The 57,671-nt window shown below is 37.5% G+C and carries 57 protein-coding genes (1 of these 57 running past the window's edge); 11 read left to right on the top strand and 46 right to left on the bottom strand.

Annotation, left to right across the window (positions count from 1 at the left end; genetic code table 11):
• From ftsZ to PVA17_RS07905, 21 genes are all read right to left on the bottom strand, one after another.
• A protein-coding gene (ftsZ, locus tag PVA17_RS08005; protein WP_100544024.1) for a cell division protein FtsZ crosses the window boundary here: on the bottom strand, positions 1 to 1,038 show its 5' portion. Its footprint begins 120 nt before the window's first position; the window shows 1,038 of its 1,158 coding nt (coding positions 1-1,038); its start codon is at positions 1,036 to 1,038; the stop codon falls past the left edge of the window.
• Between the two features lie 341 nt (positions 1,039 to 1,379).
• Positions 1,380 to 2,663 (bottom strand): cell division protein FtsA, encoded by a 1,284-nt coding sequence (gene ftsA / locus PVA17_RS08000; RefSeq protein WP_274067376.1) that lies wholly within the window; start codon positions 2,661 to 2,663, stop codon positions 1,380 to 1,382.
• 96 nt (positions 2,664 to 2,759) lie between these two features.
• Positions 2,760 to 3,131 (bottom strand): small basic family protein, encoded by a 372-nt coding sequence (locus PVA17_RS07995; protein WP_132357543.1) that lies wholly within the window; start codon positions 3,129 to 3,131, stop codon positions 2,760 to 2,762.
• A gap of 3 nt (positions 3,132 to 3,134) precedes the next feature.
• Positions 3,135 to 3,854 (bottom strand): DUF881 domain-containing protein, encoded by a 720-nt coding sequence (locus tag PVA17_RS07990; protein ID WP_132357545.1) that lies wholly within the window; start codon positions 3,852 to 3,854, stop codon positions 3,135 to 3,137.
• A gap of 126 nt (positions 3,855 to 3,980) precedes the next feature.
• Positions 3,981 to 4,709: a DUF881 domain-containing protein gene (locus PVA17_RS07985; RefSeq protein WP_132357547.1), complete on the bottom strand. Its 729-nt coding sequence runs from the start codon at positions 4,707 to 4,709 to the stop codon at positions 3,981 to 3,983.
• Positions 4,687 to 5,505, bottom strand: a complete 819-nt coding sequence (locus tag PVA17_RS07980) for a cell division protein FtsQ/DivIB (RefSeq protein ID WP_132357549.1) — start codon at positions 5,503 to 5,505, stop codon at positions 4,687 to 4,689. The genes PVA17_RS07985 and PVA17_RS07980 overlap by 23 nt, the downstream gene beginning before the upstream one ends.
• A gap of 21 nt (positions 5,506 to 5,526) precedes the next feature.
• Positions 5,527 to 6,606 carry a putative lipid II flippase FtsW gene (gene ftsW, locus PVA17_RS07975; protein WP_132357551.1) on the bottom strand — a complete coding sequence of 360 codons (1,080 nt, stop codon included), beginning with the start codon at positions 6,604 to 6,606 and terminating at the stop codon, positions 5,527 to 5,529.
• A 40-nt stretch (positions 6,607 to 6,646) separates the two neighbouring features.
• Positions 6,647 to 7,996, bottom strand: a complete 1,350-nt coding sequence (gene murD, locus PVA17_RS07970; protein ID WP_132357553.1) for a UDP-N-acetylmuramoyl-L-alanine--D-glutamate ligase — start codon at positions 7,994 to 7,996, stop codon at positions 6,647 to 6,649.
• On the bottom strand, positions 7,993 to 8,967 hold the full coding sequence (mraY, locus tag PVA17_RS07965) for a phospho-N-acetylmuramoyl-pentapeptide-transferase (RefSeq protein ID WP_132357555.1): 975 nt from the start codon (positions 8,965 to 8,967) through the stop codon (positions 7,993 to 7,995). Before mraY ends, murD begins: the two co-directional genes overlap by 4 nt.
• Positions 8,968 to 9,092: 125 nt before the next feature.
• Positions 9,093 to 11,009, bottom strand: a complete 1,917-nt coding sequence (locus PVA17_RS07960) for a stage V sporulation protein D (protein ID WP_132357557.1) — start codon at positions 11,007 to 11,009, stop codon at positions 9,093 to 9,095.
• A gap of 58 nt (positions 11,010 to 11,067) precedes the next feature.
• Complete coding sequence (locus PVA17_RS07955; RefSeq protein WP_274067375.1) at positions 11,068 to 13,275, bottom strand: penicillin-binding protein; 2,208 nt, start codon at positions 13,273 to 13,275, stop codon at positions 11,068 to 11,070.
• A complete protein-coding gene (gene ftsL2, locus PVA17_RS07950; protein ID WP_132357561.1) occupies positions 13,272 to 13,640 on the bottom strand; it encodes a cell division protein FtsL in 369 nt (122 codons plus the stop codon). Before ftsL2 ends, PVA17_RS07955 begins: the two co-directional genes overlap by 4 nt.
• Positions 13,641 to 14,591, bottom strand: coding sequence for a 16S rRNA (cytosine(1402)-N(4))-methyltransferase RsmH (rsmH, locus tag PVA17_RS07945; RefSeq protein WP_132357563.1), 951 nt, complete (start codon positions 14,589 to 14,591; stop codon positions 13,641 to 13,643).
• Between the two features lie 36 nt (positions 14,592 to 14,627).
• On the bottom strand, positions 14,628 to 15,059 hold the full coding sequence (gene mraZ, locus PVA17_RS07940; protein WP_132357565.1) for a division/cell wall cluster transcriptional repressor MraZ: 432 nt from the start codon (positions 15,057 to 15,059) through the stop codon (positions 14,628 to 14,630).
• 253 nt (positions 15,060 to 15,312) lie between these two features.
• On the bottom strand, positions 15,313 to 16,929 hold the full coding sequence (gene bshC / locus PVA17_RS07935; RefSeq protein ID WP_274067374.1) for a bacillithiol biosynthesis cysteine-adding enzyme BshC: 1,617 nt from the start codon (positions 16,927 to 16,929) through the stop codon (positions 15,313 to 15,315).
• Between the two features lie 274 nt (positions 16,930 to 17,203).
• A complete protein-coding gene (locus PVA17_RS07930) occupies positions 17,204 to 17,599 on the bottom strand; it encodes a DUF3397 domain-containing protein (RefSeq protein WP_274067373.1) in 396 nt (131 codons plus the stop codon).
• Positions 17,596 to 18,498, bottom strand: a complete 903-nt coding sequence (locus PVA17_RS07925; RefSeq protein ID WP_274067372.1) for a ketopantoate reductase family protein — start codon at positions 18,496 to 18,498, stop codon at positions 17,596 to 17,598. The genes PVA17_RS07930 and PVA17_RS07925 overlap by 4 nt, the downstream gene beginning before the upstream one ends.
• A gap of 648 nt (positions 18,499 to 19,146) precedes the next feature.
• Positions 19,147 to 19,524, bottom strand: coding sequence for a transcriptional regulator (locus tag PVA17_RS07920; RefSeq protein WP_132357574.1), 378 nt, complete (start codon positions 19,522 to 19,524; stop codon positions 19,147 to 19,149).
• Positions 19,525 to 19,634: 110 nt separating this feature from the next.
• Positions 19,635 to 20,402 (bottom strand): enoyl-CoA hydratase/isomerase family protein, encoded by a 768-nt coding sequence (locus tag PVA17_RS07915; protein ID WP_132357576.1) that lies wholly within the window; start codon positions 20,400 to 20,402, stop codon positions 19,635 to 19,637.
• Between the two features lie 163 nt (positions 20,403 to 20,565).
• Positions 20,566 to 20,739, bottom strand: coding sequence for a 50S ribosomal protein L32 (rpmF, locus tag PVA17_RS07910; RefSeq protein ID WP_010858320.1), 174 nt, complete (start codon positions 20,737 to 20,739; stop codon positions 20,566 to 20,568).
• Positions 20,740 to 20,763: 24 nt separating this feature from the next.
• On the bottom strand, positions 20,764 to 21,297 hold the full coding sequence (locus PVA17_RS07905) for a YceD family protein (RefSeq protein WP_274067371.1): 534 nt from the start codon (positions 21,295 to 21,297) through the stop codon (positions 20,764 to 20,766).
• Positions 21,298 to 21,483: 186 nt separating this feature from the next.
• Between PVA17_RS07905 and PVA17_RS07900 the strand changes: the two genes are divergently transcribed.
• The gene (locus PVA17_RS07900) at positions 21,484 to 22,695 is read left to right on the top strand and encodes a nucleotidyltransferase (protein ID WP_274067370.1); all 1,212 of its coding nucleotides are present in this window, start codon (positions 21,484 to 21,486) and stop codon (positions 22,693 to 22,695) included.
• A gap of 41 nt (positions 22,696 to 22,736) precedes the next feature.
• On the top strand, positions 22,737 to 23,063 hold the full coding sequence (locus PVA17_RS07895; protein ID WP_274067369.1) for a hypothetical protein: 327 nt from the start codon (positions 22,737 to 22,739) through the stop codon (positions 23,061 to 23,063).
• Between the two features lie 253 nt (positions 23,064 to 23,316).
• On the opposite strand, the gene PVA17_RS07890 is transcribed toward PVA17_RS07895, so the two are convergent.
• On the bottom strand, positions 23,317 to 24,363 hold the full coding sequence (locus PVA17_RS07890) for a SepM family pheromone-processing serine protease (protein WP_132357584.1): 1,047 nt from the start codon (positions 24,361 to 24,363) through the stop codon (positions 23,317 to 23,319).
• Positions 24,364 to 24,481: 118 nt separating this feature from the next.
• On the opposite strand from PVA17_RS07890, the gene PVA17_RS07885 reads away from it, so the two are divergent.
• The gene (locus PVA17_RS07885) at positions 24,482 to 25,381 is read left to right on the top strand and encodes a hypothetical protein (protein WP_274067368.1); all 900 of its coding nucleotides are present in this window, start codon (positions 24,482 to 24,484) and stop codon (positions 25,379 to 25,381) included.
• A gap of 365 nt (positions 25,382 to 25,746) precedes the next feature.
• Here PVA17_RS07885 and coaD read toward each other — a convergent pair whose 3' ends face one another.
• From coaD to PVA17_RS07870, 3 genes are all read right to left on the bottom strand, one after another.
• Positions 25,747 to 26,226 carry a pantetheine-phosphate adenylyltransferase gene (gene coaD, locus PVA17_RS07880; protein WP_132357588.1) on the bottom strand — a complete coding sequence of 160 codons (480 nt, stop codon included), beginning with the start codon at positions 26,224 to 26,226 and terminating at the stop codon, positions 25,747 to 25,749.
• A gap of 46 nt (positions 26,227 to 26,272) precedes the next feature.
• The gene (gene rsmD / locus PVA17_RS07875) at positions 26,273 to 26,833 is read right to left on the bottom strand and encodes a 16S rRNA (guanine(966)-N(2))-methyltransferase RsmD (protein WP_132357590.1); all 561 of its coding nucleotides are present in this window, start codon (positions 26,831 to 26,833) and stop codon (positions 26,273 to 26,275) included.
• A gap of 184 nt (positions 26,834 to 27,017) precedes the next feature.
• Positions 27,018 to 28,445, bottom strand: coding sequence for an RNA polymerase II (locus tag PVA17_RS07870; RefSeq protein WP_132357592.1), 1,428 nt, complete (start codon positions 28,443 to 28,445; stop codon positions 27,018 to 27,020).
• 56 nt (positions 28,446 to 28,501) lie between these two features.
• Here PVA17_RS07870 and PVA17_RS07865 point away from each other — a divergent pair, with 56 nt between their 5' ends.
• On the top strand, positions 28,502 to 28,891 hold the full coding sequence (locus tag PVA17_RS07865) for a DUF7147 family protein (protein WP_132357594.1): 390 nt from the start codon (positions 28,502 to 28,504) through the stop codon (positions 28,889 to 28,891).
• Between the two features lie 2 nt (positions 28,892 to 28,893).
• Here the strand turns inward: PVA17_RS07865 and PVA17_RS07860 are convergent, their stop codons facing one another.
• Entirely contained in the window at positions 28,894 to 29,166 is a 273-nt protein-coding gene (locus PVA17_RS07860; protein ID WP_132357596.1) for a YlbG family protein, read from the bottom strand.
• Positions 29,167 to 29,448: 282 nt separating this feature from the next.
• Between PVA17_RS07860 and PVA17_RS07855 the strand changes: the two genes are divergently transcribed.
• Positions 29,449 to 30,354, top strand: a complete 906-nt coding sequence (locus PVA17_RS07855; RefSeq protein ID WP_132357598.1) for a glycerophosphodiester phosphodiesterase family protein — start codon at positions 29,449 to 29,451, stop codon at positions 30,352 to 30,354.
• Positions 30,355 to 31,084: 730 nt separating this feature from the next.
• On the opposite strand, the gene PVA17_RS07850 is transcribed toward PVA17_RS07855, so the two are convergent.
• The 5 genes from PVA17_RS07850 to PVA17_RS07830 all read right to left on the bottom strand — a co-directional run bounded on the left by PVA17_RS07850 (position 31,085) and on the right by PVA17_RS07830 (position 34,952).
• Positions 31,085 to 31,213: a DUF4306 domain-containing protein gene (locus PVA17_RS07850; RefSeq protein ID WP_274067392.1), complete on the bottom strand. Its 129-nt coding sequence runs from the start codon at positions 31,211 to 31,213 to the stop codon at positions 31,085 to 31,087.
• A 128-nt stretch (positions 31,214 to 31,341) separates the two neighbouring features.
• Complete coding sequence (locus tag PVA17_RS07845; RefSeq protein WP_274067367.1) at positions 31,342 to 32,613, bottom strand: hypothetical protein; 1,272 nt, start codon at positions 32,611 to 32,613, stop codon at positions 31,342 to 31,344.
• Positions 32,606 to 33,133, bottom strand: a complete 528-nt coding sequence (locus PVA17_RS07840) for an RNA polymerase sigma factor (protein WP_274067366.1) — start codon at positions 33,131 to 33,133, stop codon at positions 32,606 to 32,608. Before PVA17_RS07840 ends, PVA17_RS07845 begins: the two co-directional genes overlap by 8 nt.
• 163 nt (positions 33,134 to 33,296) lie before the next feature.
• Positions 33,297 to 34,349 carry a tartrate dehydrogenase gene (locus tag PVA17_RS07835; protein WP_132357604.1) on the bottom strand — a complete coding sequence of 351 codons (1,053 nt, stop codon included), beginning with the start codon at positions 34,347 to 34,349 and terminating at the stop codon, positions 33,297 to 33,299.
• A gap of 156 nt (positions 34,350 to 34,505) precedes the next feature.
• Positions 34,506 to 34,952 (bottom strand): YlbF/YmcA family competence regulator, encoded by a 447-nt coding sequence (locus tag PVA17_RS07830; protein WP_132357606.1) that lies wholly within the window; start codon positions 34,950 to 34,952, stop codon positions 34,506 to 34,508.
• 87 nt (positions 34,953 to 35,039) lie between these two features.
• Between PVA17_RS07830 and PVA17_RS07825 the strand changes: the two genes are divergently transcribed.
• Positions 35,040 to 35,540 (top strand): PaaI family thioesterase, encoded by a 501-nt coding sequence (locus PVA17_RS07825; protein ID WP_274067365.1) that lies wholly within the window; start codon positions 35,040 to 35,042, stop codon positions 35,538 to 35,540.
• On the opposite strand, the gene PVA17_RS07820 is transcribed toward PVA17_RS07825, so the two are convergent.
• Together PVA17_RS07820 and PVA17_RS07815 are read right to left on the bottom strand one after the other, a co-directional pair.
• Positions 35,521 to 36,996 (bottom strand): UDP-N-acetylmuramoyl-L-alanyl-D-glutamate--2,6-diaminopimelate ligase, encoded by a 1,476-nt coding sequence (locus tag PVA17_RS07820; RefSeq protein ID WP_132357611.1) that lies wholly within the window; start codon positions 36,994 to 36,996, stop codon positions 35,521 to 35,523. The two genes, PVA17_RS07825 and PVA17_RS07820, sit on opposite strands and share 20 nt — an antisense overlap.
• Before the next feature lie 205 nt (positions 36,997 to 37,201).
• Positions 37,202 to 38,320 carry a CAP domain-containing protein gene (locus tag PVA17_RS07815; RefSeq protein ID WP_132357613.1) on the bottom strand — a complete coding sequence of 373 codons (1,119 nt, stop codon included), beginning with the start codon at positions 38,318 to 38,320 and terminating at the stop codon, positions 37,202 to 37,204.
• A gap of 145 nt (positions 38,321 to 38,465) precedes the next feature.
• Here PVA17_RS07815 and PVA17_RS07810 point away from each other — a divergent pair, with 145 nt between their 5' ends.
• Together PVA17_RS07810 and ytvI are read left to right on the top strand one after the other, a co-directional pair.
• A complete protein-coding gene (locus PVA17_RS07810; RefSeq protein ID WP_132357615.1) occupies positions 38,466 to 38,831 on the top strand; it encodes a YugN family protein in 366 nt (121 codons plus the stop codon).
• Positions 38,832 to 39,038: 207 nt separating this feature from the next.
• The gene (ytvI, locus tag PVA17_RS07805) at positions 39,039 to 40,103 is read left to right on the top strand and encodes a sporulation integral membrane protein YtvI (protein WP_132357617.1); all 1,065 of its coding nucleotides are present in this window, start codon (positions 39,039 to 39,041) and stop codon (positions 40,101 to 40,103) included.
• A 135-nt stretch (positions 40,104 to 40,238) separates the two neighbouring features.
• Here ytvI and PVA17_RS07800 read toward each other — a convergent pair whose 3' ends face one another.
• From PVA17_RS07800 to cyoE, 7 genes are all read right to left on the bottom strand, one after another.
• On the bottom strand, positions 40,239 to 40,700 hold the full coding sequence (locus tag PVA17_RS07800) for a DUF420 domain-containing protein (RefSeq protein WP_132357619.1): 462 nt from the start codon (positions 40,698 to 40,700) through the stop codon (positions 40,239 to 40,241).
• Positions 40,701 to 40,734: 34 nt separating this feature from the next.
• Positions 40,735 to 41,667 (bottom strand): cytochrome c oxidase assembly factor CtaG, encoded by a 933-nt coding sequence (gene ctaG / locus PVA17_RS07795; RefSeq protein WP_132357621.1) that lies wholly within the window; start codon positions 41,665 to 41,667, stop codon positions 40,735 to 40,737.
• 641 nt (positions 41,668 to 42,308) lie between these two features.
• Complete coding sequence (locus tag PVA17_RS07790) at positions 42,309 to 42,653, bottom strand: cytochrome C oxidase subunit IV family protein (protein ID WP_132357623.1); 345 nt, start codon at positions 42,651 to 42,653, stop codon at positions 42,309 to 42,311.
• A 1-nt stretch (position 42,654) separates the two neighbouring features.
• A complete protein-coding gene (locus tag PVA17_RS07785) occupies positions 42,655 to 43,281 on the bottom strand; it encodes a cytochrome c oxidase subunit 3 (protein ID WP_132357625.1) in 627 nt (208 codons plus the stop codon).
• Positions 43,281 to 45,164, bottom strand: coding sequence for a cytochrome c oxidase subunit I (gene ctaD, locus PVA17_RS07780; RefSeq protein WP_132357627.1), 1,884 nt, complete (start codon positions 45,162 to 45,164; stop codon positions 43,281 to 43,283). Before ctaD ends, PVA17_RS07785 begins: the two co-directional genes overlap by 1 nt.
• 41 nt (positions 45,165 to 45,205) lie before the next feature.
• Complete coding sequence (gene coxB / locus PVA17_RS07775; protein ID WP_132357630.1) at positions 45,206 to 46,294, bottom strand: cytochrome c oxidase subunit II; 1,089 nt, start codon at positions 46,292 to 46,294, stop codon at positions 45,206 to 45,208.
• Positions 46,295 to 46,395: 101 nt separating this feature from the next.
• Entirely contained in the window at positions 46,396 to 47,313 is a 918-nt protein-coding gene (gene cyoE / locus PVA17_RS07770) for a heme o synthase (RefSeq protein ID WP_132357632.1), read from the bottom strand.
• A 337-nt stretch (positions 47,314 to 47,650) separates the two neighbouring features.
• Between cyoE and PVA17_RS07765 the strand changes: the two genes are divergently transcribed.
• The gene (locus PVA17_RS07765; protein ID WP_132357634.1) at positions 47,651 to 48,574 is read left to right on the top strand and encodes a COX15/CtaA family protein; all 924 of its coding nucleotides are present in this window, start codon (positions 47,651 to 47,653) and stop codon (positions 48,572 to 48,574) included.
• A gap of 370 nt (positions 48,575 to 48,944) precedes the next feature.
• Here PVA17_RS07765 and pyc read toward each other — a convergent pair whose 3' ends face one another.
• Genes pyc through PVA17_RS07750 form a run of 3 tightly spaced genes read right to left on the bottom strand, consistent with a single transcriptional unit; the run spans position 48,945 to position 53,915 of the window.
• Positions 48,945 to 52,379: a pyruvate carboxylase gene (gene pyc, locus PVA17_RS07760; protein WP_274067364.1), complete on the bottom strand. Its 3,435-nt coding sequence runs from the start codon at positions 52,377 to 52,379 to the stop codon at positions 48,945 to 48,947.
• A 12-nt stretch (positions 52,380 to 52,391) separates the two neighbouring features.
• Positions 52,392 to 53,573: an FtsW/RodA/SpoVE family cell cycle protein gene (locus tag PVA17_RS07755; RefSeq protein WP_274067363.1), complete on the bottom strand. Its 1,182-nt coding sequence runs from the start codon at positions 53,571 to 53,573 to the stop codon at positions 52,392 to 52,394.
• A 60-nt stretch (positions 53,574 to 53,633) separates the two neighbouring features.
• Positions 53,634 to 53,915, bottom strand: a complete 282-nt coding sequence (locus PVA17_RS07750; RefSeq protein ID WP_053483432.1) for an Fpa/YlaN family protein — start codon at positions 53,913 to 53,915, stop codon at positions 53,634 to 53,636.
• Between the two features lie 182 nt (positions 53,916 to 54,097).
• Here PVA17_RS07750 and PVA17_RS07745 point away from each other — a divergent pair, with 182 nt between their 5' ends.
• Both PVA17_RS07745 and PVA17_RS07740 read left to right on the top strand, forming a co-directional pair.
• Positions 54,098 to 54,598: a molybdopterin-binding protein gene (locus PVA17_RS07745; protein ID WP_132357640.1), complete on the top strand. Its 501-nt coding sequence runs from the start codon at positions 54,098 to 54,100 to the stop codon at positions 54,596 to 54,598.
• Between the two features lie 11 nt (positions 54,599 to 54,609).
• On the top strand, positions 54,610 to 54,813 hold the full coding sequence (locus tag PVA17_RS07740; protein ID WP_053483434.1) for a YlaI family protein: 204 nt from the start codon (positions 54,610 to 54,612) through the stop codon (positions 54,811 to 54,813).
• A gap of 50 nt (positions 54,814 to 54,863) precedes the next feature.
• Here PVA17_RS07740 and PVA17_RS07735 read toward each other — a convergent pair whose 3' ends face one another.
• From PVA17_RS07735 to PVA17_RS07725, 3 genes are read right to left on the bottom strand one after another with little or no spacing between them, the layout of a single operon-like run.
• The gene (locus PVA17_RS07735; protein ID WP_274067362.1) at positions 54,864 to 55,658 is read right to left on the bottom strand and encodes an ABC transporter permease; all 795 of its coding nucleotides are present in this window, start codon (positions 55,656 to 55,658) and stop codon (positions 54,864 to 54,866) included.
• Positions 55,651 to 56,418, bottom strand: coding sequence for an ABC transporter ATP-binding protein (locus tag PVA17_RS07730; protein ID WP_274067361.1), 768 nt, complete (start codon positions 56,416 to 56,418; stop codon positions 55,651 to 55,653). Before PVA17_RS07730 ends, PVA17_RS07735 begins: the two co-directional genes overlap by 8 nt.
• A gap of 1 nt (position 56,419) precedes the next feature.
• A complete protein-coding gene (locus PVA17_RS07725) occupies positions 56,420 to 57,415 on the bottom strand; it encodes an ABC transporter substrate-binding protein (protein ID WP_274067360.1) in 996 nt (331 codons plus the stop codon).
• Positions 57,416 to 57,671 lie beyond the last annotated feature (256 nt).

Genomic DNA, 57,671 nt, shown 5'->3' with positions numbered 1-57,671 from the left:
ACGAATCGGCGCTTGCTGTTGTTGTGCAGCTTGTCTATTTGTATTTAACGTTGGTCGTGTAGTATTACGCTGTTGCTGTAATGCTTCCTCTGAGAAACCAGTCGCAATGACTGTAACAATAATTTCATCCTTTAAATTTTCGTTAATAACAGAACCGAAAATCATATTTACTTCTTCGTCTGATGCTGATGCTACAATATCTGCAGCCTCTTGTACTTCAAATAGGCTTAGATTTGAGCCACCAGTAATATTCATGAGGACACCTTTAGCGCCATCAATTGATGATTCAAGTAAAGGACTTGAAATAGCTTTCTTTGCAGCTTCTGCAGCACGGTTTTCACCTGTAGCAATACCAATACCCATTAACGCTGAGCCTTTGTTAGACATAATTGTTTTTACGTCTGCAAAGTCTAAGTTAATAAGACCTGGCGTTGCAATTAAATCCGAAATACCTTGTACACCTTGTCGTAAAACATTATCTGCTTCACGGAATGCCTCTAGCATTGGCGTAGATTTATCAACAATTTGTAACAGCTTGTCGTTCGGAATAACGATTAAAGTATCAACAGACTCCTTCATGCCACCAATACCGCCGATAGCTTGTGTTTGTCGCTTGCGACCTTCAAACGTAAATGGACGCGTTACAACACCGACTGTAAGAGCTCCTAAATCGCGAGCAATTTGAGCGATTACTGGTGCGGCACCAGTACCAGTTCCTCCGCCCATTCCAGCTGTAACGAATACCATATCTGCACCGCGTAGAACCTCTTCTAATTGTTCACGGCTCTCTTCAGCAGCTTTTTTCCCTACTTCAGGATTTGCACCTGCACCTAATCCACGTGTAAGTTTTGTTCCAATCTGTAGCTTTATTTCTGCTTTCGATAAATTTAGCGCTTGTGCATCTGTGTTTACTGCGATAAAGTCAACACCTTGTACACCATGTTCTATCATTCGATTGACAGCGTTGTTACCGCCGCCACCAACACCAATGACTTTTATTACTGCAAGTTGATCAACACTTGTATCAAATTCTAACATTTCTTTTTCCTCCCACGGTAACTCGACTCTGTATCATTCATTACGCATTCAAGATCAATTATGCCTCGGTATAATTGCGTCCGGAATCGGCTTTGTGCTTAGACCTGCAAGACCAGGTCCGTTAGCCGTTATCGCATAGATGCGATGATTTTAGGCTAACATTCACTAAGAACTCCTTTCCGATTCCGTGACATCCGCCGGAGGCATTACCTTCTTTCAGCAGGTGTTTGGACATCTGCTGAAAAGTAGCTTAAATCCGAATTTATCTCACCACCTATAGAGGTGGAGACTTCTGTACCTGTCGCTACGCTTTCGGTACAAAGGACATTTGCTGAAAGAAGTTAATCAAAAAATTTATCAAATAATTTTTTTGCTCTTCCGATTACGCTTCCTTTTGATTCTGAAGGTGCAGCATATTCTTGCTTCTTAGGTGTGGCTGCAGGGGATCCTACAACTGCATATTCGATAGGCTGCGTATTTGTACTTTTTCCATAAAAATCATCTTCTAAATAGGCGTAACGAATAAGTCCAACTGCCGTCGTAAATGAAGGCTCTCTAACGCCAATATAGTCAGGTGTATATATTCTAACACGTGTTTGCAGTATCTGGCGTGCCAGTTGAGCAATTCCCTCAAGCTTTGCAACGCCTCCTGTCAAAACAACACCGCCTGGTAAATCTCTTACACCTAGACGGGCTAACTCGTCGATGACTAACTCAAATAATTCTTCCAAACGAGCGCCAATTATTTCTGATATAAAGCGCTGACTGTACTGATCTGTTGAATCTGTCCCTACAACTGGTACTTCGAAGAGCTCATCGTCGGATGCGTCATCATAAAAGGCATGTCCAAATTGATGTTTAATTTGTTCTGCCTGTTCTGTTGGTGTTTTTAAGACGATTGAAATATCTTTCGTAATATGATCGCCACCAACTGGAAGGACACCCGTATGAGTTAACAGGCCTTCTTCGAATACGGTAATAGTCGTTGAACCGCCTCCTAAATCAATGAAAGCGGTACCTTGGTTTTTTTCATCCTCTGTTAATGCAAAGTAACCTGCTGCTAATGGTTGTAAATAGATTTCTCGAATACTAAGACCTGCACGTTCTACACAACGTAAAACATTGTGTAAAAGTGTTTTGGAAGTTGTGATCATTGTGGCATCCATTTCTAAACGAATACCAATCATACCTCGCGGATCTTTGATTTCATCTAAATTATCCACAATAAATTGTCTTGGAATAATATTTACTAATTCACGTTCAGGAGGTATTGACATGACTTGTGCAGATTCTACCACTCTATCTAAATCATCATCTGTAATTTCTCTATTTTCACTATTTACAGCGACAACACCTTTAACTAGCTGTAACATCGTCTGGTTAGCAGGAACACCTAAAACGACTTCATTAATTTGATACCCTGTCATTCGTTCAGCTTGATCTATTGCTTTTCGAATCGATTGAACTGTTGCATCAATATCAACAATTGCACCTTTTCGAACTCCATTCGATTTTACATTTCCGACGCCAATTACATGTAATTGCCCGTCGCTCATTTCACCTATTAATACCTTGATAGAGGAGGATCCTATATCAAGGGAAATATATAAATCTTGCTGATTCAATTAGCTGCACCTCCTTGAAAAAATGCTCTTATTCTCATTCTATTGTAAATTCAGCATAATGTCTAAGCAAATCGAGCATTTTGCTCAATTTTTCTCTCATTCTATGGAATTTTTGTTCTTTTTATGACGTTTCTCATCTAAGCGAGTTAGTAGAATACGCCTAATTATTGCTATATTTTGGAACAAACGTACTCCAAAAGCGAAAATAGCAGCTAAATATAAGTCTATCCCTAAATACACACCTAAAAAGGCTAATCCTGCTGCCAAAGCTATATTAAAAAAGAATCCTGATACAAATACTTTATCGTCATATACTTGCTGTAATTGAGCACGAATACCGCCAAATAATGTATCTAAAGCTGCTAAAACAGCTATTGACAGATAATTTTCATATATAGAGGGTATTTGTATATTTGTTAACAAGCCAAGGGCAAGTCCAAATATCAAACCTAAAAATGGTAGCCACATATATTATTCTCCTTTTTCCACCTCTGCTAAATAATCATTTGTCAATGGCTGATCAAATGCTGGGATTGTTAAATGCTCAGATGGTTCCTCTATTATTAAATTAAAGTTATCCAAATAAAAGGAATCGATAAATGTAGAAGCTTGTAACGAGTTGTACATTTTTTGAGCTTCTTTAAAAGAGCTTGTCCCAACATAAATTTCAAAGGGTGGTGAGGACAGTGGTACACTGTTCACTGTAGTCTTTCCATTTATGTCTCGAATGGCTGTCGTCTGAACAACGCGATTTCCATCTATCGAGACACTCGCTGCATTGTTTTTAAACAGAGCATTTAGTAATTGGGTTAGTAAATCAGGTGTAATTTCTTTAATTTCATACCCCATTTCAACTAATTCGGGTGCTGGTTCAACTCGAAGTATAACTCCTGGACTTGTGACTTCCGTTAGCCCGGCCTGTAGTTTTAAACGATTCAGCGTTTCATTTAATGCTGACTGTAAATTTGCTTTCTCAGATTGCTCATAGCGACCCACTACTTCATTAAGTGAGCGAATTTCTGCTAATAACGCGGAATGCCTTTGCTTCTCTTCTGCTAATTCCTCTCTTATGGCCCAAATATCTCGTGTATCTCGCTCAGCTGGTTGCTTTATGGTATTGTATTGTACCGCTATCATCAAACCGATAATAAATAGCACGATCGTTATTCGGGTAAACATATTTTTTTTCAAAATAGCCCCTCCTAGACGTATCGTAACCCCTCACAGATTTACGCCTTAGATCTTGAACTTTGCATATCTAAAAGCTACCTAGAGGCTATAACCAAATTTAATCTGTAAATATTGACTTGAAATCGTTTAACTTTCTACTTTTGCTTTTGGCATTGCAAGCTTTTGATCTTCTTCTAATGATACAACTATATTGTCATTTAATAATTGATCCACAACGCCACCAGTTAAGTTTAAGGCAGCTATTAATGTTGCTGAATCTCCTACAGCTTCGACGACGAATGGAGCTGGGTGTTGCTTGCCATCAATAGTGATGACTGGTCCATTACAGCGTATATAAGAATTCGCTAAAACACGTTGACCATTAATAGCAATTGCTTGCGCACCAGAAATTTTAAGTTCATTGAGCAATTTAAAAATATGACTTTCATGCACGATATAATCATTAGGATTAGCTGATTTTGGATTGTAATCACCATCTTGAAGGGTAATACGTATCCCTTTTCCTTCTGAATTTAAATCACCTAACAACAAGCGTAAATCCTCTGCTTCTTCAACAAGCTTTGTATAATCCTTTTTGCTAGCGACAAACGATTTTTCATACTTGCGAATTTTTTCTTGCAAAGCATTCGCCTCTTCTGATAATTCTTTATTGCGCTCTTGTTGTGCAATTAACTCCTCACGATAAGAATCCTCTTGCTCGAAAAGCTCCTTATTAGTCGAACCTGCATCTCGATTCTCTTTTGCCTGGTTGTAGGAATAGCCAATGATAAACCCCATAGTTACACAAACGATAAGCAACTGAAATTGTTTTCTTGAAAAGAAATTTTCTTTGCTATTCTTTTTCTTGTTGTTCATCTTTTTTCACTTCCTGGTTGGCCGCATCTTGATCTAAATCAATATTTTGGTTGTACTCCGTATTGAAAGGACGATAATACGAGCCGACCTCTAAATCGATAACCCCCTTTTCCAAATTTGGAATTTGTGCCACAAGCGAAGGGTAATGATTTAGTTTTTCTGCTAACGTTTGAATAACGGCACGAACTTCATAGCCATCGTTCATATAGAGCTTGATTGCATTAGGATTTGTTTCATTACTATTTGTATTGACTTGAGAAATTAATGCTAATACTTCTGGGTTTAATTGTGCTAATTGCTTGACGAGCTTCTTAATTGTCTTTTCACCAGTTATGCCGATAAATACAGGTGCATCAATCGGAATATCATCCCCAACTTGTTCAAAGCGCTTGCCATTTTCAAGCAATGGATAATAAGTACCGTCACCAGCTAAGTACGCAACCTTTTTCCATTCTTTAATATCTATGGTCACGCCTCGAAGCCAATTACGTTTAACATGTGCTTCTTTCACCCATTTATCCTTTAGCAATATTTTCTCTACGTCTTCTACTTTAAATCCCCACATCGACTTCCCAGTTGTAAGAGTACTTGTCTTCATATAATATTGTTCTTCTACTAATCGAGCACCGTTGACTGTTATGTTGTTGATTTTACTGTAAGGAGATTGAAAATAAAGGAGTACTGCTAACACAGTAAAGAAAAGTAATATTAGCACTATAAATTTCCGATTTGTACGCTTTTTTCGTCGCTTTTTTAGCGTAGGTATGCGATCTTCTATGTCAATTACTTTCTCCAAAAAAGTACTCCTCCTTTATATTTATTTCGCTAATTGATAAATAATACCTATTATTAGCCACATTGTTACTAAAGATGTTCCCCCATAGCTGATAAAAGGCAATGTAACGCCTGTTACAGGAACTAAGCCAATCACTACTGCTATGTTTAGAAATGCTTGTACGGCAAGCATCGTTACAAGTCCGATGATTGCGTAATATGCTGTTCTTGTTTTAGCTTGCACTGCAAATTTATAGCCTGCATAAATCACCAGTACGAAAAGTGCTAAAATAACAAGTCCACCAAGTAATCCAACCTCTTCTAGAATGATTGCGTAAATAAAGTCATTTTGTGGTTCAGGTAAATATAAAAACTTTTGCCTACTTTGTCCAAAACCATGCCCGAAAATTCCAGCGGGACCAATAGCCATTAATGATTGTACAGCCTGAAACCCACTACCTAAAGGATCGACCCACGGATCAATAAATGCCTCTATCCGCTTTAGTCGGTATGGTGCTGTAACAATCAAGCCTACTAATCCAGCAATTCCAGCTATCAAGAACATTGCATAAAGCTTTAAAGGATACCCTGCCACAAAAAGCAATAAAAACACAGACACAACGAGAATAAAAACTGAACCAAAATCAGGCTGAAGCATAATAAGTACTACAGGCAATAATAAAATCAATCCATGCCGCCAATTAACGATCGACGTACCTGTTTTATGCTGCGCTAAAATATGGCTCATATATACAATGACTGTAATTTTCGTTAGCTCTGCTGGTTGAATTGTTAAAGGACCTACGCCAATCCAGCTTTGAGAACCATTTCGAACTAGTCCAATTCCTGGTATAAGTACAAGGACTAGTAAAATTAACGAAAATATATAGGCCATTTTCCAAAAGGACTGCTCTTTTAAAATATTTAATCGAATAGTAATTAAAAACACTACAATAGCTACCGCAAAGTATAGACTTTGCTTCATATAAAACGGCATTTTTCCACTATAATGAACGGCACTCCAATAGGTACCTGCAGAATAGACGAAAATAATGCCGATTATAGAAAGCATCAATGTTGTGACGAGCAATAAATAGCTTTCTTTCCCTCTCAGTATTGCCATCCTTCCAAGTCAAGTATATTCTAAAATAATTACAGGCTCATTACAGCTTCATTACAGCATCAATAAAAACATCGCCTCGTATTTCAAAGCTGTCATATTGATCCCAACTTGCACATGCTGGAGATAATAGAATAACATCGCCTTCTGCTGACAGCGGCGCCGCGTAATGTACTGCATCCTCAACATTTTGGGCAATGACAGTATGTTGTACACCACATGACTTTGCAAATTCTACAAAGCGTAGTCCTGTTTCTCCAAAGGCAACAACACCCTTTACATGGCTCATACATGGACGTAATTCTTCAAACGAATGTCCTCGATCTAAGCCACCTGCCAATAAAATAACAGGTGCTTGGAATGCATCTAAAGCACTTTTTGTTGCTAAGCAGTTTGTTGCTTTTGAGTCATTATAAATCTTGCGGCCGTTCCATTCGCGCACGAACTGAGTACGGTGACGAACTCCCCCAAACTTCGCTAAAACTTCTTCCATTTTAGCTTTGTCACAGCCGACTAAAATACAAGCTGCGACAGCCGCTAAAATATTTTCTAAGTTATGCTTACCAGGCAAAGCGATATTTGCTCGATCTAGATAAGGCTCACCTTGCCAGTAAATTGTTGTATCATCCGCACTAATTCCTTCATCCGTACGTCCCTTAGAACTAAAAGGTACCTTTTTAGCTTTTGATTGTGTTGCATAGCCAACAACGATCGGCTGATCAGCATTATAGATAAAATAATCGCTTTCATCTTGATTACGTGTAACACCAAACTTTGCCTCTGCATAATTGTCAAACGTCCCATGATAATCAAGATGAGCATCATAAAGATTTGTTAATATAGCAATTTTTGGCTTAAAAGTTTTAATGCCCATTAATTGGAAAGATGATAACTCTGTAACGATTACATTATCCTTTTGTGCTTCTCTTGCAACACCACATGCAACTGTCCCTATATTCCCTGCAATTAACGGTTGTAAACCACCGTTATTCAACATGTCGAAAATTACTGTTGTCGTTGTTGTTTTACCGTTTGATCCTGTAATACCGATAAACGGCGCTTCACTAATTAAATAGGCAAGCTCAATTTCTGTCCATACGGGGATTCCACGGTTTAATGCATCTGCTACTATTTTGTTACTATAAGGAATCCCTGGATTTTTCACTAATAATTCAAAGCCTTCATCGAGTAAATCCTCAGGATGACGACCACAAATAACCGTGATTCCCTTTTGCAATAAACCTTGCGCATCTGGGCTTTCATCAAATGGTTTAGAATCATTGACCGTCACAAAGGCGCCAAGCTCATGTAAAATCTCAGCTGCAGCCACACCACTTTTAGCTAGACCTAAAACAAGGACTTTTTTATGTTGTAAATCTGAAAAGTTTCTCATAAGAACGCCTCCGATAAAACTGCAATCAATGCTACTGCTAAAGCAGTTGACCAAAAGACAAGTACTACCTTCCATTCTGACCAACCTGATAATTCAAAATGATGATGAATAGGACTCATTTTAAAAATACGTTTTTTACGAAGTTTGAAGCTACCTACCTGTAAAATAACGGATAATGTTTCAATAACGAATACCAATCCAATTAATAACAGTAGGAATTCTGCTTTTTCTAACACAGAGACCATGGCTAAAGCTCCACCTAATGCTAACGAACCCGTATCCCCCATAAATACCTTTGCAGGATTCGCATTAAAAAGTAAAAATCCTAATAACGCACCTGTTACCGCAAATGTAAATAAGGCGATATCAGCTTGATCTTGGAACAGAGCAATAACACCAAATGCTGCAAAGGCAATAGATGCAGTACCTGCCACAAGTCCATCTAATCCGTCTGTTAAATTCACTGCATTCGAGAAGCCCACTAACCAGAAAATTAAAAAGGCTACATAGAAAATACCAAGATCGATCGTCCAATCTGTAAATGGTATAGCAAGTGTTGTATCAAACGATCCTACATGTAGTAAGAAATAGGCCAAAATTGCAATGACAATTTGACCAATAAGCTTTTGAAGTGATGTTAGTCCTAAATTACGTTTAAAAACAACCTTTAAGCTATCATCAAACAAGCCGATTAACCCAAACCCTATTAATACTAATAACAGTACGACGGTTTGTGTTGTAAATAAATCTAAAAAGCTACCTACACCAACAGTAGTGAGGATAATGGCAAGTAAGAAAATAATGCCACCCATTGTTGGTGTACCAGCTTTTTTCATATGGGATTGTGGTCCCTCTTCACGAATACTTTGACCGAACTTTAATCGGCGAAGAAGTGGAATACTAATTGGTGCCAGGATAACTGTTACTATAAAAGCAATAGCTAAAATGGTAAGTGTTGTTGCGAGTTTCATTGAAAAATCTCCTTTAAATCTTGTTTCACTTTCTTCTTGAAGAAAAAAGCACAAACTTTCATGTATTTATTACTACCCTTCATTATAATAGTGGTTCTTTCCCATTTTTTAAAGGTAAAGTTATATTAGTTCTCTAAATAAAGATGAATGGTGCCATCTTGTTTAATAACACTATCCACTTCAGGCAGTTGATTGCCAATTTTAGTACCTTCTCCATGCCATTCAATACGGAATGGATAATGTTGCTTGGCAATATCGTCCTTCGTTTGACCAATAAAACTTGGTACCTTCACAGTAATTGGGTCACCCCAACGATAATCCTTTTCAAGCTGTTCCTTCGATTTTTCAATGCCAACAAAAGGTGCAACGTCTTCAATAATCTGTCCAACGATTGGAGCTGCGATCACACCGCCAAACTGTGTTCCCTTTTTCGGGTTATCTACTGCTACATAAACGACAATTTGCGGATTATCCGCAGGTGCGAAGCCAATAAATGATACGATATATTCACCATCTTTATAACGCCCATTTTCCACCTTTTGTGCTGTACCTGTTTTGCCACCAATCCGTAATCCATCTCGGTAAGCTTGACGTCCTGAGCCTTTTGCTACAACAGATTCTAATGCACCTCGTACCTTTGCAGACGTTTCCTCACGAATAACCTGTTTTTTAACTTCCGGTTTAGTCTGTTCTATAACTTCTCCAGTATTGGGATTAATAATTTTCTTCACTACATATGGCGTATAAAGCTTGCCCCCATTTACTGCTGCGGCTACTGCTTGCACTTGCTGAATGGGTGTTACGGCAACACCTTGGCCAAATGAAGTTGTGGCCTGCTCAACAGGTCCAAAAGCATCTTTGGAAAATAAAATCCCTGAAGCTTCGCCAGCGATGTTAGAACCTGTTTTTTTGCCAAAACCAAAATCTTTAACATATTGTAGTAGTTTTTCATTACCTATTCGTTGACCTAATTCAATAAAGCCAGGGTTACAAGAATTTTCTACAACTTCAAGGAAGGTTTCAGAGCCATGACCTTCACGTTTCCAACAGCGCAATCTTGCTCCTGCAACCATTGAATAGCCTGGATCATAAAAAGTATCCTTCTCTAAATCCACTACATTTTCTTCTAAAGCAGCACTAAGCGTTATAATTTTGAACGTTGACCCTGGCTCATAAGTCATCCAAACTGGTAAATTCCGATTGTAGATAGCAGGCTCTACCGTTTGATATGCTGCCGGATCGAAGGTTGGATATGAGGATAACGCTAAAATCTCGCCAGTATTTGGATTCATGGCAATCGCCATCGCTTGGTCAGCATCATAGCGCTCCATTGCCTGTGACAGTTCACGCTCGACGACCTGTTGTACATCTACGTCTACCGTTAGCTCGATCGTTGCACCATCTTCACCAGCCTTCCATGCACTCTTTACGTTCGGTAAATTATTCCCTTTCGCATCTGTAAAGATCCGTATTGCAGAAGAATTAGCCTTTAACAACTTATCATATTCATATTCAATTCCTGCTAAACCTTGAGCATCATAACCTGTGAAGCCTAAAAAACGAGATAGTAAGGTGCCGTATGGATAATCCCTTGTATAATCGACACCGCTATATAATCCCTCAATCTGCAGACCTTGTAATTCCACTGCTTTTTCATACGAAATATTTTTTCCTTCAGGTGCCAGCTTTACTAAGTAGGCTTTTTTCTTCATTTTTTCCAACAGCTTTTGTTCATCTACTCCCAAAACTTGTGCAATTTTCGCTGCTGCTCCTTCAATATCCTTACTTTGCGAAGGCATGAAATACAAAGTTGGCGCAAGCTTATTTGTGACAATATTTTTCCCCTTACGGTCAGTAATATGCCCTCGCTCATTGGCAAAAGGAATTTCTCGGTCCCAATTCTCTTCGGCTTTCTTTGTCAAATCTTTTTGATCTAATACTTGTAAGAAGACAAGCCTAATAACAACCGCAACAGCTACAAACATAAACAATACGTATAAAATACGCAATCGCTTTTTGGAATGGATAGAAATCCACTTCATTCGACATCACACCTTGTTTTTTACAACGTATGAAATAAAGTGGGCTTCTATTCAGGGTTTATTCAGTTGTTTCACCCTCGGGTGGGGTCTCTACATCTTGCTTAAAGCTTTCAGCTGGCGTTTTCAGCTGCACGACAATCGGTGAACTATCTGAAATTACTGTTCCTGCCGTAAGGCTCTGACTAGCTACAAAGCCCTCTCCGACAATATCCATTTCTAAATTTGCCATTGTCTTAAAAGCAAGTACATTACGCAACGACCAATTAGTGAAATCTGGTAACGTTATATCGCCCTCAGTCTTTAAAAATACAAAATTACCTTTTACTAGTTTTTGAGGACCTTTTGGATATTGGTCAATAATTTTACCGCCACTACCAACAATAACAGGCTTTAAACCATCGTTCGCAAGCTCTACTTGTATAGCATCAGCACTTTTACCTGTATAATCTTGTATTTTTGTCTCGTCAACATGCTTTACATCTTCGGTATTCACATTTAAATACTTTAAGCTATTTAACATAACGGGGTTAAATACTTTTGAAACTGGTATAGAACCAGGGTCACCCTTTAGCTTTGGCCTTTTTACGGAAACATACATAATGAGCCGAGGGTTATCTACAGGAGCCATCCCTAAGAAAGAATACAAAAATTCATTTGCTCCCCATGAATAGTTACCATTTCCTAAAGGAATTTGGGCAGTACCTGTTTTCCCTGCAACTTCATATTCATCAAGGATAAAATCCTTCGCTGTACCTTCCTTAGCTGTTAACGTAGATGCAAGGATTTCTTTTACTTGCTTCGCTGTGTCGGCTGAAACTGGTTGTCCCTTGACAACGGGCTCATGATTTTGGATAACCTCCCCTGTTGAGGAATCGACTATTCGATCAATAACGTAAGGTTGCATCATCTTTCCACCATTCGCGATCGCTGTCAATGCTTGAATTAACTGAATCGGTGTTACCGTAGAACCTTGACCGAACGTTGTTGTCACTCGTTCTACTGGATATTTCGATAAAAGTGTACCCGACGCTTCATTTGGTAAATCAATGCCTGTTTTCTTACCAAATCCAAATCGATCTAAATAATCAAAAAATACATCGTTACCAATTCGCTTTAAAAGGTGAGCCATTGCCGTATTAGATGAACGTTGGAAGCCTTCTAAATAAGGAATCGTACCCCAACCATACCCATTATTATGGTCTCTAATAGGCTTACCAAAAACCATGTATGTTCCTGACTTATACCTTGCATTTGGATCCCACGCACCTGTATCAATAGCCGAGGCGAGCGTGAACGTTTTCATCGTCGAACCTGGTTCAATGGTCTCTTCAATAGCTTCGTTCAGCCATTTCATATTATTGCCTTCTCGTGTATCAGGATTAAACGTAGGTCGTTGTGACATCGCTAGGATTTTACCAGTTTTCGGATTTGCCACAATAGCTGTCATCGATTCAGGGTTATATTCCTTTTCAACCGCTGTCATCGCTTCCTCTAAAAAACTTTGAATTGTTTTATCTAGTGTTAAATAAATGTCATCACCATTTTTCGCAGGCGTCACCATTTTTTCACTACTCGGCAATAAATAATGGAAAGCATCTGTCTCATATTCAACCTTACCGTCTTTTCCGGTTAGTTCTTTGTTATAAGTAAGCTCAAGACCCATTTTTCCTTTTGTCGTGAACGTACCATCCTTATTTTCCTCTTTTAGTGCGAAACCAATTAAGTGCGAGGCAAAGATACCATTTGGATAATAACGTTTTAAATCGTTGATAAATACAATCCCTGGTAATTTCTCCGCTTTGATTTTACTCATAGTATCATGACTTATCCCACGGCCTGCACTTCCAAATTCAACTTGATAAGGCTTTTTGCCCTTATTATTTACCCTAGTAAGCTGTTTATAGATTTTCTCTTCGTCCATAGGAATATATTCTGCTAATATTTTTGCAGTTTTTTCAGCATCTACTACATGGCGAGGTTTTTTTTCATCCGTCGTGGCTTGTTCATTGACGACGGCGATTAGTCGATAACTAAGTGTATCTTCCGCGATGACTTGTCCATTTGTATCGTAAATTTTCCCACGGCTTGCTGATATTGCACTTTCTTTGCTATATTTTGCAGCTGCTCTTGCCGCAAGCTCTTGTCCTTCCACTTCACCTGTCACCTGTAACATAAACATTCTTGAAAACAATAGAAAAAAGAGCCCTCCATAAAAAATTAATAATAGAAAGGCTCCCCATTGGAATCGAAATCTCTTTTTTTTCATTCTCCCGGCACTACCTTTACATTTTTCTCATTTTGAGTTAAACCGAGTTCTTTAGCTTTTTTCCATATGTTATCGTATGTAGAAAGTTCACTCACACGAACTGTCAAGTCAACATTCTGTTTAGCAATCTCTTCTGCTTCAGTTTCGATTTTTTGAATGTCCATGCTTGTCGTTTGAATTGCTGCTTGCTTGTTCAAAACGAGTACCGATAATACAGCAACAATGCTAACTAAAACAATTAGCATTGTTTTTTCAAACTTCTGGTTCGTTTTTTTACGACGGATAATAGTGGGTTGTGGACTAGGGGGTGTTATCGGTTGTTGCACTTGTTGTTGCTGGTGCTGCCTTACACGAACTGCTGCCATTTACTCACGCCCTTTGTCGTTAATTTTCTCAACCACTCTAAGCTTTGCTGAACGAGCACGATTGTTTACTGCCAATTCTTCATCAGAAGGAAGAGTCGGCTTTCTCGTAATAAGCTTTAAAGTTGGCTTCATGTCATCTGGAATCACTGGCAAATTCGGTGGTAATTCCGGTAATGATGACGCTTCCTTAAAAATAGTCTTGCATAGGCGGTCCTCCAATGAATGGAACGTAATGACACTAATGCGTCCACCTACGTTTATCATATCAATCGCATCGACTAACGAATCCTCTGCCGCGCCTAGCTCATCGTTAACAGCAATTCGTATTGCTTGGAATATGCGCTTCGCTGGATGTCCACCTTTACGGCGAGCCGCTGCTGGAATACCCTCTTTAATAAGTTCTACAAGTTGGCCGGTTGTTTCAATCGGTGCCACCTTACGTGCTTCTTCGATTTTACGAGCAACTTGCTTGGAAAATTTCTCTTCTCCATAACGGAAAAATATACGTACTAAATCTTCATATGCCCATTCATTCACAACATGAAATGCTGTAAGTGTTGCTGTTTGATCCATGCGCATATCTAGAGGTGCATCATGGTGATAACTAAAGCCACGTTCTGGTGTATCTAGCTGTGGTGAAGATACGCCTAAATCATATAAAACACCATCAACTTGCTCAATACCAAGCGCTAATAGCTCTTCTTTTAAATAGCGGAAATTCGAATGAACAAATGTCACACGCTCAATATATGGCGCCAATCGAATTTTTGCATTGTTAATAGCTGTCATATCTTGATCGAAGCAAATTAAACGCCCTTTTTCAGATAATTGTTGTACTAAATATTCACTGTGTCCTGCTCCACCTAACGTACAGTCCACATATACACCATCAGGATCGATGTTCAACCCATCAACAGTTTCTTTTAATAACACGGTTGTATGATCGAACATACCACTCGCTCCCTTCGGGCCTTAACTAAATAAATTTTAAAAATCAAAGCCAATCATATTTTCTGCAATTTCATTAAAGGATTGTTCCGACTCACTAAAGTAAGTTTCCCAAGCATCTTTCGCCCATATTTCAATTCGATTCGAAACGCCTAACACGATACATTCTTTCACAAGATGTGCATGCTGCATAAGAGTTGAAGGAATATTTATGCGCCCCTGCTTGTCTATTTCTACTTCCGTTGCTCCAGAAAAGAAAAACCTTGCAAAAGCACGTGTATCCTTTTTGGTCATCGGTAAGTCCTTTAATTTTTCTTCGAGTTTTCGCCATTCATTCATAGGATAGCCAAATAAACAATTATCAAGTCCGCGCGTCACAACAAATGTTTCGCCTAAGGCGTCACGAAATTTTGCGGGCACGATTAATCGTCCTTTCGCATCAACAGAGTGTTGATATTCTCCCATGAACATGCTATTCACCCCACTTTATTAAATAATGTACCACATCCCCCCACTTTCCACCACTTTTTTTAAAAAAAACTTGACATTTTAACACTTAATACGTGAATAGACCTTTAACAACATTTCGAACCCATGATAAATGACACAAAAAAAGAGCTACCCTTAGTAGGATAGCTCTCCATTTACTATTTATGTCGTCATCATTCATCAAGTTAATATTGTATTAAACTGTTAATTGGGTATAAAGTTACAAATTTTAGGATTATAAATAAATTAAATAGTGGTGTTTGCCAATGCTATAATTTTGTTTCAGCATTTCAGTAATTAGCATAGGTCCAAACTCATTAAAATATTGATAAGGATTATAAGTTCTTTCCTGGAATCCTTCATTCGGATACAACTCATTTTGTAGCGTCATAAATTTTCGAATTGTCGTTTCATGCTTGTTAAGGACTGTTTGTTCAACCTTTTGCTGTAAATACTCAAATTGCTTTAGATGATTCTCTTTATTTTTCACAAGAATTTTATCTAGTAATAGTTGTTGCTCTTCTAAATAAAGTTGAAGGGCCTCATACTTTTCTAAAAGATCTTGTTGCATCACCTGAATTTGATGCTTCGCTTCAGCATCCTGTATTTCAGCAATAAACTGTTCTTTAAGCTGTACCGCTTTTCCACCCCAAACATCGGCAACACTTAAACGATATTCACGTAAAAGTTGTTCTACATGTCTTGTGACAATCGTGATATGAAGACGCGGAGCAAAAATCGGCATTTGTAAGCCTAGTACCGTAAACGCATCTTTCAATGTCGCCCAGTACGCAAGCTCCCCTGGTCCACCAACAAACGCAAGCACAGGCAATGTCATTTCCTGCATTAGCGGACGCGTCACAACGTTATTACTTAATTGCTCAGGATGTTTTTCGGCAATTTCTAAAACTTCTTCACGCGATAGCTTAATATTTGCAGCTAGATTTACAAATTGCTGATTTTTTCGTTCTAAAAGATGGCGCTCCCCATTTTCTACATAAAATAAATTGGCCGCCTCATTTGATGCCAAAATAGGATTGCCATAGCCTGCACGTTCAAGCTCCGCTTCTTTTTCTGTCACCACTCTAGCAATTTCTTCATTTTTATGAATGATGCGGGTAAATTTATCACGCTCATATTGGCGGAATTTAAAGTCCGCTGCATCAATCATCAATAAACCTTCATCTTTAAACAATTGATTCATAAGTTGCGCAAAGAAGTCCGTAAATGTTTCACACTCATTAAGAGTTTCCACTAATTGTTTCACAAGCAGTTCAGTGAATGCTGTTTCGCCCATATCCTTCGCAATCGTATTGATTAATTGTGTCATTGATTCTTTGTTTATACTTGTTTCAGAAGCCATCGTTTTGCGTCTTGAACGTTCACCGTAAACACGTTTTTTAATACCTTCACCACATACTGTATACGTGTGGTTAATTTCCTCTAAATCATGATCTTCACCAGCTATCCAAAAAATAGGAACAACCGGTCGCTGAAGTTTTGCACTTTGCTCTTTCGCTAATGCAATGACCGAAATCGCTTTATGCACTGAGTAAAGAGGGCCTGTTAAGATACCCGCTTGTTGCCCACCGACAACTGCAACAGCCCCTTGCTCTAGTTGCTGCAAATGTTCATTCGCTTTCTTCGATAATCCGAGCGGCTCCATAAATTGACGTATGATGGCTGTTAATTCTTTTTGATCATATGCATGCTGATCTAAATATTGCGCTCGTTTTTCAAAAGATTTATCGTTGTATGCGTATTCAAAAAACTCATGGATAGCAGTATTCGACGACCAATAATCTGCTAGCAAACGATTTTTTATGGGTACTTGGATTGACTCCAGTTTCATTTAACACAAACTCCTCTACTCACTAAATCATCTTCTTACTCTTCATAAGCAAACTTGTAATAAAATAAATCCCTTTTAATACTACTAAGCAATTTGAACGGTTTATCAAATCGACAAACTCCAACAAATATTCAAAAAACGGTATACGATTTTTGTTAGATACTCAAACGTTGTCGCACAAGGAATTTTATTTAATTTATTTGCAATATAGAGTTATTACAATCTTTAATGCTATTATTTTAACGCTTATGGCATCAACATCAAAAGAAAATGCTTAGACAGCTTGTAAATATTCAATAACAGATCGAATAACACCTACTATACAAAGAACAATATATGCTGTACTTAACACTAAAAATTGAAAGCGCCAAATTTTCCTAAGAAGCGATTTCACTTCAATTTCCTTTTTCGTCCGCCAATCAATATATGTAAAAATCATCGCCATCATTATCGCAAACGTTACTAATAGCGCACTAACATCGACATTCCACAGCACACCAATTGCTAGTGGTACTGAAAAAAACAAACACACTGTTGTCACGTCCGATGCGACTCCAAAAGCATGAGTGCCTCGAATTTTAACCTTTCGACTAATTAAATAGACAATCACAAAAAGGAGGATTGGACAAAAAATAATGACACTTATTACTATATGTAAAAAATCTTTCAACGTCTTTCACCGCTCTCCTCTATCGCAAGTACTTGGTAGTATAAAGTGCGTAAAGTAGGCAAATTATGACCTTTCGCTAGAGCTTTTTCTAAAATTACCCCTACAATCGTGTCAGCTTCACTTTTTTTCCCACATAACCGATCCGCTAGCATAGATGATGTATTGCTCGCTGTTATTTCACATAACTCTATCACTTTGGAAAAAGGGATAGCTTGTTCTATGCCTTCAAAAGCATCCGTTAATTCTTGATAGATAGTTTGCATCAATAAAAACGCTTGCTTATTCGTTACTAACTCTCCATTCCTCACTTGCAATATAGCCGTTAATGGGTTAATCAAGCAGTTAAATACCGCTTTCTCAAATAACATTTGTTCAGCATTAGCAACCAACTCAAACGGATACAAGGAATTATTCAATTGTAGCAAATTGTTAAACGCATCACCGTTTCCTCGCTCTATCGCCATTTTGCAAACACCCACACCCCTATGTTGTACGGTTGCCCGATCTATCATTTGAGCACCAAAAGATACAGAGCAAAAGGCAATATTTTTTTGTGGCAAACGAAGAGCTTCATCAAAATGCGCTAAACCATTTTGCATAAACAACAACGAAACTGTACTTGGTAACGCAGATAATTGTCCGTAAAGCTCTTGTAATTGACCATACTTAACAGCAATTACAATTAAATCTTGCTGTGATAACTCCATTAAGTTCGTAGTTGAAGCAACTTTTTGTTCAGTTTTCGTTCCATCAACATTCACTCGTGTTAAATACTTCGCATTAAGTTCATCTATCTGTTCCCGCCTTCTTGAAACCAACGTTACAGATATACCAGACTCAGCTAAAAAGCTTGCCGTTAACAGGCCTACAGCACCTGCACCAATAATCGCTACATCCACAACTCATTACACCTCCCACATTTACAATGGACGATCTAACATAAGAGAACGCCCTCCTAAACAGTTCTACTGCGATTACATTATAGCCGCTAAAGACCATCAATCAATTTTACCTCGATATAATGGATGCTGTCGCTTCGCTTTCGCACAGAAAACATATGTTGCTGCCGCTTCGCTTTCGCACAGAAAACATATGTTGCTGTCGCTTCGCTTTCGCACAGAAAACATATGTAACCGACTCTTTGCTTTCTCACAGATAAATGCCACAGGACGTGGCGTTCTTAGCTGAGTTCTTCTATCTTGTGACACATGCACCTGTCGTTCGTTTCCGGCACAAAAGACAACCACTGACAAGTTAAATGATCCTTATCGTCCCTTTCTACAGAAGGAGGTGCCTTAGAATGATTTCTAAGGCACCTCCTATGCAGGTTCTTTTATTATACAGGATTGACTAAGTGTTTACGATAATATAAAAAGTGAAACTTTAATCAGTCGTTATTGCTCACTAATTATCAACCTTCACTTATTGAATCGGACCGTTAATGAGGGATAAATATTTTTTTGAAACATAGCACTATGTTTTCACAAGTTTACATTTTTTCTAAGTACTTACTCTACAGCACGTTTAACTTTTGGCAGCATCCTTATTTAATCTTTCATTAAAGAATACCCTTGCTGCAACCATTTCACTAGTTTATCATGCTCATTTTGTAATTCACGGTGCCTTACTTCAAGACTTTGATAGGCTTCTGTTAATTCATCAAAACTTGTTAATGCCAGTTTCAAATGACTTCGCATCGATTGTTGCGGCTGATTTCGGACAGCTAGTAGTGACTGACTATATTGACTACGTAATGTTTTATTCCAACGGAAACCACAAGCTTGTTTTGTACGACCTAGTTCAGCAGCAGCCAATTCAAAAGCTTCTAGCTGTGTTTTGCCATTTTGCACATTATGCAACACAATTTCTGCTAATCTTTCATCGTCTTCCTTTGTCCATTGATCTTTTCTTTTTTTCAATTCCATAATCTATCACCCTCGCATTTTTTACTACTATATGCGTGAACGAGCAAAATAGAATCATCGAATTAAAAAAGACAGTGATTATGTTTTGTTATAATCACTGCCGTTATACATTATTTATTGTTTTTCTTTGTTAGGAAATTAGCAACTGCCTCGTGATGAGCTTCACTTTCCCACAATTTCGCACATGTACGAACTTCCTCCATAACGCGTTCATACATATTTCGCTCACGCCATTTACGAAGCTCAATTTCTTTATAAGCCTTATGAACAGAAGGATGAATTTTACGCATATGTTCGATAAAATTATTCAATGCCGCTTCTTTTGAACCTTCAAAAACGCGCATTGCCCAACCAATCTCATATAGTAATTCTGCTGAATATGGCTTCGCATCGACTAGCATCTTCATCGCACGATCATGGCGTAATCCTCGTTCGAATAAGTATGTACCGCCTCCCCAGCCACTCGTAATTGCTAATGTCCCCTGTATAAAACCGCACTTCGCATGACTTGCCACTAGACGAAAATCGCAAGCTGTTGCAATTTCACAACCTCCACCAACCGCTGTTCCGTTAATCAACGCAATTGTTGGCACAGGCAACGTTGCAAGCTCGTATAATATTTCGCCCATCTTACTTAACATCCCAAACGCTTCATCCTCTGTTTCGAGCGTATGGAATTCAGATAAGTCACCTCCCGAGCAAAATGATTTATCCCCTACTCCCGTAACGACTAAAAAACGAACATCATCATGATTTCGAATATATGTAATGACTTCTTGTAGTCCATCCATAACCTCATCATTTACCGCATTCCGTTTTTCTTCTCGATTAATCGTAAACGTCATAATACCTTCTTTGTTATCAATTATGTAAGCCATACTATTTCCCCCTTTGTCCCGATGGATAAATTGTATCATACAATTATTATAGTACTATATATCTTTTCATTATTGCCGGAAAATTCCGTCTCTTCAAACCAACAAAAAGGCTAGTAAAGAGCCATGGTCTCTCTACTAGCCTTTTAAGTGAGCAAACACTGTATTATTTGCTTACTACTTCTTTACCTTTGTATTGTCCGCAAGCTTTGCAAACACGGTGTGATAATTTAGCTTCACCACAGTTTGGGCAAGCTACCATACCAGGTACAGATAATTTGAAATGCGTACGACGCTTTCTTTTTGCAGTTTTAGAAGTTCTTCTAAATGGTACAGCCATTGATGGCACCTCCTTACAGATCGTCTATTCGTCTGTTTGATCAAAATACTTAGCTAAATTAGCAAGTCTTGGATCCACTTTTTGTTCGTCAGCTTTTTTGTGTAGTTCAACGTCTTCATCCGTCGTGTAAGTCCAATTTTTCCCACCATGCACTTGCCCTTCGGAATTTTCCTTGAACACTTGCATAGGTACTTCAAGAAGTACTAACTCCTCAATAACCGGCTTCATGTCGATTACTTCACCATTAATATAGTGAATATCTCCGTCATCTTCCCCTCGTTTTTCCTCGTCAATCCAGCTGAAAATTTCAACTGTCTCAACTTCGATAGGAAACTCAACATCTTCCCATGTGCGTGCACATGGTAATGTTAACGTCGCTGCCACAGTTAGCTGACATGTCATTTGCGATGCACCGAAAGTACATAGCCCTTTTACATGAACGGGCGAAATTGCTCGAATATCCTGGTTTCGCTCCATCACCTCGTCCAGTTGGACATAGGCATCGATTGGCATCCCGTTTTGGCGGTATTTAGATAATTGATGAATTGACCATTTCATTCGTTTAATCACCTCGAGACAACACTGTTGATTATATAATGTGTAAAAATAGATGTCAAGATAATTTCTTGTCACCACAATAAAACCCACCTATAATTAAATATTATAAAACTGTATTTGCTCCAAACCGTTCTATATTCTAAGTAAGAACGAGAAGCAAATGACATTGGTAAAGGGGGCTTAAATTTGCAAGCAGTCGGAATAGTTGTTGAATACAATCCTTTTCACAACGGACACGCCTATCATTTGGAGCAGGCAAAAAAAGTAGCACAAGCGGATATTGCCATTGCAGTCATGAGTGGAGATTTTTTGCAGCGTGGTGAACCAGCCATGGTTGATAAATGGACACGTACAAAAATGGCTCTTGCAGGTGGTGTTGATATTGTCATTGAACTACCCTACGTTTATAGTACCGCACCTGCAACTGATTTCGCAAAAGGAGCAATTTCCTTACTATCTGCAATTGGTTGCGATTCTTTTGCCTTTGGAAGCGAAGACGGTTCCATTCAACCCTTTATGAATACGTTTCAGCTCATTAATAATCATCGCGCTGACTATAACACTCTTATTAAAGAAAGCCTTAAAACGGGGGCAAGCTATCCCAAAAGTCTACATTACGCCTATGAACAGCTTTCTCAAAAATTTCCTGCTGCATACATTGATTTGGGACAACCAAACAATATACTTGGTTTTCATTATATTGAGGCTGCCACGACTCTAGGTAGTAACATCAAACCTTTAACGATCCCTCGCATTGTTGCAGGCTACCACGACGCTTTGCAAGAGGGGGCATCCATAGCTAGTGCCACAGGAATACGCAAGGCTCTAGCAACAACCAACACGCTTCAAAGTGTGGAAGATTTTCTCCCTAAAGCATCGTTTGATTATTTAGCGGATTGGTACGAAAAACATGGTGAATTTGCAAGTTGGGAAGCTTTTTGGCCATTGTTACAGTTTACGCTTATTCGTCACACACCTCACGAACTTACGCGCTATGCAGAAGTAACAGAAGGCATTGAAAACGCTCTAATTAAAGCAGCGAAAACAAGTCATTCATTCAGTAGCTTTATGGAGAAAATTAAATCAAAACGCTATACTTGGACGCGACTTCAACGCATGCTCACACACATTTATACTGGGTTTACAAAGGAACAGTTGCAAAGCTTTGACGCCCCATCTAGCATACGTTTACTTGGTATGAGCACGAAGGGACAACGATATTTAGGCATGCATAAAAAAGATATACTTTTACCTTTAATCAGTCGTGTAGCTGCTATGGACGATGCTATGCTTGCTGTAGATATACATGCAGCAGAGGTATACAATTTAAGTATAGAACAAGGAACAAAAGGGCAAAGTCTTCCTAAAGATTATCAAACACCACCGATTCGTTTTTAAGAAATGGACAACCACAAGAAATTTCTTCTGGAGGTATAGCTTTGAAGTATTCTTTATATTGTTATTGTTTTTTGTTCATTTTCTTGTTAATAGGATGCAATTCTTCATCTTCTTGGGCATTTCAATTCGTAAAGTACAATAATACACATTACATGATGACTGAAGAAGTTTTAGAAAATAACCAACTTGGCGAAAAGTTAGGCGAAGTAAAATACGACCTCAACAAAGAGCAAGACAGTAAAGAATTGTCTTCGAATATTTATCCAGTTGGAACAAAAATTTATGCTATTAACAACATAGATACTACAAAGGCGATTGCCGTAGTTAATGAAGAAGGAGAAATAATAAAACTTGTAGCAGAGAATTAAGAAAAATTTTCAAACATCAAGGTAAACAAAAAAAGCCGGTTACTCAATTAATTTTGAGCACGGGCTTTTTTATCATTTTTTCCATAGCGTAAGTAAGCGATTAGAGGAACGAAGGCTAGGAGCTACTCCCTGTAATACACCTTCGTGCTGCCGATGTTGCTAGACAAACCTCTTTAATTGCCCAAGCGTCTCATTAGACACTCCCAGGAAAGAACCCAACAGCAACGGAAACTAACCATCGTTACAGTAAAACCTATTTCGTCTGTAACTGTTTTAAATATGCGATTGCATCATCCACAGTTTTAACCGGAACTATTTTCATTTTTGTTCCAATTTCTTTCGCAGTCTTTACTGCTGTAGCATAATTAGATTCCAGTTCAGGATATTTAGCTTTCATTTCTGGCGTAATTTCATCATCTGGTGCAAAAAAGATTTCCATACCATCACGATCAGCGGCAATAACTTTATAGTCTATTCCACCAATTCTTCCAACAGAGCCATCTACCAGCATTTCACCTGTCCCCGCAATAGCATATCCTTTCGTTAAATCTTCTTCGAGAAGTTGGTCTAAAATTTCTAAGGTAAACATTAGCCCAGCAGACGGACCTCCAATATCCTCCGTTTTCATAGACACACTTGGATTTGTTTCAATAGATTTACTTTCAGTATAAGTAATACCTAATCCTGCCCTTTTCTCTTCTGATTTAGGGATTTCCTTTAATGTAATCGTTACCTCTTGTTCTTTTGTATTACGATTAAATTTAATTGTCACCTTATCTCCAAGTTGCTTTGGCTTTAAAAGATCTACAAGCATTTGTTGATTTTTAATTTTTTGTCCATCAACCTCAATAATTTCATCTCCAGCTTTTAATACATTATCCGAAGCACCGCCATCTAGGACATTTAATACAAAAACACCATTAAAAATAATTTTTGTTTGGAGACCAGCCCTCTGAAAAGCTACATACTTTGCATTAAATTGAGAATCAGACATTAATTTAAACTGTCGAACATTATATTCCTCTTCATCCTCCAATGGATTTCGAACTTGCTCAATATCCATTAGTTTTTGATATTTTTGAGTTTTCGCCCATAAATATGAAAAAGGCGTTGCTTGCTGCATAGCCACCGTCATTAAGCTCATTGATCCTTTATCATCGGTGTGACTATTTTCAACGTTAACGAATTTACTGACATCGTAAGCACTTCCCGGCTTCATGATATAAGCGTCTAGTCGGTATAACATTAAAAAACAAATGACGACTATTAACACTGCATAAATACTAATTTTTTTCTTCAAAGAAAAACACCTCCTAGGACGCTCGCAAAACCATACGTTCATGTTTTTGCCTTTTTTACATATATTGATTTTAGCATTTGCCTATGTGAATGACAAAAAGTTGAAACGAGATGATAACATGTATGCGATAATTCAAATAGCGATTTGCATAGTTCTTATTCTATTACTCTTGTTATTCCCACAAACTGCTCATAACGGTACTGATTTAGGTTTAAACCTTTTTATGGAGGCCCTTTTCCCGTATTTATTACCTTACCTAATTTTAACGCAATGGCTTCTTCGTTTAACAGCTCCTATGCGAACTAAGACAAAAAGAGCTTCTTTATACGTACAAGCCTATATTATTAGCGCACTCGGAGGGTATCCATCTGGAGCAACAACGATTGTTTACTTAAAAAACAGTGGGCAACTACATCCAAAAGAAGCAAATTTTTTATTAGCCGTATGTCACGCACCTAGTCCTCTTTTCGTACTAGGCTTTGTAAGCCTTGATTTATTACACAGTAATACGTTCGGATGGATGTTTTTATGTTTACTACATAGTTTTAATATTTGCTGTTTACTAACTGGTTACTTCTTATTTCGTAAAACGGATCCTCCTAGCATCTCCATACACAATACACCTTTGCATACAGCACCATTTTCTGAAAGTATTAAAGAAACAGCACCGACAATACTATTAGTTGGCACTACAATAATTTTTTTCACTACCATCCAGACGATCGTCCAGCAAGGCTTAGATTCACTGCTACCTAAACTTCCCTATACAGCCGAGCTTTCCATAGCAGCCATTCTTGAAGTTACAAATGGACTTAAAATGACCGTCTCAGCATTTCCAAATCTCCCATATTTACCATTACTAGTTGTTATGTTGTTAACTATGCAAAGTATAAGCATTCATTTACAAATTTTCGTCATTGCGAAATCAGCCAAGCTTTCTGTTCGACCATATATAAAATTCCGCCTACTTAGCATAATCATTGTACCCACTATTTATGCTCTTTTTTTCTTAAAATAAATAAAAGATAAGGTTTAGGAGTAAAGACTGGACGAGTAAGCACAGTAGAGAAATCAATCATTTCCCCTCTCTAGTTTCGTAGAAAGTATTATGATAATTCCTAAATCCATTTTTTGTCAAATGGATAAAACCATGACAAAATTTTACGTCAAAAAAGCGCGGGAAATCAACGTTTTTAAAATTGATTTCCCGCGCTTTTTAAGGCTTTAGTTTTTGTCACAGCCTCACTCTTTTAGTTTATTAACAATTATGCCTCGTTACTGTCGCTTGCGTGGCGAACTTAGATGATTTCCTCTATTTCAGCGGATGTCTTGTAGCGAAAGTTTAGCAACAAATACAGTCGTTTGGACACAGGCTGAAAAAAGTTAGTACTTTTCCTTCAAAGCTTCTACAACACAAGCAGGAACAAGCTCGCTAACATCACTACCGTATTTCGCAACCTCTTTCACAATGCTTGAGCTTAAGAATGAATATTGATTTTTTGTCATAATGAAAAACGTTTCAATAGTTTCATCAAGAAAACGGTTCATCGAAGTAATTTGCATTTCGTATTCGAAATCCGAAACAGCACGTAAACCACGGACAATCGCTTTTGCTTTTTTTTCCTTAGCATAGTCTATTAATAACCCTGATGAACTTTCAATACGTACATTAGGCAATGTTTTAGTGACTTCTGCCATTAATGCCATGCGCTCTTCCACTGAAAATAACGGCTGCTTGGATGAATTATTTAAAACAGCAACATAAACTGTGTCAAATACATCTGCCGCCCGTTTAATAATATCTAAGTGACCAAATGTCACCGGATCAAAACTTCCAGGAACTACAGCAATCTTCTCTGACAACTTATTCTCCCTCTTCCTCTATGCAACGATCAATGTCCAAGGGGTCTTAGACACCCTCCGAATGAAGATAAACGGATATAATCGTTCCGCCATATGTTTCTTGTCTTTTTAATACAAAGTCCCCAAATATTTGTGGTAATTCTACTTCTTTTGCATGCTCACATAAAATAATGCCATCATGTTGAATTTTATCATTGTCAACAAGAATCTGCACTAAGTCATAATATTCTTTATGATGATATGGTGGATCTAAAAATACTAATTTAAACGTAATATCACGTTTTAATAACGCTTTCACAGCACGCTTCGCATCGATACGAAAAAGCTCAGAGCAATCCTCGTAACGACATTTTTTTATGTTATCCTGTAGTACTTGGAACGCCTTTGCATCTTTTTCAATAAATACGGCGTGCTCAGCCCCTCTACTTAAAGATTCGATACCTAAGCCACCGCTCCCTGCAAATAAATCGAGCGCCGTACCTCCATCAAAGAATGGGCCAATAATATTAAATATGGATTCCTTTACTTTATCAGTTGTAGGTCTCGTCGTGTTCCCTGCAATTGCCTTTAAAGGCATCCCTTTACGTTCTCCTGCTACAACTCTCATAGGTAAATCACCGTACTTTCTTTTTCCATAAATCAATTTCGCCTTGACTTAATTATTGTTGGTGTTGCTGATGCTGTCGCTTCGCTTTCACACAGTCAAAACCCTGTTGTCGCCGCAGCAACAACAGGCTGATTGAAGATAAAAGCATTTTTGCAGCGAAAGACGAACCTCCGCTGCAAAAAATTTATTCTTGTTCTTGTGTTAATAACTTAATATTGATACGACCATCACTTTTTTGTAATTCTACTAAAAATAATCGTTGTAGCCAAGCTTCTTCTACATAATAATTATTGGCAATTTTAATAATCGGTGCTGAAATCGTCGAATATCTACGTTGATTAAAGACATAAAATCCTGGTTCTTTCGGGAATCGGAAGGTACGATTATCACTATTGATATAATACCCATTTTCACCTTCACCAGCAGTATAGCCTAAATAAGGTAACAATTTATCAGCATTATATAATACTTGCCCTTCATAAAGTATTACACGAACGTCTTTTTTCAAAACATCATTCACGTAAACACTTCGTTCATCCTCAAATAATAGTGGATATGTGCCATTTTCTTGGGCAGCATTTAACTTAAAATAAGACGTTTTTGCATCTAGTACCTCGGATAAAAGCTCGTCCATTGATGCAGGGGAAATCGGCTCTTCCCCAAGTTTATTCAAAGCTTCCTGCCATGTCGACTCTTGATTAGCTGTCATATATTCTTTTAACGTCTTCACGATTTTCTTAGCTTTATCTGAGCCAATCATATCTTTCACTAAATAGGATGCCACCACTTCCGGCAACCATGTTGGTGAATCTTCAAACTTATATTGCGACTTTATTTGCGACAGTATAACTTCCTGTTCAACAGCTTGTTCAGTTAGCTCTGGTAAAAATAAAAGTCGGTTATCATGTTCTTTCACTGGATTCTTTTCTTGAATAATAGCGATATGTTGATCATTCAAAAACTTAAAATTCTCCAATGCTTTCAAGAAATCCTTCGAAATAGCTCCCGGGGCATAAATAGACAATACAGGAGTTTGCTCTTGTACTTTTAAATTACCCGTTTGCCAATAAATATCACGAACTGTACCATATCCACTAAACATTGTATAGTTAACAAGTGATAGTTTTTGCTGACCTACTAAAGGCAAGCCCGTTACCCACTGACCAACAGTTTTACTATCTGTTGAAATATGTACAACAGAGTAAGATGATTCACCATTCGTTAATGTGGCGAAAGCATTTTGGATGAGCATTTTATCTTGTAAGCCACCCTTAATTGGAATTATGTATGAAACAGATTGTGATTTAGTCTCCCCTTTATTAAAATACGAGACTTCTTTTGATAGGCGATCACAACTTTTTTCGTTATCGATAAAGCAACTAGGATTTATCGCATTTTCTGGCCACTCTATCTTCACTTTTTGGTTGGGTAAATTTTTAAAATGTTGACGAATATCCAAGCTATTTTCTCGATAGACAATTTCTATCTCTTGTGAATAACGGAATTCGCCATTGCCTGTCTCTAAGTCAGAAGAATAAGCATGGTACTGAAAAAATAACGTTCCGGTAATAATTAGTGCTAAAATAGAAAAAAAACTCATTGCAAATTTCATGTGCTTGACCTCCCGCAGCATGATACTATGTGTATTGGAAAGGATGTGCAATTTTTATGCCACAACAATTTATAGAATTAGGTGAAGGCTATGGTGATGTTTATGAGCTACTTGAAATAGTGAAAACCAATCAAGATCGCTTCCACCAAGCCTTTATACTAACATCCACTAAAGAAGAAAAAAAGGTTGCCTCTTTAGCAGTCGCTTTAAAACCAGTCGGTGAAAGTAAATTCATGCCGATTTATATTTGTCGAGAAGGCATCCCTTATAATGAAGAGCAGCCTTCGCAGCGACAAAAAATGTTTGAAGAAAGTATTAAACGACTAGATCGAAAAGCGGTTGTTGTAGAAATAAAGCACTCTTCTATATTTTCGGAATCAAAACTATTTTATCAATACTTGATCGGAATAATGAGACTTCATCACTATATTCCGTCATTAACATAGTATTATAGACCCGCTTTGTAGTCATATTCTTTCGCTTTATCTGGTTTTGCATTTTCATACTCAGTTTTAACAAATGGACGATAAGACTTTACAACGTCTTTCACGAATGGAAGGCGTTGTAGTTTTGTTGTCATCGATTCAATTTCCTCTCGCTCGCAATAAATCACTACATATTTTTGCCTCCGAGAAATATAAAGAACATGACCATATTTTCGAAGAGACTTCGCATGTTTTAATTGATGGACGTAAACGATTAGTCCTTGGCGTTCGTTCATAGTATTCCCCTCATTTCTTACATAAAAGAATACCATAGACCGGAAAATGATAGCAACAGAGTTTAGCTGACAGAACGCTCGATTTTCCGTTATAATGGAAAAGCATACAACTTTGACTACACGTTTTACATTCACTTATGCAAGTTAGAGAGTACTAGTTTACGTTAGATTGCTCACTGAAAAATCAATTATGCATCGGCATAATTGTAGCTGATGCTTTGCTCTGAAAAAGTCAAATTGCCAGTACTATTTATACTAATTTAATTGTTAAGGAGGACAAATATGGGTAAGAAAACAAAGATTGCTCTTGCAATCGCAGCGGCAAGTGCAGCTGCTTGGGCAGGTAGTAAAGCTATTTCTAAACCTCAACAACGAGAGGGTAAACAAGCGTTACAATTTGATCACCCAATTATTCTCGCACATCGTGGCGGTGCTCATTTAGCACCTGAGCATACAATGCCTGCTTTTGAAAAAGCCGCACAGTTAGGTGTTGACGGCTTTGAAATAGATATACGCTTAACCAAAGATGAGGAAATTATCGTTTTCCACGATGATACTGTCGATCGTACGACAGATGGCTATGGACTTGTTGCAGATATGACTTTTGCAGAAATAAATGCATTAAACCACGGTTATCAATTTAAAGATTTAGATGGGGAATATCCTTATCGAGATGAAAAAATAGACGTTGTATCATTACGTGAACTATTAGAAACTTTTCCAAACATGTTAATAAATATTGATATTAAAGATGCACCAGATACGTATGAAGGAAGTTTAATGCCATCTAAACTATGGCGTTTAATTGAAGAGCTTGGTGCTGAGAATCGAGTAGTTGTCACAAGCTTTTACGGTGAACAAATCGATCGCTTTAATTTATATGCACAAAATAAAGTAGCGCTCGGTGCAGGTGAATCAGATATTCGTAAAGCATTTGCCTCTTACTCAAGCCAATTTGGACACTTATATCATCCAAAGGTAGACGTATTCCAGATACCACCTAAATCAGGAGTAATCACACTGGAATCTCCGAAATTTATCCAGTTCCTGCATAATTTAAATATTCCTGTTCATTATTGGACAATCAATGACGCAGCAACAATGAATAAATTAATTCACAATGGTGCAAAAGGTATTATTACAGATCGACCTGATATTGCTGTAGAATTACTACAAAAACAAAAATAATAAAATGGAGAGTAGACTCTATTTTATTATGATTAACACATTAATTGGTAAGGGCCTTCTTTTAACAGCCCTTACCTTTTTTAATTCTCTACCTATTATAATTAGCGGGTACAAAGACAGCTGCCCTATATGATGAATTTTGGCGCAAAATCTCATTTTTAGTATAAGTATTTGTACCCAAAGAGCCGCGTCCTATTGTTGAAGATCACAAAATATAAAAAATAACGGCTGCATACATACGTTGTAATGAAGTAAACTATATTATTAAAAGCACAAATGATTTTGTTCTTTATTCGTTTAGTTACAGAATATAAGGTCGGAATTATTAAAAAAGAAGGAGAGACACGATGTTCGATCAAGTTGCATATTTTATTTTTCAAGGACTACTTATTCTAACGATTTTGGTTGTTGTGGTTGGCATCCCTCTTGGGGATACACTGATTAGAAAAAAATAAAACTGTATCCGAGTGGATGCAGTTTTTTAATTTAACATGCTTTGTTTCCATAAAACACTCATTACTTTAAATACATTTCTTTACAAATTTTTCATTTTTGCCATCAGATAATGCTTAGAATTTCTTAACCATACTATAACGGTAACTGCTATACTTAAAATTCCACTTATTAAAGTACCCTAAAAAAAATTCTCCCTCCACTAGTTGGTGAATTAAAAACTTAAACCACTAAGTAAAACACATAAACCACCTGTTAATCCCCAAAAGCCAACTGCTCATTTAGTATTGCGTTTTATTAAATAGTAGCCAATTACACTCCGAATGTAGAGTACACTAACCATCATAATAGTAGGGGATAAAGGCTGGAATTTAGCTGAATAAACAAAATAATCGTGTTGGCTAATATCAAGCCCATTTGTAATATCAAGTTAAATAACTCTGTAAACGTTGTTGAATACTTCCATTCCAAAGAATTTTCTATAATGGCACTTCCCTCATACCAAGCTATAATTCGTAGAAACGTCCTCTTATGTTAAAAATCCACTTTAAATCCATTAATTATAATAGATTTAATTTGTTCGGGCTTTAATGGTTCCTCTGACATTAACTTTAGTTTCACTTGATTTTCATCCGTGAAAGAAACTAAACTTGTCAATTCCTTATGACTTCCGTCTTTATTAACAATTGTAGCCGTTAATTCTTCCGTTTCTGTCGCATCGCCTTCCCCTATGACTGTTAAACCCAGCGGAGAAATCTTCAGCTCTTTCGCTTTCCAGTCACCAAAATTCATAGCAAATGGCACTGACTGCCCACTCATCTCTTTTAGTTTAAAGGTTGCTTCCCAATCACCCTCCACATATTGACCAGCTGTATAAATCTTGGCCTGCAACCCATACCCAGCTAGATCGATATCCTTTACATCAAATATATTTTCCTCATAATTATAAGCATAAATGGGTGTTCCTTGTTCATCTCTCCCATAGGAATAACTCTCTGTAGGATGAATCTTCTGCCCAGCTTGATTTACCAAATAAAATTGTCCGTGTTCAATCGCATTATTGGCTGGCCACTCTATTTGCACATAGAGTTTATCATTATTAAGTCCTATATTTGTCATTCGTATTCCGTCATATAGTTGGGGTTGAATATTCAATTTACCTGCAGGCAGTACATATACATCCTCTTCAGGAGATGCTCCACCTCGAATTGTCCCATCTGGCAAAAGCTCTGTTTGTTGTTCTTTAACATCTTGTAAATCTAGAGGGAATGTTACATCCTCTAACACTGATTTATCACTTAAAAAAGAACGAATTTTCAACTTAAAATTATCTGTACTACTCCCATTAAATGACATAAATCGAACTAAGGCTGTTTTCGTTGTAGCATCATAACCGATTCTTTCAACAGTAAAAGACCGTCCTTTTGATATGGAATAATCATAAATGTCCAATGTTTCATCAATACGGTTTCCTTCAACATCCTGCAATGTCACATACACTACTGCCATATCTTCATCTTGCATTGCTGAAACGATTTCCATTTTTATTCCATCATATTCAACAGTACTTTCTATTGGTTGAAGTAATGCAGCTATTTCAGGGCTAATTTGCCATAGCAAATTTTTCACATTGTCATTCATTGCAGCACCAACTGTAATAGAGCTAGCTAGAAATACGGTAGCCACTGATGGAATGAGCCATGTTCTCTTCCTTTTTTTCTTTACTTGGCTAACACCCATTTTTGCTCTTTTGTGTAAATCCTGCGGCAATGGAATTGACTCTACTGACTCTTTTAACTTATCCATAAAAATCTGCCTCCTCTACTTGAACACGTAACTTTTTCAATGCACGATAAAGAATTGACTTTACTGTTCCTAATGGGATTTGGAGCGTGTCAGCAATTTCTTGAAAAGTATAGCCCTCATAATATTTCAGTAATACAATTCCTTTTTCATCACTTGTTAATTCCTCTAGCATCTGTTGTAGCAAGACTTTAACGGTATGGTCACCCTGTTCAAACTGTATATTGTCTATGTATTCATTTTGCATAGGCACAATCTTTTCCAACTTTTTCAAACGATTCAGTGAATTACTAATGGTAATCTTAATAAGCCATGTTTTAATGTACGCAGGTTCTTTTAAGCTTTCAATTTTATCGAATGCTTTATAAGCGGTTTCTTGTACAATATCAAGGGCCTCCTCTTCATTCTTTAAATAAACAAACGCCATTCGATATATATCTGCTTCATACATTTGAAAAAGTTTTAAAAAGGCTTTTTCATTTCCTTTTTGGGCTTTTTTAATTAAACGAATAATGTAACTCACCCCCCTTCTATACATTAGACAATTTAGTTCATGATTTAGCTTAACTAATTTACATTTTCCCATAAAAAAAAGGAAGAATATTCTCCCTACGATTTCATTTATATTATTCCAATTAATTTTTAAACAGCGGGGCTGAAGAAACCCCACTGTTTAAAGTTTTGCTTTAGTGTAGATGATGTAATACCGCATCTGTTACATCACGTAATGTCGCTGTTCCGCCCAAATCGCCTGTTTTAATACCTTCTGCTAGTGTTGCCTCCATCGCATTTAACACTTTTGTACCGATTTCATGATAGCCTAAGAAATCAAGCATCATTTTACCTGTCCAAATTTGTCCAAGTGGATTTGCTATACCTTGTCCTGCAATGTCTGGAGCAGAGCCATGGACTGGTTCAAACATGGATGGATATTGTCTTTCTATATTTAAATTTGCAGCTGGAGCAATTCCGATACTTCCCATAATCGCACCACCTAAGTCTGTTAAAATATCCCCAAATAAATTGGATGCAACAATGACATCAAAGTTTTCTGGCTTCATTACTAAAAAGGCAGCTAAAGCATCAATATGATTAGATACTTGTCCTATATTTTCGTAATCTTTACCTACTTGCGCAAATATTTCATCCCAAAAAGGCATACTGTATGTAATTCCATTAGATTTTGTGGCACTTGTAACATGCTGGCTTCGAGTTTTCGCCATTTCAAATGCATATCGCATGGCGCGCTCTGTTCCCTTCCTTGTAAAAATAGCATTTTGGATAGCAACCTCATCCTGTCCACTATGTATTCTGCCACCACTCTCAGCATATTCTCCCTCTGAGTTTTCACGTACAACAACAAAATCGAAGCCATTTGGGTTACGTAAAGGTGAAGGTAAACCTTGAAGCAATTTTGCTGGACGCACATTAATAGCTTGCTTCATCTCACGGCGGATTTTAATAAGTAGGCCCCATAATGAAATATGGTCTGGTACTAAATCTGGCATGCCTACAGCACCTAAAAAGATTTGATCGTAACCTTTCAAAATTTCAATACCATTTTCAGGCATCATTTTACCTGTTTCTAAATAATAATCACAGCCCCATGGGAATGTAGTCCATTCAAATTGAAAGCTACCATCTAATTGAGCGGCTTTATCAAGAACTTCTATCGCCGCCGGTACTACCTCTTTACCAATCCCATCTCCTGGTATAACGGCAATTCGAAAAGTCTTCATCTGTTAATCCTCCTTTAATTGCTATAACACCTATGCACTTACTATATAATTTTTCTGCAGTAATTACACCCTGATGTTAATGACTATAGTATAAAAAAAGACTGTATAGAAACTCACCCGAGTTTGCATACAGTCTAAGAAAAAGTATTACCTTGTTTATGCAGAGCAAGAGCAAGAACCGCCTGAGCCACATCCTCCACCACATGAAGAACCTGATGCAAAGAACGGATTACTTACAGGAACTTTTACCGCTTCTGAAACATTTTTCCCTATAAGTAAGCTTATTTCATCAAGTAAATCTTGAAAATCGTTCTCAGCAATTTTTAAAGCTGAAACCTTTTCATTTAAATCGAGTGCGCGCTTTTGCTGACGAATCGATTTCATAATTGTATGATAGTCCGGATGATATTTTCCGAAACGTTGTACATCTTCATACTGCTCTTTCATGCGATTAAATGCATAAATAGCTTCGACTATTTGGACATCGCTATACACAGCATCATATGCTTGCTGCAGCATTTTCGCAGGTTCAGAGGAAAGAATCATCTCACAAAGCGCATCGGCCTCATCCAAAATGATTGCCCAGTCAGAGGTCATCATCATTGTTAATTCCCCCAATCTCTTTTCCATCATAACAGATTTTATGGTAATTTTACATTATTGATAATTTTAAATGAAGGAGTTTTTAAATTGGCACCATCGTCTAAAAAGGAAATAGAACAATTACTTGCAGAGATTTTACAGCATAGTACAGCTGAAGATGAGGATGTTTTACTACATTTATTGTCTGGCCTTCACGATAAACAACAAGGTATTCATCGACGCTATATTAATGCTGCCTTACACATGGTTGGCAAATTTGAGCCTGAAATTAGCGAAGTTCGCATGCCCATTACACCTGTTATCCATAATACCATTAAAGTACCACACGGCGGGATTATTGCAACAATTGCAGATGCAGCAATGGGAGGACTTGCTTCACGTTCAGTACCAGAAGGCTTTAATGTTGTTACAACAAATATGAATATCTCTTATATTGCAACAACAACCAACAAAGAACTTATTGCGCGTGGACGTTTCGTACATAAAGGGCGTCAGACACTTGTGATGGAATGTGATATCGAGGATGAGGCAGGACGAAAACTTGCAATTGCGACTGGTTCTTTCTTTGTCATTCAACGCCGTCCTTAGACATAAGATTTAAAAAGTAATCTCGAATACATTGTTGATCGGAAAAAGGGAATTTTTGATTTTTTATTTGTTGGGTCTGTTCATGCCCTTTTCCGGCAACAAGTACAATATCGCCTTTTTCTGCCTTTGCTAATGCTTGATGAATAGCAACTTTCCGATCTAGATAGATTTCATAATATTGCTGCTCAGTAAAACCAGCAATAATACTTTCATTAATTAAAATTGGGTCTTCATCACGCGGATTATCAGTTGTTAAAAAAATGACATCCGCATACTTACTAGCTACTGCTCCCATCGCAAAACGTTTCGCCTTATCTCGATTCCCCCCACAGCTAAATACAAGGTAAAGGGTTTTCGAGCGATCAAAAGTTTGCAGAACAGCCTGTAATGCTTCTGCAGTATGTGCATAATCTACATACACATCAATTCCAAATGGATTGTCTATTTTCTCAAGTCTTCCTTCTGGTAGCCTTAACAACCACATATGCTCGGCTATCTCTTCAATTGAGAAACCTAGGCGCCATAAAGTCATCAACGCGGCTACGGCATTTTGCACATGATATTTACCAACAAAAGGGATTTCCACAATATGCTCAGTCGATGATGTTTGTAAACAAAGTACCGTTCTTCCAAATGATTCACTGACAATTTGGATATGTAAATCATTATGATTATCAAAGCCAAATGAGCAAGATTTTTTCTTATCATAAATACCGACGGAACGGCAAAAATTATCATCTCCATTTAGCACTAGCTTTTTCGATAAATCTGCCAGCCTTTTTTTCGCACGCTTATATGCCTCGAGTCCTCCGTGATCTTCTAAATGATCCTCCGATAAATTTAAAAAAACACCACAATCGATATCACAATGATCAAGTCTATTTTGCTGTAATCCCATTGATGAAGCTTCTAAAACAACATGTGTAACACCATTTCGTACACATTGTTTTAAAATCGGATGCAACTCTTTCGCCTGCAATGTAGTTAATTGCTCATACACGGTTTGTTGTTTCTGTTCATTGATGAAAAATCCTACAGTTCCAATAACTGCAACGTTTTTATGTAGGGCTCTTAATAATTGGCTCACGAAATGACTCACTGTTGTTTTACCATTTGTACCTGTAATTGCAATGACTGTTAATGCTTCTGCGGGAAAGGCTGAAAGCTTTGCACTCGCATACGATAAAAATAAGGATGTATTTGGAACCCAAACAAAAGGAATATTTTGATCGGTAATAGGCATTGAAATACTTTCCTCTGAAACTATTGCGGCAGCACCCCGGGCTAATGCTTCTTTTACAAAACGACTTCCCGATGTCTTCTTACCTTTACGTACAATAAAAATATCCCCAGGTTTTACCGCCTGAGCATAATCCTCGACTCCTGTTATAATTGTGCGAATAGATCCCCCAGTTACGCTACACGGCCAGTCTTTTAATAGCTCTGCTAATTGCAAGCTTCATTCCCCCTTTCGGTTCTCTATCATATGACGGCGTATGTAACGTTGTGACGAAAAATGTAGGCGATCATTGTGCTTATCTCACCTATAGAAGAAGGGGACTTCTGTAGGTGACATTTTGCTTTCAATACTTAATACATTTGAAAAAAGACTGAAGATAAACTTGATTTCGCCAAGTTTATCTTCAGTCTTAAATTTTTATTTATGGTGATGATTCATCAATATTTTCTACTGGTTCCTCAGAGTCTTTCTCACTATCCAGCCCCTGTGAAGATGATTCTAATAATATTTGCGTATAATAGTTTAAAAATACTCCAGATCCCACTGTCGTATATTTATCATTTAAAATGACATTTCGATGCTCAGATGAATTAAGCCAGCCATGCATTGCTTCAATCGCATCAAAATAATCAGTCGCAAGGTTTTCATTCGCCTCATTATATTCGATTCCCTGTGATTCTAATCTCTTTTTTAAATCTCCATTTGTTGGTGATTCATGAGCGAGGAAATTGTGCACCTTCATATCTTCACTATGCATTTTTGCAACTTCTTCTATTGAACCATTAATATTTAATGGTGTTAAATCATGTTGAACTCTAGTTACATTTATTAAATCGTCAAGCTGCGCAGCATTTGCTACATTAATTTCCTGCTGTAAAAAGGAAGATGGTGGTGTTGGTATTACTAGCTCACCTTGATAAGTCATTTCATATGGTTGATGAAGAACAAGGGTTTTACTATTAGTGAAACGTATTCCTTGTAGCTTACCCGTTTCTCTATCTATATAAAGTTGTGCAAAAAGCCCTTCAAATTTTACAAGCAATCGTGTCTGCATATCTTCTTCACTCATCGAGAAAACGAAAATATTTTCACCGACATTCGCAGTTACTTCATAATCAATAATTGTCATTCGGTATATCTCATCGCGCTTCTGACCAACCTTAAAAGGAGAAGCATCCAAATCTTCACCAGCAATGTAAACTTGTGTCACAATGTGATTGTCAACGCCTACCATAAAAAAAGTAGAAGGACTGGAGTTATAGATCCACCAATCATATCCAAAGGAGGATGGTTCCTTTCGTACTGGTTCACCATATTTCTCCAAAACTACTTTAGCTTCTTGACCGATTAATGTCGACATCCCGCTTTTTGGACGTGTCGTTGCTCCCATTTCAGGCTGCTTTAATTCGGTTTTGGGAATAACATTTGAATTGGCATTCGGGCCTTTTAGTGGTTCGTTTTCACGCGGTGTATTAAAAAACATAAAGCCAATTAATGTAATTGCAGCACATACCATAAAAATGCGAAATAAAGCTTTCATACATGACTCCTTCTTATCACATTAGTCTATTTATTATATCAATTGTAATTGGGTTGACACAATGTTGTCATTGCAACAATGTCGAATATGCTCTATTATAAAAATGAGCGTATACTTTGTACGAGAACCTAAAGGAGGATAAAAGATGTATTTCGAAAATACTAACCTTGAAAATTTAACAGCTGATCAAGAACTTATTGTAAGCGTCATGAAAAAAAACGGTTTAGAATGTGATGGCGGCTGGGATTACGAACGTATGACATTTGATAAGCGTTTCGATACTCGCGAAGGTCGTTATTATCTACGTGTATTCTCATATGCTAAATCTGGTGATGTTGGAGCACACGATGCCATTCTAACATTAATGAAACCAGTACTTGGTAAGTACTACTATCCACACGGCGTTGAGTATGGTGATGATGAAGTTTATCCAGCTCATCTTGTAAAAAAATGTGAAGAAATCTTAAAAAAGGTTAAATTAGACCTAGAAGCTTTTGAAATTCATGCTTAATTTTAGATAGTTATGTCATTTTGCATTGATGTCGATTAAACAACGAAATTATTTTATTTTTTTATTAGGGTTTACAATAAATCGGCGATAACATGCAGTGCAATAGCTAAATCTGAAAAGACTGGTGGTCCAGTCTTTTTTATTTTGAGTAAAAATTTTATTTCTTCTCATACTAACTATATCTTTTACATGATGTAGGTGAGACAAATGTTACAATTTTTAAAACACCCCTTTTTTCGCCATCCGATCATTGTTATAGCTATCGGAATTGCAATTCTCTGGTTTATATCTCTATCATTACCCATATTGCTTGCCTACGTAACTGCATTATTATTGGAACCTGTCATCATACGAATTAGTAAACGGTTCCGAAAAAAACGCAAAATAGTCGCATCTATTTTTTTCTTGTTCTTCTCAAGCGTGACATTACTTTTATGTATTCTCATTATATTTATAAGTTGGAAACAATTTTCGACATTTATCATTCATATTCCAGAGTACCTCAACCAGCTATCAGCACTATGGATTCAAACACAATCCAAGCTTTCCAATTATACTTATCACTTGCCCTTAGACCTTGTTATTCAAATTCAACTTATGATAGCACGAGCGCTCTCTTCAATCGAGAAATATGCTCTTTCTTTAACAAATGTAAATGTTTGGTCATCTTCCCTTACGTATATAACATCTCGTTTATTCGATATTTTTGTTTATTGGATTGTACTATATATGTTTCTTTTAGAATTACCGAATATTAATCGTAAAATGTTTGCACCTATTTCGTTTCACTATCATCAAAAAATACTATTTATTGGACAGCGCGTAAAACTTGCTTTATTTGGTTTTGTAAAAGCTCAATTTTTAATTGGTATTTGCATTTTTGCTATAGCTTTTGGAACCTTTTATTTTCTTAAAACACCATTCCCATTTATTTTAGCACTTTTACTAGTCATTTTAGATTTCGTGCCTTTTTTAGATTCATTTATTTTGCTTCTTCCTTGGGCAATATACAAAGCCTTTACAGGTGAATACGTTTATGCTGTTATGTTAGTCATACTTACAATCGCACAATTTTTAGTTCGACGAATGATTGAGCCTAGAGTTATTGGAAATAAAGTTGGACTATCCTCACTAACAACCTTTATTGCCATGTTTATCGGTTTTAAAATGTTTGGATTTTCCGGTATTTTAATTGGTCCTTTACTCGTTGTTGTTATCGTTTCCCTATTTAATCAAACATCCATAAAAAATCTCCCACCTTCTCAAAAATAAGGAGGGAGATTTTATTATGCTCGGCAGAATCGCCTTTGTGCTGCATCCGGAGGCTTCAGGCCAATAAATGTTGTTTTCCGTAAATGCGAAGCGTCAGCAGCAAATGTTTAGTAGCAGGTACACCCGCTAAAAAGGTTAAAAGCCTAATATAGCTTTAATGACAGATGTTGTTTCACCTGGTTCAAACATAATGTATAGTAAAAAGTATACTAAAACTCCGGTAATAGCTACGAAGAACCAAATAATACTTGTAATCGGTCCAATACGACGGTGAAGCTTGAGATTAGTTTTCAAACCAGAAATAATACTAACAATTCCAAATACTGCTCCAGTTGTTGCGAGAGTAATGTGGAAAATTAAGAAGAAAGTATAATATGGCTTTAAATCTTCTCCACCACCAAACGCTGTGTTACCAATAAAGACTGTTCGTGAAGCGTAAATAATAAAGAAGATAAGTGCTGCAACTCCTGCAGCAAGCATTACTTTTTTATGTGCCTCAACTTTTCTTTTTATAATTAAGCCCCAACCAATAGCTACAAGTACAGCACTAATAACGATGAATGACGTACTTATAGTAGGCAAAATTTGCAATTCCATTTACAAAACCCCTTATACAAATTAAAGTTTCTTTTTACAACTGATGTTGTTGTTGTTGATTTTCCCATTTCTTTTGATGTTCTTTTAATGCATCAGCAGTAATTTTATCAGGATCCTTTTGTTCTGAACGATACCACTTAATAAATATTGATCCAAGTAATACACCAAAAATAAGCTCTTGTAAAATCTTCATTAAAACGCCGCCTAGTTGTTGATCGGCAACAGGGGTCATATTTGTAAAGAGCTCTGGTCCTGATAAAGATAAACTAGACAATGTAGAAACAGGTACACAAAGTTCCATTGCCTTTAGCCATGCATCACCATTTGTATATGTTTCATACATTGCGTTTGGTGCAAAAATAATTAACGCACACGCAGGTGTAATTAATACCGCATTAGCAATAATATAGGCTAATTTATACAAGGGTTTCATAGGCGAACTATTAGGCATCTTTTGAATCAAAGGCCAGTACATTAAAGTAGCAGAAACAAATAATACAAATGTATATGTACCATGTAAAGTTTCGTTTAATTTAATGTAGTCTAATACTGCAGGTAAATGATAGAAAGAAAATAAACCAATAAACACAAATACCGCAACGACAGGGAGTGTAAATACTTTAAATAAAGATTTAACAACCGGTGCTTCAATCGCAACTTTCCATACCCACCAAGGAATTCCCTTAATTAAGAAAATCGGTACAAGTAATAATAAAATAGCCATTTGCACCATATGCATCGTAAACATAATATGTGCCATTAAATCTATTGGAGATCCTTTAATAATATAAATCGTTACCATTGCCAGTACAAAATAAATAGCCTCTTCCTTTTTCAAAGGCTCACTTACTTTAAAATCTTTGCGCCACTTTGTTGTGACTAGAAAATAGATGACTGTTATGAAAACAAGAACCCCTATTAAGTATGGGCTCCATAAAGCTTGGAAACCAAATATACTAAGTGGCATACAGAACGCACTCCTTTACCTTCAGTACCCCTATTATAGAACGCTTACACTTATTCTGCAATGAACGAAAGGTGAACAAATTACTATCTATCTATAGTTTACCTTTCTTACAGGATTATCATATTTATAGGAAAAATATTCGAAGTATATAAACCCAACATGAAATATATTATTTCTTGCTAGCTCATCATCATAGCGTGAGAGTGATTTCCGTTCCAGGCTACTCGCTTTGTCGCTGACGCTTCGCTTTCGCGCAGAGCAAAGCTTCCTGTGGGCGGGCGACGAGCCGCTTCCTCCGCTAAAGGAACGAAGGCTAAGTGCGTCACATCCTGTGACAATGCCTTCGTGACCAACATCGTGTTGGCCTCAGGGTCTCGTCTGTCTCGCTTTCCCACGGGAGTCGAGTAGCCTTCCACTCCAATCAGCAATAGCGTAAAATTTTTATAAATTTTAATGCATTTCAAAATTGGACACTATGACAACGCATCATAATTGAACAGAATAGACTTATAACAGTGACGTAATTGTACAATGTCGTCGCCCAGTCGGAACGGAAATCAACTCCTCGTTTTGCCCAAGTCATACTTTAAAAAGAAAAGCACGCCCCTACATTAAGTAGAGAACGTGCTTTTTTTTGGTGATTACCACCAAATAATTGTTAAAAATGCTAAGAAGAATGTAAATGCGATTAGTATACCCATCCACATGAAGAAACCAATTACACCACCGAAGTGTGTTTTTTTGTCTTCTAAGTGCATGAAAGCGTAAAGTTGAAGAACAACTTGAACACCAGCAAGCAATAAAATAAGGGGTAATACTAAGTATTTAGAAAAATCAGCAGCAACTACTGCGAATGCAATGAACGTAAAGAAAATCATAATCGCAAAGTTGAGTACTTGTTTACGCATATGAACGGCATTATGATGACGGTCATACTCGTATTGTGCCTGTGTCTTAGCAACTATAGGTGTATCGTGTGTAGACATATTATCCGATCACTCCCATCAAGTATACTACTGTAAAGATGAATACCCAAACTACGTCGATAAAGTGCCAGTATAAAGCAGCCACGAAAAATTTAGGTGCATTGTATAAGTTAAGACCGCGCTTAGCATTACGTAGCATTAACGTAGCAAACCACACAAGACCTAATGTTACGTGGAAACCATGTGTACCAACTAAAGAATAAAACGCAGTTGAGAATGCAGATTGGTCAAATGTAAAACCAAGACCTACATAATGATTGAATTCATAGATTTCAAGACCTAAGAATCCAAGACCTAAAAGTAATGTAATACCAAACCAAGTTTGCATAGCTTTAAAGTTAAAGTTACGCATATGGTAAATGGCATAAACAGACGTTAGTGAAGATGTTAATAATAACATCGTCATAGCGAAAGCTAAAGGTAATTCAAATAAATCTTGTGTTGTGAACTCCATGCCAGCAGGCCCTTTGTTCTTAAGCGCTAGGTAAGTAGCGAATAAACTCGCGAAAAGTACAACTTCACAGGCAAGGAAAATCCAGAAACCAACAACTTTATTTTTCCCTTCCATCGTCGCTTGTTCAGGATGATCTGGCCAAGTATGAGGAGTAAATTTAGTATTGAAATCCATTATTTATTTCCTCCTTTGCCGTAAAGATGTTCTTCAATTTCAAGAATTTCTTCTTTGTGTAAGTGGAAACCGTGATCGTCCTTAACAGAACGGAAAATCATAGCACCGAATGTAATTGCAAGACCTGCAATTAAAACATAAATTGACCATGGTTTATCTGCATCTTGATTATAAAGAGCACCGAATGCTGCGATAAACAAGCCCATAGAAATAACAAATGGGATGGCTGAGTTGTTTGGCATATGAATATCACCGACTGGCTCAGCAAATGTAATTTCTTTATTACCTTCTTGCTTTTCAATCCACCATGGATCTAAACCACGAACAAGTGGTGTTTGACGGAAGTTATAGAATGGGATTGGTTGTGGAATTGACCATTCTAATGTACGTCCATCGCCCCATGGATCGCGACCTGCTGGTTTGCCTTTGATTGACATTAAGCAGTTGATTACCATTAAGATAACCCCTACACCCATCATTAATGCACCGATTGTAGAGATATAGTTAAACTGATCCCAACCTTGACCTTCTCTGTAAGTGAATACGCGACGTGGCATACCCATTAAACCTAAGAAGTGTTGAACGAAGAACGTTAAATGGAATCCAATAAAGAATACCCAGAAAGTAATTTTACCAAGTGTTTCGTTTAACATACGGTTGAAGAAAATTGGCCAGTAGAAGTGCGCTGAACCAAATAACGCTGTTACGATACCACCAACGATTACGTAGTGGAAGTGAGCAACGATAAAGTAAGAATCGTGTAATTGGTAGTCAAGAGGTGCAGATGCTTGCATTACCCCTGTAACACCACCCGCAACGAATGACGGGATGAAACCTAGTGCATAAAGCATTGGTGTTGTAACTTTAATAGATCCTCCCCAAATAGTTAAGATCCAGTTAAATACTTTCATACCTGTTGGAACGGCAATTGCCATTGTTGCAACAGCAAAGATTGCGTTTGCTGTTGGCCCAAGACCAACTGTAAACATGTGGTGAGCCCAAACCATGAACCCTAAGAAACCGATTAAAATTGTTGCGAATACCATTGAAGAGTATCCAAATAAACGTTTACGAGAGAACGCTGGGATAATCTCAGAGAATAAACCAAACGCTGGTAATACTAAGATATAAACCTCTGGGTGTCCGAAGATCCAGAATAAGTGTTCCCAAATAATTGTGTTACCACCCATCAAATGGTCAAAGAAGTTACCACCGAACATACGGTCAAATAACATCATTAATAAACCAATTGTTAATGGAGGGAATGCGAATAAAATTAATGCACTTGATACTAGCGCTGTCCAAGTGAATAATGGCATACGCATGAATGTCATACCTGGAGCACGCATTGTAATAATCGTAACGATAAAGTTAAGACCTGATATTAATGTACCCGCCCCTGAAATTTGTAAACCAAGAACATAGAAATCAATACCATGTCCAGGAGAATATAAAGATAATGATGCGTAAGACGTCCAGCCCGCATCAGGCGCGCCACCCATAAAGAATGACAGGTGAAGGAATACTGCACCTAGGAAGAATAACCAGAACCCTAACGAGTTAAGGAACGGGAATGCTACGTCACGTGCACCAATTTGTAATGGTACAAGCATGTTCATAAATGCAAATAGTAATGGAGTCGCAGCTAGGAATAACATTGTTGTTCCGTGCATTGTTAATAATTGATTGAAAAAACCAGCTGAGACGAAATCGTTATTTGGTTGCATTAATTGAATACGCATTAATAACGCTTCAAAACCAGCGATAGCGAAGAACAATGTACCGGCTAATAAATACATTACTGCTAACTTTTTATGGTCAACAGTTGTAATGTATTCCCAGACAGTTGCTCCAAAGCCCTTTTTCTGTGTGTATGAGCTCACAACTTTTACCTCCCTCAAAGTTTGTTACATTAAAGTTAAAATCATTTCTCAACAGATAAGCCCATGATATAAGTTGCTAGAGCTTGAATTTCTTCGTCAGATAAATCGCCATAAATCGGCGCAGTACCTTCTGGGTTCATCATTAAGTTACCTGGCTTGAATTGCTCAGGATTCTTAATCCAAGCTTTTAAGTTTTCTTCATCATGATCTAAGAAACCAGCGACACGGTTACGGTCACCAAATGTAGTTAAGTTAGGACCTTTTGAACCTGGACCGCTTGTACCAGATACAGCATGACAACCCATACAGCTATTAGCAAATGTTGCCTCGCCTAGATCAGCTGAAGTTTTGTCTGGCATTTTTTTATCTGTTGCTTTCATTGAAGCTACCCATGCGTCGAATGCATCTGGGCTTAATGCTTTAACTTTGAAGTCCATTAGAGCGTGTGAAGGACCACATAACTCAGCACATTTACCATAGAATACGCCGTCTTTAAGGTCTTTTGATTCTTTATCGAATTCTAGATAGAACTTGTTTAAGTTATCAACGTTCGTATCCATTTTACCGCCTATAGCAGGAATCCAGAATGAGTGCTTAACATCGGCAGCTTTTAAGTTAAAGTAAACTTTTTGACCTGTTGGTACAACTAATTCTTGTGCAGTTACAATACCTTGGTTAGGGTATTCAAACTCCCACCAATATAAATTTGCAGTTACATTTACAGTAAGTGCTGTTTTGTCACCGTTTTCATCTACTTCGTCCATCGCAGCAACATCTGCAAATTTGTAAGTAGCCGTAACGACTGGTACAGCTAAGATTAATAATAAAATAATTGGAATAACTGTCCAAATTATTTCAAGAGTGTGACTTCCTTCTACTTGCTTAGGAATAACGTTTTCGCCAACTTTTGAACGGCGGAATTTTAAGAATGCAAGTAAATAGATAACGGATACTACTACTACAACTAACGTCATAATTCCAGTAGCTAGCATTAATAGATTGAATTGTTCTTTACCTACTTGACCAGATGGTTTCAGTGCAGAAATATAATCTTCACCACAACCAGAAAGGAAAACCATCATCACTGCTAGTAGTGAAAAAAGACGCCATTTTTTAAGCCCTTTCATCATAGCTTAATTAAACCCCTCTTTCTTTGTTGTATTTTTCATGTGTACCTAGGAAATAAGTTCTGTCTATATGAATTCTTTAGGAAAAGAAAGAATTCCTAAATTTAGCTAAACAACGCAAAAATTATGATGGCTACAAATAGTATGGTCATATGATTCAAAGAATAGATAAACATTTTATTTGCCCATTTCATATCATCTTTTGTGGTAAAGCCTTTAAAAGCTAGAATCAACCAGCCTAAATTCAATGCAGTGGCAAGAATTAAGAAGCCAACACCAAGCTCTGGTAAAAGGAATGGTAATGGTAATAATAAAAGAATCCAGAAAAACATTGAGTACTTTGTACGTTTAAATCCTTTTACTACAGGTAGCATTGGTATATTAGCTGCACGATATTCCTCAGTACGTTTCATAGCAAGTGCATAAAAATGCGGTGGTTGCCATACAAACATGATAAGGAATAGGGCAAGTGCTCCAGGACCTAATGCAGGTTCAACCGCTGCAAACCCAATAACTGGTGGGATCGCCCCTGAAATACTTCCTACAACCGTGTTACTAACATGCTTCCTCTTTGACCACATTGAGTACAGAACGACATAAGCAAATATCCCTACTAGTCCCCACATGCCGGCCGCAAACGATGCCGCAAATAACAAAATTTCACCTACAATTAAAAATGAGAGGGCAATAGTCAATACAAAATTCGGCTTAAATCTACCCGTTACTGTCGGTCTACCCTTTGTTCTTTTCATGATTGGATCAATATCCTGATCAATAAAGTTATTCATTGCGCCTGATCCACCTATAATTAATGCCGCACCTAGCATGGTGAATAATATGACATCAAGCTCTTGCAAGAAGTGTCTACTAGTAAATTGAAATGCCAGCCACATCCCTGTAAACGTTGTGACAAGATTCGAGTTAACGATTCCAATTTTTATTAGTGCTAAGAAATCTTTTACAACAGATGTTGATGCTGGTCCACTATTTCTAGTAGCCGTCAGAGCACGACCGTTTGACATTGATACCTTCTCCTTTCATTTTTGTAAGCATATTCCGCTACCAATTACTATAGCGAAATTTGCGATTGATTTCTAGACATTAAGTGAAATTTAGATGAAGTTGTAAAAATTAGCTTTGTCTAGAAATATATTAAAAACAACATATCTATAGTAAAACATTTTCTAAAATGAATTGTGAAGGTTAGAGTACGAAATTATGAACAATTTGTGAAATGGAATCGACATCTAATACTCCCTACTCTTTACAAGTTGTATTTTAATTGTATTTTCGATATTATCTAGTAGCAGAAACATTACTTTCATGTAATGTCCATAGATAAAGTAGGTGACTCATTTTATGCAACAAAACAGGTATATGAAATGGTTTGCTGTTGCCGCTACAGTTGGAATGCTCCTTGTTTTACTAGGCGGGGCACTTGTTACTAAAACAGATAGTGGTTTAGGCTGTGGTCGAAACTGGCCTGATTGCAATGGTTCTCTTATTCCAAAAGAAATTACACCGGCAATCTTAATTGAATTTTCACATCGTCTTATAACTGGGGTCGTATCTATTTCTATTCTTGCGTTAACAGTTTGGACATGGCGTAAACTCGGCCATATTCGCGAAGTAAAATTATTAGGTTTCTTAGCAATGTTTTTCTTAATCGCACAAGCTCTTATCGGAGCAGCTCAAGTGTTGTGGGGACAAGGTGATTTCATATTAGCGCTCCACTTTGGGATTTCTCTTATTTCCTTTGCTGCTGTTCTCCTCCTTTCTATGATTGTATTTGAAGTCGATCGCAAATTTGATGCCGATAACGTTTTTATTGGAAAAAAACTACGTTGGCATACGATTGCTGTCACAATTTATTCTTATTTAGTCGTTTATACAGGGGCGCTTGTTCGCCATACAGATGCTAGCTTAATATGTCCTGACTGGCCATTTTGCTATAACGATACACCATTCGCAGCTTTTAATAATATGTACGAATGGGTGCAAATGGGGCATCGTCTAGCCGTTCTTATCTTTTTCATTTGGATTGCATACATAACGTGGCACGCTGTAAAAGAATATAAACATCAACGTGTAATTTACTATGGCTGGATTATTGCCTTTACTATAGTAATTTTACAAGTAATTGCTGGTATGCTAGTAGTTCTAACAAAATTGAATTTAACAGTCGCATTACTTCATTCATTATTTATTTCAATGTTGTTTGGTCTACTTTGCTATATGGTAATGCTAGTTGCACGTAGCAATTATAATGAAAAAAACAAATAATAGTAGAAAAAGATTCGCCATATTTTTCAACGGCGAATCTTTTTTATTGTCAAACGCTTCTATCTAATAATATGTCAAAAAATCGACAAGTTTATTATTAAAGAAATAGTAATATTTATTGGTAGATGGATGTCGATAAAAATTAAAAGTTGGGTAATAAAACGTGAAATTTAGGCGATAAAACGCGAAAGTTAGTCGATAAAATTCAAAAGTTGGGCGATAAGCGTTCAGATAACCTGCGATAACGCCTTTGTGACCAACATCATTGCACGCCCCCCAGGAAATCTACCCTACATTTTGATAAAATAGCACAATAAAAAAGGTTATTAGTATGCTATAAAAGCCATCTAATAACCTTCTTTTTTATCAATTATTCAATTTCAATTAACAAATCACCCGTTGAAATGGCGTCGCCCGCACTTGCGTACACTTCTTTCACGATGCCATCTTTTGGTGCTTGGACGGTCGTTTCCATTTTCATTGCTTCAGTAATTAATAAGTGATCCCCACGTTTTACATGGCTACCTTTCGATACGACTACCTTTAAGACCGTACCTGGCATCGTTGCGCCAATTTGGTTTGGATTACTTGGATCAGCTTTTAATGCCAAGCTACCATCTACTTCGACAGTCATATCTTGGATCACTAGTTCACGGGATTGACCGTTTAGCTCAAAGTAAATAACACGCGTACCATCGTGCTGTGGTTCACCAATGGAAACAAGTTTAATTATTAGTGTTTTTCCTTTTTCGATCTCGACTTCAATTTCTTCACCCAGTTTTAACCCATAGAGGAATGTTGGCGTATCTAATACCGAAATATTGCCGAATGAGTTCACTGTTTTTGCATACTCTTCAAACACTTTTGGATACAAAGCAAACGCTAGCACATCCTGTTTCGTCACGGCACGATTTAATTTTTCCTCAAGCACCGCCTCTAGTTGCTCAAAATTCACAGGCTCCAATAGCTCACCAGGACGTACTGTAATTGCTTCACGATCCTTTAACACAACCTTTTGCAGTGCCTCTGGGAAGCCACCATGAGGTTGTCCTAAATAACCCTGGAAGAACTCAATTACAGAATCTGGGAAGTCGATAGTTTGCCCTCTTGTCAGTACAGAATTTTCATCTAAATCATTTTGTACCATAAATAACGCCATGTCACCGACTACTTTCGAAGATGGGGTTACTTTGACAATATCGCCAAATAGAAGGTTTACACGGGAATACATGTGCTTCACTTCTTCCCATCTGTCACCTAGGCCAACTGCTTTGGCCTGTTGCTGCAAGTTACTGTATTGACCACCTGGCATCTCGTGGACATAAATTTCAGAATGCGGGCTAATCATGCCGCTTTCAAAATCCTTATAATATTTACGCACATCTTCCCAATAGTACGATAACTTTTCAAGCGCATCGATATCGGCACGAACTTTACGCTTATTACCCTTCATAGCATAGTACAAGGAATTGGCGCTTGGCTGGGACGTTAAACCTGCCATCGAACCGAGCGCCGTATCAATGATATCCACTCCTGCCTCAATCGCCTTGGCATATAAATAAATACCATTGCCACTCGTATCATGCGTATGCAAATGGATTGGTAGGCTTGTCGTCTCTTTTAACTCGGAAATTAAACGATAGGCCGCCTCTGGTTTCAATAAGCCAGCCATATCTTTTATCGCTAAAATATGGGCACCTGCTGCCTCTAATTCCTTTGCCATTTCCTTGTAGTATTGAACTGAATATTTTGCTCTTGTTTCATCAAAAATATCTCCTGTGTAACAGATCGCAGCTTCAGCAATTTTACCTGATTGACGTGCAGCATCAATGGCTACTTCCATTCCTTTAATCCAGTTCAAGCTATCGAAAATACGGAAAACATCAATGCCTGATGCCGCTGATTCAGCGATAAATTCACGAATTAAATTGTCTGGATAGTTTGTGTAACCAACTGCATTCGCACCACGTAATAACATTTGGAATAATACATTCGGTACTTGTTCGCGCAGCTTGGCAAGACGCTCCCATGGATCTTCTTTTAAGAAACGGTAAGCCACATCAAACGTCGCGCCTCCCCACATTTCGAGTGAGAAGAAATCATGCATCATACGCGCTGTTGCATCTGCAATTCCGAACATATCTTGTGAACGTACACGTGTCGCAAGAAGTGATTGGTGCGCATCTCGGAAAGTTGTATCCGTTAATAGCACATCCTCTTGCTCTAGAATCCATTTCACTAGCCCGTCTGCTCCTTGGGCATCTAAAATTTGCTTTGTTCCCGCCGGAGGAACGAGTAGTTTATCGACTTTTGGGATGCTCGGCTGTACAAAAATTGGTTTCGCCTTCTGCTCTACGCCAGGGAAGCCATTTAATGTCACATTCCCAATATAGCTTAAGAGCTTTGTCCCACGGTCTTTGCGCTCAGGGAAAATGAATAGCTCAGGTGTTGTATCGATAAAGCTTGTATCAAATTCTCCGGTTAAAAATTTCTCGTGCGTCACGACATTATTTAAGAATGGGATATTCGTTTTCACCCCACGAATACGGAACTCTTTTAAATTTCGATCCATTTTTGCTGCGGCTTCTTTAAACGTCATTCCTGTCGTTGAAATTTTCACTAGCAATGAATCATAGTACGGTGTTACTATAGCCCCTTGGAAGCCATTTCCGGCATCTAATCGAACGCCGAAGCCACCGCTTGAACGGTATACCATAAGCTTCCCCGTATCTGGCATAAAGTCATTAGCCGGGTCTTCCGTTGTGACACGCGCTTGAATCGCATAACCAATCATCGGAACATCTGTCTGTTGTGGAATGTGGATTTCCTCACTATGCAGTCCGTATCCTGCTGCTACTTTAATTTGGGCGTGCACAATATCAACACCAGTAATCATTTCAGTAATCGTATGCTCTACTTGAATACGAGGGTTAACTTCGATGAAGTAAAAATCCTCGCCTGCAACTAAAAACTCTACTGTCCCCGCATTTATGTATGAGACATTTTTCATTAATTGAACCGCCGCATCGCAAATTCGGCTTCTTAAATCTTCCGAAATTGAATTCGATGGTGCGATTTCAACAACCTTTTGATGACGACGTTGAATCGAGCAATCACGTTCATATAAATGAATGATATTACCATGTTGGTCGCCTATAATTTGGACTTCAATATGCTTTGGCTTAATAATAGCCTTTTCTACATATACCTCATCAGAGCCAAATGCTGCCTTCGCCTCTGATTTTGCACGTTCATAGGAGGAAGCTAACTCCTCTTCTGTATGAACAAGACGCATTCCACGACCACCGCCGCCTAATGCTGCCTTAATCATAATTGGATAGTCGTTTGCGCTAGCAAAAGCCTCTACTTCTGCTAAATTATTTACTGGACCATCTGTACCAGGAATAACAGGAATGCCTGCAGAAATTGCTTGTTCACGCGCCTTCACCTTATCTCCAAACATATCTAAATGCTGGGAAGTCGGTCCAATGAAGATAATCCCCTCTTCTTCGCATCGACGTGCAAACTCTACGTTTTCCGATAAAAAACCATAACCCGGATGAATCGCATCAACATTAGCATCTTTGGCAATTGTAATAATGCCCTCAATATCTAGATAAGCATCAATTGGTTTCTTGCCAGCCCCCACTAAATAAGCCTCATCTGCTTTAAAGCGATGAAATGCACCACTATCCTCCCGCGAATAAATGGCTACTGTTTGGATATTCAACTCCGTACATGCACGGAAAATACGAATTGCAATTTCTCCTCGATTGGCTACGAGAATTTTTTTCATTGACTCCATTGATATCCCCCTTTATGATTGTGTCTTTCTCCTTTCTACCTTTTCAAACATAGAAACATTGATTAATATTCCCATTGCTAAAGATAGAATAATTATAGATGTCCCGCCATAGCTAATAAAAGGTAGCGTTACACCGGTTAACGGGATTAACCCAGTTACACCCCCAAGATTGATAAACGTTTGCCAACCAATCCAGCTCGCAATACCAGCCGTAATCATACGTGCTAGTGGATCTTTCGTGCGCAATGCAATCGAAAACCCTTTATATACAATATATCCCAAACCAACTAATACGATAAGAACTCCCCAAATTCCGAGTTCCTCCATAATAATCGCCATAATAAAATCGGTTTGTGGTTCAGGCAAATACCCCAATTTTTGAATCGACTGACCGAGACCTCTTCCTTCTAAACCGCCTCCGCCAATTGCATAATAACTATTGACAACTTGATGACCCATATCGGTTTCATAATCAAACGGATTAAAGTAGGATAAAATACGTCCTTTACGATTACCTGTTAACAGATCTCCCTTAAACAACCAAAGAATACCAATAATAGCTACACCGAATGCCCCTAATACCCCAAAAAACTTCCAAAATGTTTTAAACGGTATGCCACTTGCCGCTACAACAGAGACAGCTATTCCGCAAAGAATAATACAAGCCCCTAGATCTGTTTCAAATGCCACCCCTGCAACAACAAGAATCCAGAGAAATATTGGATAAAATATTTCTGTTGGTTGTAGCTTTTCAAAAGTATACTTTTGTGCTTTTCGATAAAATGCAGCGGAAAAATATAAAATTATAAATAGCTTCGCATATTCAGAAGGCTGAAAGTTCCCTAAACCTGGGACCTTTATCCAGCTTTTAGATCCTACCCCTGTCACATCACCATTACCTGCTACTTTTACCCAAGTAAATAATATAGCTAGCACAATCGTAAGTAGTAACATAATATTTTTGTTAGCATAATGCTTGTACGGGAAAAATGCTGCAACTAAAAATCCAAGAAAAGCTACAATTAAATTGATTACTTGCTTGTGATAATAGTTATCAGGATCATAACCTTTTTGAATTGCTACCATCATACTTGAGCTATAAATCATTACTAATCCAAATAAACTTAACAATAGGACAGTAAAAAATAATGGGTAATCAAAGTTTTGTGCATAACGTTTTAAGTATTGTTTCATCGGAAAACCTCATTCTAGAAAAAAAACTCAAATCGCAAATTGCGTTTGAGTTTTTTCTTTTTATTTGTCTGTATACGCGTCATGTAGTACAGAAAGCTCTTTCTCGAGTGAATCGAGAATTTCTTTGCCTTTTTCGCGATCAATGAGTCCAAGCTTCACAGCAAAGTCAATTTCACGTGAAAGGCCGAACATTTGTGTATCTAATACTTCTTCATATAAAGGGCATTGTGGCATTGTTAAATGATCCATTTGTACTCGAATGAGGCGAGCAATTTTATCTGCATCAGCAACTAAAAGCTCCAAAGCCTTCTCCTGAAAAGAAGTTTGTGATTTAGTATCCATGAGGACGCCCCCATTATCTGATATTTCTTCGATTCTATCTTAATAAAGTTTATCTTTTAGTCGTTAAAAATGCAAGTGTCTACATTGGAAAATAGAGAAATCGAATTATATTTCTTTATTATCTCTAGTCATTAGCGTTATACTATTTCATGGATATACAAGATTTGAGGAGGATTTCTATAATGGAAACAATAATTCCTATCAAGGGCGCAGTTACATTCCAACTAACATTAGATCCCACTGTTTGGATTTTCGATGATCGTAAATTAGATTTAAAAACGTACTTCGATACAAAAGAAGTTGAGGAAGATTCGGATATTAAATATATGCGTGAAGTAGGGGCTCACTGGTCGCGTGAGATTATGGAAGGAGCTACTTTCCCACCAACATTGAAATCAGAACGAAAATTTGACCGCAAAGGGATGGAAACAGGTACTTTTGGGATTGAATTAAGTCACTTCTTGAAAAATGCTGAGATTAAACCTGAAGCAACAACAATCGTCATTGAATGTGAAGATGGGAAAGAATATTCATTTACAATTGAAGAAGCTTACACATTAATTTTAAAATACAGCCAAGATGGCAAGCCATTAACAGAAGATGGCCCTGTTCATGTGCTATTTAGAGACGGTTCAAATGTAGACAACCCTATCAAAAATATAGTAGCAATTCGTGCTGAGTAGGAGGGAATGCAATGCGCGTAAAATGCGTTATTTGCGATACAATTAACAATTTAGATGATAATTTACCGTTAGCAAAAAAATTACGCAATCGACCAATTCATACGTATATGTGCGGTACTTGCCATGATCGTATTGAAGAAAATACCGTTGCACGCATTGAAACAGGAAATTTCCGTTTTTATCGTACTTCACCACAAATGGATAAAGAATTTTAACAGCAACAAAAGGAGGTGGCTCATTATATTTGAGACACCTCCTTTGTCGTCTAACCATTACTTTTTACAATCGCCTTCTCAATCAACTCGACAACCTGATACATAATCGTCGCAAAAAAGGCGATGATGAGAAGCGACATAAGAACAAGATTAAAATTAAACACTTGGAAGCCATAAATAATTAAATAACCTAGACCTTTTGAAGCAACTAAAAATTCACCTACAATGACACCTACCCAAGAAAGTCCTACATTTACTTTCAAAGTTGATATAATCGTTGGAAATGAAGCCGGTAAAATGACTTCCCTAAATATTTGCCATCTAGTTGCCCCAAAAGTTTGTAATACTTTGCTATAGTTCGGATCTACCCCTTTAAATGCTGTATAAACTACGATGGTTGTAATAATGATTGAAATCAACGCACCCATCGCTATAATTGAAAAATACCCCGGACCAAGCGCGACTATTAAAATTGGTCCTAAGGCAACTTTCGGCATGGCGTTTAAAATAACTAAATACGGATCTAGTACCTTTGATAGCATCGGTGACCACCACAATACAATTGCTATTAAAGTGCCTATTAATGTACCAGCAATAAAGCCAATGATTGTTTCCATTAACGTAACACCAACGTGCAGTGTTAACGAACCATCGCTCATTTTTTCTACTAATGTGTGCCATACCTGCGTTGGTGAACTAAAAATTAAACGGTCAATCCATCCAAATCTTGAAAGAAGCTCCCACCCACAAAAAAATACGAGTAAGATGATAAGCTGATATAATCGAACATAGCGCTTTTCTTTTTTTAACATTTGCAGATACTGTTTAAATAGAGCATTATCCAAGACTCTCCAGCTCCTTCCAAATAGTTTGGAATATATCTGAATATGCTGGATGCTGTCGAACATCAAAAGGTGAAAGCTCTTGTAACTCCGCAGGTATGTCAAAAACTTTATGCAATGTACCTGGGTTTGCCGAGAATAGAAATACCCGTTCACTCATCGCAATGGCTTCACCAATATCATGCGTTACAAGAACTGCAGTTTTTTGATAGGCCTTTAACGTTTCAACAACCAAATCCTCCAGTTTTAATTTAGACTGATAATCAAGTGCCGAAAATGGTTCATCTAGCAATAAAATTTTAGGGTCCACCGCTAAAGTTCTTGCCAGCGCTACTCGTTGACGCATGCCACCTGATAACTCTCTCGGATAATTATTCCCTACATGCGGTAAACCAATTTCTCGCAAAAGCGCATTTGCAGTTACTTTATGCGTTTTAGTACTTCGCTCCATAATTTTCAAACCAATCGTGACATTTTCCTCAATAGTCTTCCAGGGGAATAAATAATCTTGCTGAAGCATGTAACCAATGAGAGACTGATTGTGTGATGAAATTTCCTCACCATCAATGTAAACCTTACCTTCTGTAGACGAAAACAAGCCCGCAATAATTGATAATAACGTCGTTTTCCCACATCCGCTAGGTCCTATAAAAGAAACAAACTCACCTTCACGAATTTCCAAATTTATATCCTGTAAAACATCCTTAGCCTGCGTTTTCGAAAAATAGCTATGGTGAATATTTTCTACTTTTAAAATTTCCATATTACTCAGCTGCCTTTTTAGCATAGGTTGTATTCACAAGCTTTTCATAATCTACCCGTTGAGGAAGTTCACCTGCTTCCTCCATAATCTTTTGCAAGTTATCCCATTCCCCCTTATCCAAAATAGGATCTGTAGCATAGGAACCTTGTGATTTATAACGCTCAACCACGGTTTCAATTAAGCCAACGTCTACATTTTCAAAATATGGCTGAATAATTTTCGCTATTTCAGCAGGACTTGCTTTTTGTACAAAATCCTGTGCTCGTTTCAAAGCATTTGTAAAGCCTTGAACTGTTTTCGCATTGTCTTTTAAATAGCTACTTTTCGCCATAAACGATGTATAAGGTAATTGCCCCGATTCAGTACCAAATGAAGCGACAATATAACCTTTACCTTCTTTCTCAAAGATACTAGCTTGTGGTTCAAATAGCTGTACATAGTCCCCTGTTCCAGAAGCAAAGGCTGTAGCAATATTAGCAAAATCAATGTTTTGAATAAGTTTTAAATCATTGGTAGGGGCAATACCATGTTTTTTCAAGACAAACTCACCAGCCATCTGCGGCATCCCACCTTTACGTTGACCTAAAAATGTAGAGCCTTTTAACTGTTCCCACGAAAAGTTATCCATCTTATTACGTGCCACTAAAAATGTGCCATCTGTTTGAGTTAACTGCGCAAAATTTTGAATCGGGTCATTGGCGCCTTGGAGCGTAACATAAATAGAAGTTTCCGATCCAACTAAGGCGATATCAATGCCATTAGAAAGTAGCGCCGTCATTGTCTTATCGCCACCTGCAATTGTTTGTAGTTCAACGGAAAGCCCTTCATCCTTGAAGTACCCTTTTTCAAGTGCTACATACTGCGGCGCATAGAAAATCGAGCGCGTTACTTCCCCAACTTTGACTTTTTCAAGCTCCGTTTTATTATTACACGCCGTCAAAGAAAGGAGTAACAAAGCAATAACACTAAATAGTAAACCTTTTTTAAGCCACCGCATTCCATTTCCTCCTTGATTGATGAAAATAAGCCTATCGACATTAACTTATTCACTTATGACATTTAAGGTGCGAAGAATTTTGTTAAAATTACTACTAAAATAAATAATTAAACGTCGCTTTCGGAAACCCTAGAAAAGTTACAAATATGATAGTATTAAAATCCGAAAAATTTTAATAAAGCACTGTAAAATCAAATACTATTTCACATAATTTAGTTGAATAATATAATATTATATGTTAATTTAAGTATGTAAT

The organism is Lysinibacillus sp. CNPSo 3705 (genome assembly GCF_028674935.1).
Lineage (GTDB): Bacteria > Bacillota > Bacilli > Bacillales_A > Planococcaceae > Lysinibacillus.
This window is presented reverse-complemented; position numbering and strand designations above follow the sequence as displayed.

Excerpts from the sequence above, each read along its gene's own strand:
- PVA17_RS07745 (WP_132357640.1), top strand. The coding sequence starts at position 54,098 with ATGGAAACAATAATTCCTATCAAGGGCGCAGTTACATTCCAACTAACA.
- PVA17_RS07800 (WP_132357619.1), bottom strand. The coding sequence starts at position 40,700 with ATGGAATTGCAAATTTTGCCTACTATAAGTACGTCATTCATCGTTATT.
- rsmH (WP_132357563.1), bottom strand. The coding sequence starts at position 14,591 with ATGTTCGATCATACAACCGTGTTATTAAAAGAAACTGTTGATGGGTTG.
- rsmD (WP_132357590.1), bottom strand. The coding sequence starts at position 26,833 with ATGAGAGTTGTAGCAGGAGAACGTAAAGGGATGCCTTTAAAGGCAATT.
- mraY (WP_132357555.1), bottom strand. The coding sequence starts at position 8,967 with ATGAAACTCGCAACAACACTTACCATTTTAGCTATTGCTTTTATAGTA.
- PVA17_RS07920 (WP_132357574.1), bottom strand. The coding sequence starts at position 19,524 with ATGGAATTGAAAAAAAGAAAAGATCAATGGACAAAGGAAGACGATGAA.
- PVA17_RS07905 (WP_274067371.1), bottom strand. The coding sequence starts at position 21,297 with ATGAAATGGTCAATTCATCAATTATCTAAATACCGCCAAAACGGGATG.
- bshC (WP_274067374.1), bottom strand. The coding sequence starts at position 16,929 with ATGAAACTGGAGTCAATCCAAGTACCCATAAAAAATCGTTTGCTAGCA.
- PVA17_RS07995 (WP_132357543.1), bottom strand. The coding sequence starts at position 3,131 with ATGTGGCTACCATTTTTAGGTTTGATATTTGGACTTGCCCTTGGCTTG.
- PVA17_RS07730 (WP_274067361.1), bottom strand. The coding sequence starts at position 56,418 with ATGGAAATTTTAAAAGTAGAAAATATTCACCATAGCTATTTTTCGAAA.
- PVA17_RS07755 (WP_274067363.1), bottom strand. The coding sequence starts at position 53,573 with ATGAAACAATACTTAAAACGTTATGCACAAAACTTTGATTACCCATTA.
- ftsL2 (WP_132357561.1), bottom strand. The coding sequence starts at position 13,640 with ATGGCAGCAGTTCGTGTAAGGCAGCACCAGCAACAACAAGTGCAACAA.
- PVA17_RS07860 (WP_132357596.1), bottom strand. The coding sequence starts at position 29,166 with ATGAACGAACGCCAAGGACTAATCGTTTACGTCCATCAATTAAAACAT.
- ytvI (WP_132357617.1), top strand. The coding sequence starts at position 39,039 with ATGTTACAATTTTTAAAACACCCCTTTTTTCGCCATCCGATCATTGTT.
- ctaG (WP_132357621.1), bottom strand. The coding sequence starts at position 41,667 with ATGCCACTTAGTATATTTGGTTTCCAAGCTTTATGGAGCCCATACTTA.
- coxB (WP_132357630.1), bottom strand. The coding sequence starts at position 46,294 with ATGATGAAAGGGCTTAAAAAATGGCGTCTTTTTTCACTACTAGCAGTG.
- PVA17_RS07985 (WP_132357547.1), bottom strand. The coding sequence starts at position 4,709 with ATGAACAACAAGAAAAAGAATAGCAAAGAAAATTTCTTTTCAAGAAAA.
- murD (WP_132357553.1), bottom strand. The coding sequence starts at position 7,996 with ATGAGAAACTTTTCAGATTTACAACATAAAAAAGTCCTTGTTTTAGGT.
- PVA17_RS07955 (WP_274067375.1), bottom strand. The coding sequence starts at position 13,275 with ATGAAAAAAAAGAGATTTCGATTCCAATGGGGAGCCTTTCTATTATTA.
- PVA17_RS07870 (WP_132357592.1), bottom strand. The coding sequence starts at position 28,445 with ATGAAATTTGCAATGAGTTTTTTTTCTATTTTAGCACTAATTATTACC.
- PVA17_RS07765 (WP_132357634.1), top strand. The coding sequence starts at position 47,651 with ATGCAACAAAACAGGTATATGAAATGGTTTGCTGTTGCCGCTACAGTT.
- PVA17_RS07790 (WP_132357623.1), bottom strand. The coding sequence starts at position 42,653 with ATGTCTACACACGATACACCTATAGTTGCTAAGACACAGGCACAATAC.
- PVA17_RS07855 (WP_132357598.1), top strand. The coding sequence starts at position 29,449 with ATGGGTAAGAAAACAAAGATTGCTCTTGCAATCGCAGCGGCAAGTGCA.
- PVA17_RS07835 (WP_132357604.1), bottom strand. The coding sequence starts at position 34,349 with ATGAAGACTTTTCGAATTGCCGTTATACCAGGAGATGGGATTGGTAAA.
- PVA17_RS07865 (WP_132357594.1), top strand. The coding sequence starts at position 28,502 with ATGCCACAACAATTTATAGAATTAGGTGAAGGCTATGGTGATGTTTAT.
- PVA17_RS07960 (WP_132357557.1), bottom strand. The coding sequence starts at position 11,009 with ATGAAGTGGATTTCTATCCATTCCAAAAAGCGATTGCGTATTTTATAC.
- PVA17_RS07725 (WP_274067360.1), bottom strand. The coding sequence starts at position 57,415 with ATGCGGTGGCTTAAAAAAGGTTTACTATTTAGTGTTATTGCTTTGTTA.
- PVA17_RS07785 (WP_132357625.1), bottom strand. The coding sequence starts at position 43,281 with ATGGATTTCAATACTAAATTTACTCCTCATACTTGGCCAGATCATCCT.
- pyc (WP_274067364.1), bottom strand. The coding sequence starts at position 52,379 with ATGGAGTCAATGAAAAAAATTCTCGTAGCCAATCGAGGAGAAATTGCA.
- PVA17_RS07845 (WP_274067367.1), bottom strand. The coding sequence starts at position 32,613 with ATGGATAAGTTAAAAGAGTCAGTAGAGTCAATTCCATTGCCGCAGGAT.
- PVA17_RS07740 (WP_053483434.1), top strand. The coding sequence starts at position 54,610 with ATGCGCGTAAAATGCGTTATTTGCGATACAATTAACAATTTAGATGAT.
- cyoE (WP_132357632.1), bottom strand. The coding sequence starts at position 47,313 with ATGTCAAACGGTCGTGCTCTGACGGCTACTAGAAATAGTGGACCAGCA.
- PVA17_RS07885 (WP_274067368.1), top strand. The coding sequence starts at position 24,482 with ATGTATGCGATAATTCAAATAGCGATTTGCATAGTTCTTATTCTATTA.
- PVA17_RS07810 (WP_132357615.1), top strand. The coding sequence starts at position 38,466 with ATGTATTTCGAAAATACTAACCTTGAAAATTTAACAGCTGATCAAGAA.
- PVA17_RS07830 (WP_132357606.1), bottom strand. The coding sequence starts at position 34,952 with ATGATGATGACCTCTGACTGGGCAATCATTTTGGATGAGGCCGATGCG.
- PVA17_RS07815 (WP_132357613.1), bottom strand. The coding sequence starts at position 38,320 with ATGAAAGCTTTATTTCGCATTTTTATGGTATGTGCTGCAATTACATTA.
- ftsW (WP_132357551.1), bottom strand. The coding sequence starts at position 6,606 with ATGGCAATACTGAGAGGGAAAGAAAGCTATTTATTGCTCGTCACAACA.
- PVA17_RS07750 (WP_053483432.1), bottom strand. The coding sequence starts at position 53,915 with ATGGATACTAAATCACAAACTTCTTTTCAGGAGAAGGCTTTGGAGCTT.
- rpmF (WP_010858320.1), bottom strand. The coding sequence starts at position 20,739 with ATGGCTGTACCATTTAGAAGAACTTCTAAAACTGCAAAAAGAAAGCGT.
- PVA17_RS07915 (WP_132357576.1), bottom strand. The coding sequence starts at position 20,402 with ATGGCTTACATAATTGATAACAAAGAAGGTATTATGACGTTTACGATT.
- mraZ (WP_132357565.1), bottom strand. The coding sequence starts at position 15,059 with ATGTTCATGGGAGAATATCAACACTCTGTTGATGCGAAAGGACGATTA.